This is a genomic window from Glycomyces sp. NPDC047010, from assembly GCF_040644205.1.
GTDB lineage: Bacteria > Actinomycetota > Actinomycetes > Mycobacteriales > Micromonosporaceae > Glycomyces.
This window is the reverse complement of record NZ_JBEYVY010000011.1, coordinates 112,648-167,825: the sequence shown is the minus strand read 5'-3', so window position 1 is coordinate 167,825 and position 55,178 is coordinate 112,648. Positions and strand designations below refer to the sequence as shown.

Here is a 55,178-nt window from a genome sequence, read left to right as displayed (position 1 = left end):
GGCGCGCTCCAGGTGGCCGTGGGGCTGGGGATCGTCGCGGGCGTGGAGGACTCGAAGTTCCTGGAGATCGTGGTGATCGTGGCGCTGACGGCGGCGTTCGTCGCGTCGGCGTTCTCGGGCGTGCACCGCGGCGTCAAGTGGCTGTCGACCACGAACATGATCATGGCGCTGTTCCTCATCGTGTTCGTGTTCTTCGCGGGCCCGACCCTGTTCATCCTGGACGCGTGGCCGAACTCGGTCGGCGGGTACCTGGCGAGCCTCACGAACCTCTCCAGCGTCACCGGCGCGTTCGGCGGCGAGGACTGGATGGCCGCGTGGACGATCTTCTACTGGGCGTGGTGGCTGTCGTGGGCGCCGTTCGTGGGCACGTTCATCGCGCGCATCTCGCGGGGCCGCACGATCCGGCAGTTCATCGTCGGCGTGCTCCTCATCCCCTCGACCGCGTCCACGGTGTGGTTCGCGATCCTCGGCGGGACGGCGCTGTGGAAGCAGGGCAACGGGACCGACTACAGCGACTCGCTCGGGAAGGGCGAGGAGTACGCGCTGTTCGCGCTCCTGGACTCGCTGCCGCTGTACAGCCTCATGTCGGGCCTGTCGATGGTCCTCGTCGCGATCTACTTCGTGACCGGCGCCGACTCGGCGTCCCTGGTCCTGGGGTCGCTGTCGAGCCGCGGCTCGCTCGCGCCGAAGAAGCCGCTCGTCGTGTTCTGGGGCTCCACGATCGGCGCCGTGGCGGCCGTGCTGCTCCTGTCGGGCGGCCTGGAGGGCCTGAAGAACGCGACGATCATCGTGGCGCTGCCGTTCGCGATCGTCATGCTCGCGCTGTGCGTGTCGCTCATGAAGGAGCTGACGTCGGACCCGGCCGCGAACGTGCTGCGGCACCACATGCGGCAGAAGGGCTTCCGCGACGCGATCCGCCGCATCGTCGGCGAGGAGGTCGACACCCGGGCGGCCGCGAAGAACCCGTGGGGCCGGGCCCGCATGAAGTACGGCGTGGGCGGACGCCGGACCGGACCGGAGGAATAGGACAGGGAGCCGCTAAGTTATGGGGTGAACCTGCGGCGGAAGGAAACCCCATGAAGGCGATCGTGGTCGAGCGGACCGGCGGGCCGGGCGTGATGGCTCTCCTGGACGGCGAGGACCCGGGCCCGCGGCCCGGCCAGATCGCCGTCCGGGTCGCCGCCGCCGGCGTCAACTTCATCGACGTCTACCACCGCAGCGGCGCCTACGGGCTGCCGCTGCCGTTCACCCCCGGCCTCGAAGGCGGCGGGTACGTGGCCGCGCTCGGCGAGGGCGTCACCGACTTCGCCGTGGGCGACGAGGTCGCCTGGAAGAGCGTCCCCGGGTCCTACGCGGACCTCGTGGTCGCCGACGCGGCCGAGTTCGTACCCGTCCCCGAGAAGGTGGCGGTCGAGACCGCGGCGGCCGTGATGCTCCAGGGCCTCACCGCGCACTACCTGTGCAACAGCGTCTACGACGTCCAGGAGGGCGACACGGTCATCGTCCACGCCGCCGCCGGGGGCGTCGGGCTGCTCCTGACGCAGATGGTGAAGTACAAGGGCGGCAAGGTCATCGGCACCGTCTCCACCGACGCGAAGGCCGAACTGGCCCGGCAGAACGGCACCGACCACGTGCTGCGCTACGAGGACTTCGGCGCGAAGGCCCGCGAGCTCACCGGCGGCGAGGGCGTCGCCGCCGTCTACGACGGCGTCGGCAAGACCACCTTCGACGAGGGCCTCGACGCCCTCCGCCCCCGCGGCGTCATGGCCCTGTTCGGCCAGGCCAGCGGCCCCGTCCCGCCCGTCGACCCGCAGCGCCTCCACAAGGGCGGCTCGCTCGTCCTCACCCGCCCGACCCTCGGCGACTTCACCCGCACCCGCGAGGAGTACCTCGCCCGCGCCGCCGACGTCTTCCAGATGATCGAGGACGACAACCTCCTCGTCCGCGTCGGCGAGACCTTCCGCCTCGAAGAGGCCCCCGAAGCCCACGAACTCCTCCAGGCCCGCAAGACCACCGCGAAACTCCTGCTCATCCCCTAGCGGCCCCGCCGGACCGACGCGGTGTCGTTTTCCGGCCAGCAGCGGCGGTCCCGGGCGGGTTCCATGGGGGGCATGCATCTGAACACGCCGTTGAAGGTCCACTACTACGGGAGCGCCGTGGTGCTCCTGGGCACCCGCGACGAGGAGGGGCGGCCGAACGTCGCGCCGATGTCGTCGGCGTGGTGGCTGGGGCAGTCCGCGATGCTCGGGATGGGCGACCGGTCGCGGACCGCGCAGAACATGCGGGCCGTACGCGAGTGCACCATCAACCTGGTGCCGAGCGGGCTCGCCGACGCCGTCGACCGGCTGGCCGACCTGACGGCCGCCGACCCGGTCCCGGAGACCAAGGCCGCCAAGGGGTACCGGTTCGAGCCAGACAAGTTCACCGCGGCCGGGCTCACCGAGCAGGAGAGCGAGCTCGTCGGGGCGCCGCGCGTCGCCGAGTCCCCGATCCAGCTCGAATGCCGGATCACCGCGGTCCACCCGTTCGGGAAGGGCTGCTCGGCCTTCGAGGCCGAGATCCTGCGCTCCCATGTGGACGACTCGCTGCTGGTGCCCGGCACCGCGTACGTCGACCCGCTCGCGTGGGACCCGCTGGTCATGAAGTTCTGCGACTACTTCGGGGAGGCCCGCAACCTGCAGGAGTCCACGCTCGCGAAGAACTGGCGGATGCCCCGCGGCCGCCTCGACCGCGCCGCCTGAAAGGAAAGGGCCCGCTCCGGTCGGAGCGGGCCCCTGAGTCAGTTCGAGCGCGTCTGCTCGACCCACGAGCCGTGCAGGCCCGCGTACACCGAACCCTCCTCGGCCGCAAGGACATTGTGCGGACCGTGCTGGACCAGGTTCCCCGCGTCGAACACCAGGACCTCATCAGAGGTCTCGGCCGTCGAAAGCCGGTGCGCGATGATCACCGTCGTCCGCCCCCGCGTGACCGCGTCGAGCGCCGCCGACAGGCGCAGCTCCGTCGCCGGGTCCACCGCGCTGGTGGCCTCGTCCAAGACCAGCAGGTCCGGGTCGGTCACGTACGCGCGCACCAGGGACACCAGCTGCCGCTCCCCCACCGACAGGTTCGCGCCGCCCTCCCCCAGCTCCGTGTCCAGGCCCGCCGGGAGCGTCTCCACCCACTCGGTCAGACCCAGCTCCGCGAACGCCACGTAGATCTCCGCGTCCGTGAGCCCCGGCTGCGCGAAGCGCACGTTCCGGGCCAGCGTCCCGTTGAACAGGAAGCCCTCCTGCGGGACCATCGTCACCCGCGTGCGCAGCGACGCGAACGTGACGCCCGTGAGGTCCGCCCCGCCCAGGAGCACCCGGCCCGAGGTCGGGTCCATCAACCGCGTCAGCAGCTTCGCGAACGTCGTCTTCCCCGAACCCGTCTCACCGACCACCGCGACCTTCGAGTGGGCGCGGATCTCCACGTCGATGCCGTGCAGCACCTCCGCACCGCCCGGGTACGCGAACCGCACGCCCTCGAACCGGACCCCCAGGGGCCCTTCCGGAAGCGCCTTCCCGTCGACCGGGTCGGCCACGTCAGGCTCGGTGTCGATGATGTCGAGCACGCGCCGCCAGCCCGAGACCGCGTTCTGCGCCTCGTTCAGCGTCTCCGTGCCGATGACCACCGGCTGCGTGAACAGCACCACCAGGAACAGGAACGCCGTCAGCTCGCCCACCGTCATCTGCCGGTCCGCCACCAGGAACGCCCCGAGCACGACCACGACCGCGTTCACGCCCAGGTACACCAGCTCGCCCGCGCCGAACGACAGCGCCGAGCGGCTGATCGCCCGCGTCTGGTCCCGCCGGTGCTCCTCGATCGACTCGTCCAAGCGCTCGCTCGTCCGCGCCCCGACCCCGTACGCGCGCACCGTGCCCGCGCCGACCACCGACTCCGCCACGGCGGACAGCATCTTCGACACCGAGCGGCGCACGCTCGTGTAAGCCGACGCCAGGTGCTTCTGGAGCCACTTGATGAGCCACGTGACCGGGATGAACACGATCCACACCGCGATCGCCAGCTGCCACGAGTAGAACACCATCACCACCGTCGCCACGATGATCTGCGCCGTCGAGGTCACCAGGACCATGCCGCCCTGCTGGAGGAACTGGCTGATCTGGTCGATGTCGGTCGTCACCCGCGCGGTCAGCGCGCCGCGCCGCTCGGACTGCTGGTGCAGCATCGACAGGTCGTGGATGTGACGGAACGTCTTGCGGCGCAGCGCCGCCAGCGCGTGCTCCGAGACCACGAACAGGCGCCGGTTCATCACGTAGTTCGCGGCGGTCGTCACCAGCAGCGCGGCCGTGCCGATCGCCGCCACGGTGAACACGTACCCGAGGTCGGGGCCGCCCCCGCCGAGGAGGCCCTCGTCGAGGATCTTCTGCGCCCCCACGGGCACGACCAGGCGCCCGAGGGCGGTGACGGCGGCGAGGAACACGGTGAACCCGATGCCGCGGCGCAGCTCGGGCGAGAGCTGGAGGCCGCGCTTGACGGTCTCCCACGGGCCGGTCTGGGTCTGCTCCCCGGCGTCTTTGGCGGTCTGGGCGGTCACGCCGCACTCTCCTCATCGAATTCGCGTTCGGCCTCGGCACGCTCGTAGGCGGTGACGAGGTCGGCGTAGGGCTGGTGGGTGCGCAGCAGCTCGGCGTGCGGGCCGCGGGCGGTGATGCGGCCGCCTTCGAGGAACACGACCTCGTCGGCGAGCGCGATCGTGGCGCGCCGGTAGGCGACGACGAGGACGCTCACGGCCTCCGCGGAGCCCTTGAGCCCGGCGAGGATCTGCGACTCGACCTTCGGGTCGACGGCACTGGTGGCGTCGTCGAGGACGAGGAGGCGCGGGTTCGCGGCGAGGGCGCGGGCGAGGGTGAGGCGCTGGCGCTGGCCGCCGGAGAGGCTGGTGCCGCGTTCGCCGACCTCGGTGTCGAGGCCGTCGTCGAGGTTGGCGGTGAACTTCTCGGCCCCGGCGGCGACGAGGGCGTCCCAGAGGCGGGCGTCGGCCTCGGGGCCTTCGGCGAGACCGGCGCGGCCGAGGCCGATGTTGGCGCGGATCGTGTCGTCGAAGATGAAGGGGATCTGCTGGACGAGCGCGGTGGTGCGGGCGAGGCTCGCGTGGGTGAGGTCGCGGAGGTCGTCGCCGTCGACGCGGATGGCGCCGCGGGAGGGGTCGATGAGGCGGGCGGCGAGGTGGGCGAGGGTGGACTTGCCGGAGCCGGTGGCGCCGACGAGGGCGACGGTGGTGCCGGGCTCGACGGTGAAGGTGACCTCGCGGAGGGCTTCGTGGCCGTCGGGGTAGGCGTAGGCGACGGCGTCGAGTTCGAGCCGGGCGGGGGTGGTGGTGGCGGGGAGTTCCTTGTCGCCGTAGTCCATGTCGCCGGTGGCGGCGAGGACGTGGTCGACGCGGGCGCGGCCGACGACGGACCCGGGGAGGTCGCCGAGGACCCAGCCGATGGCGCGGACGGGGAACGCGAGCACGGAGAACATGAAGGAGACCGTGACGAGCTGTTCGAGGTCGATGGCGCCGGCCTCGAAGCGGGCGAGGCCGACGAGGAGCGCGATGAGGACGGCGATCTCGGGGAGTCCGGCGATGGCGGGCTCGAAGGCGGCGCGCAGGCGGCCGACGCCGATCATGGCGTCGCGGAGTTCGGAGGCGGAGCCGCTGAAGCGCTCGGTCTCGGCGGCCTCGCGTCCCATGGCCTTGACGACGAGGGCGCCGTCGAAGGACTCGTGGCCGACGGCGGAGACCTCGGCGCGCAGTTCCTGGGCGCGCTTGGCGCGGGGGGCCATCTTGGTGGCGAAGATCGCGTTGAGGGCGAAGAGGGCGGGGAACATGCCGAGGGCGACGAGCGCGACGGCCCAGTCGATGGTGAAGAACGCGATCATGGCGACGACGACCATGAAGAGGGTGCCGCACGCGAAGGGGAGGGGCGCGAGGGGGCGGGTGGCGGCCTCGACGTCGGCGTTCGCGTTGGACAGGAGCGTGCCGGTGGGGTGCTTCTGGTGCCAGGAGACGGGGAGGGCGAGGTAGCGGCGGGTGATGCGGCGGCGCCAGATGGCCTGGACGCCGAACTGCATGACGCCCGCGCCGATGCGCCGGGCGCACATGGAGGAGAAGCGGACGATGGAGGTGCCGAGGAGGGCGGCGACGCCGAGGAGGACGGTGCCGAGGGCGACCTCGCCGTTCTCGTAGGCGGGGACGGCGATCCCGGCGACGACCCAGCCGACGACGTACGACAGCAGGAGGGTCATGCCGGTGTTGATCATGGCTCCGGCGGCGCCGACGGCGAAGGGCTTGGGTGCGAGCCGGATCATGTCGCCGAGGTTCCGCAGGCCGCGGGTGAGGATGTGCTCGTCCGCGCCTGCGGCGAGGTCGTCGGGGGCGGTGGCGGCGCCGGTGGGCAGCGTCATTGGGTCTCCGGTCAGGTGGGTGCGCCAGCGTGGTGTTGCGAGGCGGTCGCTAGCCGGGCGGCAAGCGTCCGCAGGCAATGATGCCTCGCGCGTCCGACACTCGCCAACCCCTACCGGAGGAGTGGCCTATCGGATCGGGTGGCCGGCGGTCTTCAGTTCCTGCTTGACCTCGCCGATGGCGACGTCGCCGAAGTGGAAGATCGAGGCGGCGAGGACCGCGTCGGCGCCCGCGGCGACGGCGGGCGGGAAGTGGGCGGCGGCACCGGCGCCGCCGGAGGCGATGAGGGGGACGTCGACCGCGGCGCGGACGGCCGCGATGAGCGGGAGGTCGAAACCGGCCTTGGTGCCGTCGGCGTCGATGGAGTTGAGGAGGATCTCGCCCGCGCCGAGTTCGGCGGCCCGCGCGCACCACTCGACCGCGTCGATGCCGGTGCGCCGCCGCCCGCCGTGGGTGGTGACCTCCCAGCCCGAATCGGTCCCGGCGCCGGAGGCGACGTCGGCGGAGAGCACGAGGACCTGGTTGCCGAAGCGGTCGGCGATCTCGGCGATGACCTCGGGCCGAGCGATGGCCGCGGTGTTGACGCCGACCTTGTCGGCGCCCGCGCGCAGGAGCCGGTCGACGTCGTCGGGGGTGCGGACCCCGCCGCCGACGGTGAGCGGGATGAAGACCTGCTCGGCGGTGCGCGCGACGACGTCCATCATCGTGCCGCGGTCGTCGGTCGAGGCGGTCACGTCGAGGAACGTCAGCTCGTCGGCCCCGGCCGCGTCGTAGGCCGCGGCGAGCTCGACGGGGTCGCCCGCGTCGCGCAGGTTCTCGAAGTTGACGCCCTTGACGACCCGCCCGGCGTCCACGTCCAGGCAGGGGATCACTCGCACCGCAACAGTCACGCCGGAAAGCCTACCGGCAGGGGCGGGCCGTGGCGTCGGCCATATTTCAGCATGCGGACTTGAACATGTTCAAGAAGCTGCGTACGGTGAATCCAGAAGTTGAACATGTTCAACTCAGGACCCCCGAAAGAACGGAGCACCGCCATGGACATGACGGTCGTCGCCTACACCGCCTACCTGCTCGTCGCCGTCCCGCTCACCGTCTGGGTCGCCCGCACCCTGGGCGCCAACGGCTTCCACTTCATCAAGGACGTCTTCGACGGGGACGAGCAGCTCGCCCAGGCCGTCAACCGGCTCCTCCAGGTCGGCTTCTACCTGCTCAACTTCGGGTTCGTGGCGCTGTGGCTGCGCACCGGGACCGACATCGCGACCGCCCGGGAGGTCTTCGAGACCGTCGCCGTCAAGATCGGCGCCGTGCTCCTGGTCCTCGGCGTCCTGCACGTGCTCAACGTCGTCGTCCTCAACGGCTTCCGCAAGCGCGGCCGCGTCGTGGACGCACGCGCGCTCGGCGCGATGGAGCCGCCGCAGGCGCGGCCGGGTCAGTACGGCCCGCAGCCACAGTAGGATCGCCTTTGTGAGCGCTTCTGCTTCCGGCCCCGACGAGACCGACGCGTCCGCCCGCCCTTCCAGCAAGGGCGAGCGGACGCGGCAGCGCATCATCGACACCGCGCTCGACATGTTCGCCGAGCGCGGCTACGACAAGACCACGATGCGGGCGATCGCGGCCGAGGCGGGCGTCTCGGTCGGGAACGCGTACTACTACTTCAAATCGAAGGAGCACCTGATCCAGGGCTTCTACGAGCAGGCCACGATCCGGCACGCCGAGCTGACGCCGACGATGCTGGAGGGCAAGGAGACCCTCGCCGAGCGGATCGAGGCGGCCCTGCTGGCCTGGCTCGACATCGCCGGGCCGTACCACGCGTTCGCGGGCCAGTTCTTCCGCAACGCGGCCGACCCGTCGAGCCCGCTGAGCCCGTTCTCGGAGGACTCCGGGGAGAGCCGCGACCGCGACATCGCGCTCTACCAGGAGGTCCTGGAGGGCTCGAAGACCAAGGTGCCCAAGGACATGGCCGACATCCTCCCCGAGATGCTGTGGCTGCACCAGATGGTGGTGGTCCTGTACTGGGTGTACGACGCCTCGCCGGGCCAGGAGAAGTCCAAGGAGCTGGCCCGCCGCACCGCGCCGCTCGCCGCCCGCGTGGTGGCGCTCTCGCGCCTGAAGATCCTGCGGCCCCTGGTGAAGCAGGGCGAGGAGCTGGTGCGGGACTTCCTCATCACCCGCAAGCCCGCGTAGCCCGAGATGAGACCGGGACGGCCCGAAGGGCCGCCCGGACGCCGTTGTCCTTGCGGCCCTTCGGTGGTGCAGTGCTCCAGCGGTTCGGTGCGGCTAGCAGTCCTTCAGCTCGGGCGACTGGTTGAGCAGCTGCCCGCGCGGCGAGGTGAACTTGCGGTAGGTGTCCGAGTCGACCTCGGAGACCGGGAACGCCGCGATGCGGTGGCAGTTCTGGAAGGCGAACTTGACGCCGTGGTGGCGCTCCAGCGCGGCCCGCATCGAGTCCGAGGCGAGGGCCCGCAGGAGCTGGCCGCGGGCCTGCTCGTCCGGCGGCGGCGTGGTGTTGTCCGCGAACTGGGTGGACCCGGTGGACGAGACCACGCCGTTCTTCAGGTCGTCGGCGACCTTGGCGAAGAGGTCCCACGCGAACGGCAGGGACTGCTTGACGCAGTCCAGGAACTCGGCGTCGGTCACCTCCCCGGCTTCGGCCTTGGTGAGCAGGTCTTCAGAGACGTCAAGGGACATGCGTTCTCCTCTCGGTTCGGAATCGGTTCATTGTGCTGGCGCGGGTCACGGTCCGCTGTCGGGTACTCGACGCAGGCGGTTCCGCGGTCCCGCGGCGTCCAGACGCGGGCCGCGCCCACTAGTGGACGGGCGCGTTCAGGAGGTGCTCGCCTAGGACGAAGTCCGGCACGATCTGGTCGGCGAGGTCCACCCCGGCGCGGTCGTTGCCCCAGGCGAGGGCGGCCTTGCGGTGGAAGTCGTGGGCCTGGCGGGTGAACTTCGCCCAGTCCTTGCCCCCGGCGACGGCCCGCTCGCGGGCGGCGTCCACGACGGCGAGGTTCTCCGGTTCGAGGTCGGCGACGGGCCCGACGCTGCCGCGCTCGGCGGCCTTGACGTACTTCGAGCGCGCGCACCAGCCCAGGAGCGCGTCCCCGACGTGCTCGCGCAGGAACGACACGTCGTCCTCGTCGTCGATCTTGTTGCCGATCACGGAGATCCGCACGTCGTAGTCCTCGGCGTAGCCCAGGTACTGCTTGTAGACGCCAACGGACCGCAGGGTCGGCTCGCACACCAGGAACGTGTGGTCGAAGCGGGTGAACATGCCCGAGGCGAAGGCTTCGGCGCCCGCGACCATGTCGACCACGACGAACTCGTCGGTGCGGTCGACGAGGTGGTTGAGCAGCAGCTCGACCGCGCCGACCTTCGAGTGGTAGCAGGACACCCCGAGGTCGTCGTCCACGAAGCCGCCGGTGGCGGCGAAGCGGATGCCGTCGTGCGCGGTGAAGAGCCGGTCGAACAGCGGGTTCGACTCGCGCACGGTGACCAGGCGCGAGCCGGGGCCCGGCGGCGTGGTCTTGAGCATGAGGTCGGCCGAGGGCACGAGCGGGTTGGCGCCGCGCAGGTAGTCCTTGATGTCGGCCAGGTGCTCCCCCAGCACCGGGCCCATCGCGGCGGCCTCGGCGTCGAGGCCGAGCGCCGCGGCCAGGTGCTGGTTGATGTCGGCGTCCACGGCCATCACGGGGTGGCCCAGCGCGGCCGCGCGGCGCGCGAACAGCGAGGCCATCGTGGTCTTGCCCGAGCCGCCCTTGCCGACGAAGGCGAGTTTCATCGTTCCGGTCCCCCACCAATTGAAAATGGTTGTTGATTTCAAGAGGGAGCGTAGCAGGCCCCGAAAACGACTGCGCCTCATACGCAGAGGGCCCCGCCGGCCGAAGCCGACGGGGCCCTCCCAGGTCGTGCGGTGCGTCCTCAGACGACGGTTCCGGCACCGGCGGTGCCGCCGGCGACCACCGATTCCAGTTGCGCGGCGGCCTTGGGCGCCGCGGTCTTCTTGCGCATGCGCCGCTCCGCGTAGACCACCAGCTTCGAGAGGGCGTACGCCATCGCGAAGTAGATGAGCGCCGCGATGATGAGCGCCTGGAGGAAGGAGTTGCTGTAGTCGCGGCCGATGATGTTGGCCGAGTGCAGCAGCTCGGGGTAGGTGATGACGTAGCCCAGCGAGGTGTCCTTGAGGAGGATCACGAGCTGCGCGAGGACCGCCGGGAGCATGTTCCGCAGCACCTGGGGCAGCACGATGAGGCGCTGCACCTGCCCGTGCCGCAGGCCGATCGCCTGGCCCGCCATCGCCTGGCCCGGGGGCAGGGCGTTGACGCCGGCGCGGAGGATCTCGGCGAGGATCGCGGCGTTGTAGATGCCGAGGCCCAGGACCAGGAAGGTCAGCCGCCGGGCCTCGCCGCTCCATCCGAGCGTGTCGGTGGTGAACCCGAAGTGCCCGTCGATGGTGAAGGAGACCCAGATCAGCAGCACCAGCGGCAGCGAGCGGAAGAACTGCACGTAGACCGTGGAGGCCGCGCGCGTCGGCAGGAACCGGGAGATCCGGCCGAAGCCGATGAAGACGCCGAGCGCCACGGCGAGCAGCGAGCCGAGCGCGAACGCCACGAGCGTGCTGATGATCGCCGGGATCCAGGTGGTCTCCACCACGAGCGCGTCGAGCGGGTTGACCCAGCGGGAGGACTCGAAGAAGCCCTCGCCGTAGAGCACGTAGGCGACCCAGCCGAGCACGCCGAGGATGACGACCGCCGAGGCGGCCGCGGCGATGTTCGCGTTGCGCCGCCCCTTGGGGCCGAGCGCGTCGAACAGGACGGTGGTCTCGTTCTTGCTGTTCACGATTCGGCCCCTCTCATCGGACGAATGCGGTGCGCTTCTCGGCGATCCGCACGAGGTAGCTCAGGACGAGGGCGATCAGCAGGTAGCCGACCGTCACGCAGATGATGACGCCCCAGAGGTCGAAGCGGCTCTGGGTGTCCTCGATGAGCCGCCGCGACCGGGCGGTCAGTTCGGGGACGCCGATGGCGAGCACCAGTGCGCTGTTCTTGACCAGGGCGATCAGGAGCGAGCCGAGCGGCGGGATGACCGCGCGCACCGACTGCGGCAGGATCACCGAGCTCAGGGACTGGCCGAACGTCAGGCCGATCGAGCGGGCGGCCTCGGCCTGGCCCAGCGGGATCGAGTTGATGCCCGAGCGCATGGTCTCGCCGACGAACGCGCCGGTGTACATGCCGAGGCCGAGCAGGGCCCAGACCCAGCTGTCCGCCACGATGCCGACCTTCGGCAGGCCGAAGTACATGATGAACAGGACGGCGAGCAGCGGCACGTTGCGGAACAGCTGCGTGTACGCGTTGGCTGCCCAGCGGGCAGGGAAGGCGGGGCTGACGTGCATGACCACGAGGACCATGCCGATGACGAGCGCGATGGCGTAGCTGGTGAGGGTGACCCACACGGTGGTCCACATACCGGCACCGAGGGCCTCGATCATCAGGTCGAAATTGTCGAACAAGCGGACTCCTCCATAAGGCGGGCGGCGGCGGCCGTCTGCGCGGCCGCCGCCGCCTCACCGAACGGTTGCGAAGGGACCTAGTACCGGTTCGGGGCCGGCAGCGGGTCCGGGGTCGGCATGCCGGCGGCGCCGAAGGTCAGGTCGAACGCCTTCTGCCAGTCGCCGTTGGCCAGGATCTCGTCGATCATGTCGTTGACGAAGTTGCGGGCGTCGGTCTCGCCGAGCGGCATGGCCACACCGTAGGGCTCGTCGGTGAAGATGTTCGACGAGTCGAGGACGCGGAAGGCGTCGGGCTTGTCCACGGTGAAGCCGTACAGGATGGTCTCGTCGGTGCTGACGGCGTCGGTCTGGCCGTTCTCCAGGGCCTCGGCGCACGCGGCGTAGTCGGCGAGCGGCGTGATGACGGCGTCGGGGTTCTCGGCTTCGAGGTTCGCGATCGAGCCGGAGCCCTCGGCGATGCACACGTTCTTGCCGGCGAGGTCGGCCACCGAGTTGATGTCGGTGTTGTCGCCCGCGACCATGACGTTCTGGCCGGTCTCGAAGTACGGGCCGCCGAACTCGAACTGGGTCAGGCGCTCGGGGTACATGGAGTACGAGGCGATGACCGCGTCGACGGTGCCGTCGTTGATGTACGTCTCGCGGTTCTGCGAGGTCGTCTCGACGAAGACCAGGTTCGCGTCGTCGCCCTCTTCGACGACCTCGCCGAAGATGTACGTGGCGAAGAGGCGGGCGATCTCGGCGTCGAAGCCCTCGATCTTGCCCGTGGCGGTGTTCTTCTGGCCGATGAGCGGCTGGTCGAACTTGACGCCGACGGTGAGCACGCCCTTGTCCTGGATGTCCTGGATGTAGCCCGCGGGGATCTCCGCGGACTGCTCCAGCGAGTACGTGCCGACCGACTCCTCCAGGGACTCCTGGTCCTCGGCGTCCTGGCTGGCCTCGCCTGAGCAGGCGGCCAGGGACATCAGGCCGACGGCCGCAATCGCGGCTGCTGCCTTGCGGAATGCGCGCATGGCTGTTTCCTTCCTTATGGGTGGGGCTGACAGTGTGGTGTTCGAGTGCGGCTCAGTGGGACATGACCTTGGCGAGGAAGTCCTGCGCGCGGGCGGTCTTCGGGTCGTCGAAGAACTCGTCGGGCGGGGCGACCTCCACGATCTGGCCGTCGGCCATGAACACGACGCGGTTGGCGGCGCGGCGGGCGAAGCCCATCTCGTGGGTCACCACGACCATGGTCATGCCCTCGCGGGCGAGGTCCTGCATGACGTCGAGGACCTCGTTGATCATCTCGGGGTCGAGCGCCGAGGTCGGCTCGTCGAACATCATGAGCTTGGGGTCCATGGCCAGGCCGCGGGCGATCGCCACGCGCTGCTGCTGGCCGCCGGAGAGCTGGGACGGGAACGAGTCGGCCTTGTCGGACAGGCCCACGCGCTCCAGGAGCTGGCGGGCGCGCTTCTCGGCCTCGGCCTTGGAGGTGCGGCGCACCTTGATCGGCCCGAGGGTGATGTTCTGGAGGACCGTGAGGTGCGCGAAGAGGTTGAAGTGCTGGAACACCATGCCGACGTCGGCGCGGAGGTTGGCGAGCGCGCGGCCTTCGGCCGGGAGGGGCTTGCCGTTCACGGTGATCGAGCCGGCGTCGACGGTTTCGAGGCGGTTGATGGTCCGGCACAGCGTCGACTTGCCGGAACCGGAGGGTCCGATGAGGACCACGACCTCGCCGTCGTCCACGGTCAGGTCGATGTCCTTGAGCGCGTGGAGGTTTCCGAAGTGCTTGTTCACTCCGGCGATGGTGACCATCGGAGCCTTCGGCGTTGCTTCCATTCGTATCCCTGTGGTCGTGTGGAACCCTCGACTGGCGCGGGGCGAGCGGATTGGGCTTTAAATACCTTAGGAATAGTAGTGTGACAGCTCACGCCCGGTCACCGGGGCGGCCGTGGGCCGCAACTAGTCGGCAATTAAGTAACGGCATCATAAAGAAGGACCTGCCCATAACGGGCACGACTCACGCCTGGAACATCGGTGACGCTCGCGTCCGTTGCTGGCCGCGGGGGCGCGCGGCGGACTAGGGTCGAACGATGACCGCAACAGTGGGAGCCGTCGGCGCGGGCGCCGGCGCGATCAGCACCGTGGAAGGCATCACGGTGGAGCAGCGCGGCCTCATGGACTACCAGGAGGCGTGGGACTACCAGAAGGAGCTCCAGCAGCGGCGGATCGACGACGAGATCGGCGACACCGTGCTGCTGCTCCAGCACCCGAGCGTGTACACGGCGGGGCGGCGCACCGAGACGTGGGCGCTGCCGCAGGACGGGACGCCGGTGGTGACGGTGGACCGGGGCGGCCAGATCACCTGGCACGGGCCGGGCCAGATCGTCGGGTACCCGATCATGAAGATGCGCAACAAGGTCGACGTGGTCGGCTACGTGCGGCGCGTCGAGGACATGATCACGGCGGTGGTCCACGAGTTCGGCGTGACGTCCGCGCGCGGGCGCCTGCGCGACCGCACGGGCGTGTGGCTGCCGGAGGACGACAAGGGCCCGGAGCGGAAGATCTGCGCGATCGGCGTGCGGGTGCGGTGGGCGACCACGATGCACGGGTTCGCGCTGAACTGCAACCCGGACATGACCTACTGGGACCGGATCGCGCCGTGCGCGATCACGGACGCCGACGTCACGAGCCTCTCGCAGGAGCTGGGCCGGGAGGTCACGGTGGAGGAGGTCCTGCCGGTCGTGAAGAAGCACCTGGGACTGCTGCTCGAACGGGACTAGACGGGCTTTCGGGGACGGGCGCGGCCGGTGGCCGCGCCCGTTTCCGCGTTCCTGGGGGCGGAACGCGCTGCTAGGAGCAGGACTCGTTGGGGACGGGCTGCTCGTCGGCGAGTTCGGGGTCGCCGTTGAGGAGGACCTGGAGGATGTTGTTCCAGGCGTCCCCTTCGGGGTAGAAGACCTCGGAGTGGGAGTGGACGCCTTCGATGGTCTTCCCGGCGATGCCCTCCTCGTCGAGGCTGCGGCCGTAGTCGTCGACCGCGCCGGGGGCGTCGGAGAGGCTCCCGGTGACGAGGTTCTTCACGCCCGGGAAGTCGTCGGGGTCGGCGCCGTGGCCGAGGAGCGGCACGTACGGCATGCCCTGGATGTAGGAGATCGGGTCGCCGGGGGCGGTGATGGAGTAGCGGGTGCGGCAGGGCTCGGTGTAGTCCTCGGGGCTGTAGACGTCGTTGCCCATGCCCGCGGAGGCGATGTGGAGGACCTGGTCGGCTTCGAGGTCGTAGGTCTCGGCGTACCCGATGACGGCGCCGCCGTAGGAGTGGCCCATGAGGGTGAGGGGGCGGTCGCCGATCTGGTTGCGCAGGTCGAACGTGAAGGACGCGAGGCTCTCGGCGGCGACCTGCGACCAGGACGCCCAGGACTCCTCGACCCACCCGGAGGGCCACGAGGCGGCGGCCCACACGACGATCGCGAGCTCGCCGTCGGAGGCGTCCACGAAAGACTTCGCGCGGTGGTAGTAGAGGTCGAAGTTCTCGCTGGAGAGGACGGCGGAGCCGCCGGGGACGAGGACCGCGACGTTCGCGGCGGTGTCGAGGTCGCCGACGACCTCGATCCAGGAGCCGTCGCCCGCGTTGTTGTACGGGTCGAGGTAGAGGAACTCGCGGCCGGAGCCGATGAGGCGCTGGAGCTCCTCGCGGGGCGGGCGCTCGGCCTCGTCGGTCCAGGGGCGCTCGGGGCTGGCGTACGCGGTGGAGGCGGCGGTGCTCGCTTCGAGGACGAGCTGGTTGGCGGCCATGCGGGCGTGGAAGGGCGCGCCGGGCATCTCGCTGATCGCGGAGGGGTAGAGGACCGCGAGCCACGCGGTGCGCTCCTCGCCGAGGCCGGTGAAGAAGTCGTTGACGGCGAGCGGGTCGAGGCCGCCGCCCGCGTCGTAGAGGGTGGCGAGCGCGGCGCCGAGTTCGCCGGAGTCGGCGGTGGGGACGGCCGCGACGAGTTCGGCGGCGGTCTCGGGGTCGGCGAGGGCGGCGTCGAGGGCGGCCTGGGGGTCGTCGCCGCCGACGGGGGCGCTGGTGCGGATGGCGGCGAGTTCGGCGGTGGGGTCGGCGGCGAGCACGGGCACCGCGTGGAGCTGCTCGGCTTCGGCTTCGCCGAGGCGGGTCAGTCCGGCGAGGTACACGAGCGCCAAAACGGCGACGGCCGTCAGGACCGTCGCGCGCCACCACCGGAATCTCACCGGGTCAGCGTAGCCGAGGCGGGCGCGTGACGACGAACGCTGCGCGTGTGAGACCGGCCCGGTGAGTTAGGCGGCGGTGGCGGTGAAGCGGTTGCCGTTGGCGGTGAGGGTCAGGGGGAGGCCGAACGCCTTGGAGAGGGTGTCGGAGGTGAGGGCCTCGGCGATGGGACCGGCGGCGATGACGCCTCCCGCGGAGAGGATCAGGGCGTGCGTGAAGCCCGGGGGGATCTCCTCGACGTGGTGGGTGACGAGGACCAGCGCGGGGGCGGCCTCGTCGCGGGCGAGGCCCGCGAGGGTCGCGACGAGGGCTTCTCGGGCGCCGAGGTCGAGTCCGGCGGCGGGCTCGTCGAGGAGGAGCAGCTCGGGGTCGGTCATGAGCGCGCGGGCGATGAGGACGCGCTTGCGCTCGCCCTCCGAGAGCGTGCCGAACAGCCGGTCGGTGAGCTGCGCGACGCCGAGCCAGCGCATGAGCGAGGCGGCGCGCTCGTCGTCCTGCGGGTCGTACTCCTCGCGCCAGCGGCCCATCATGCCCCAGGCGGCGGTGCGGACGACGTCGAACGCCTTCTCGTCGCGCGGGATCGCGTCGGCGACCTGCGTGGTGGTGAGGCCGATGCGCGGGCGCAGCTCGAACACGTCGACGCGGCCGAGGCGCTCGCCGAGGATCTGGACGACGCCGGAAGTGGGGTGGTTGCGGGCGGCCGCTAGGTTGAGCAGCGTCGTCTTCCCCGCACCGTTGGGGCCGAGGACGACCCACCGCTGGTCGGCGTCGACTTGCCAGTCGACGCCGTCGAGGAGCTGGTTGCCGCCGCGTCGCACGGTGACGCCGGACAGGTCGAGGACGCGTTCAGACTGAGCCACGGGTCAATGAAACCACGCGCCCCCGACGGCCGGACACAGGCGGGCCGCGAGGTGGGAGTAGGACACACGGGCGAGCCCTCGCACACCGGGCGGACCCCGGGCGTCCCGGCGGTCGTGCAACGGCACGGCTCCCGGCGGCGTCTCTTGTACGTCGCCGCACCCGCGGCGCCGCCATCCCCGGACGGAAACGAGTTCATGCCCCCCATCATCGAGATATCGGGGCTGCGGAAGACCTATCGACGGAGCTTCCGCCAGCCGCACAACGCGTTGGACGGCCTCGACCTGGAGGTCGCCGCGGGCCAGGTGCACGGTTTCCTGGGCCCCAACGGGTCCGGGAAGACCACGACGCTGCGGGCCCTGCTGGGGCTCATCCGCGTCGACGGCGGGACCATGCGGGTCTTCGGCCAGGAGGTGCCGCAGCGCCTCCCCGAGGTCGTGGGGCGCATCGGCGCGGTCGTCGAGTCCCCGCAGTTCTTCAAGCACTTCTCGGGGCGCCTGACGCTCCAGCTCCTCGCTGACAGCGCCGGGGTCCCGCGGGACCGCGTCGAGGCGGTCCTGGAGCAGACGGGCCTGCGCGACGCCGCGAAGGCGTCCGTGAAGGGCTACTCGCTGGGCATGCGCCAGCGCCTCGCGGTCGCGCAGGCGCTGCTGAAGCAGCCGGAGCTGCTGATCCTGGACGAGCCCGCGAACGGCCTGGACCCGGCGGGCATCCACCACATGCGGGAGCTGCTCCAGTGGCTCGCGCACGAGCAGGGCGTCACCGTCGTGGTGTCCTCTCACCTCCTGTCGGAGGTGCAGCAGCTGTGCGACTCGATGACGATCGTGTCGCGGGGGCGGCGGATCGTGGACGGCTCGGTGGCCGAGATCATCGCGGGCCACTCGGGCGCGTCGCTGTCGGTGCGGTTCCCGGATGAGGCGTCGCTGCCGGAGGCCGCCGCGGCCCTGGTGGAGGCGAAGCCGGAGGTGGGCGCGGTCGTGGAGCGCGACCGCCTGGTCGTGTCGGGCGCGCCGGAGGCGGCGTGGGTGACGCGGACGCTGGCCGACGCGGGGATCTACCTGTCGGAGCTGGTGACGCAGACGAAGAACCTCGAATCGGTGTTCCTGGAGCTGACGGGCACGGCCCCGCAGCCGGGGCAGACCGTCCAGATCGGGCAGTCGGTGGCGGTGCCGCTGACGCAGGGCCCGGCAGAGGTGTCGGTGATGGTGGAGCCCACTGTGGACGTCGTCCCTGAGGGTGCCGAGGGTGCGGAGGGTCAGCGGTGAACCTGTTCAAGGCGGAGCTGCGGCGCATCGCGCGCCGGCGTCTGACCCTGGTGTTCGGGATAATCCTGCTCGCCGGCGTGGTGGGCCTGGCGGTGATCCTGGCGGCGATCTCGTCTGAGGGCCCCGACGAGGCGGCCCTCGCGGAGGCGCAGGCGCAGGCCGACGAGTTGAACGAGCAGAGTCCGGAATACCTGGACTGCGTCGAGGACGAGTCCTACTTCGAGGACAGCGAGACGTACGGCTGGGTCGAGTCCGACCCGGAGTACGAGGGTATGAGCCACAAGGAGGCCTGCGAGCACGCCGTGGGCGGCTGGTGGGCCGAGGACTTCCTCTGGACGTACACGTTCGACTTCGAGAGCGAGGGGCCGTTCATCATCGTCGGCGTCGTGATCGTGGCCGGTCTGGTGATGATGCTGCTCGGGTCCTCGGCGATCGGCGCCGAGTGGTCGAGCGGCGGCATGTCGAACCTGATGGTGTGGCACCCGAACCGGATGCGGCTGTGGGGCGTCAAGCTCGGTGCGACGCTGACGGCGTGCGCGGCGGGGGTGGTCGTCCTGGCGGCGCTCGCGTTCGGGCTGCTGGTGCTGGTGGCCTCGCTGCGCGGCGAGGTCGGCACCCTCAACGGCGTGTGGTGGGAGGACACGCTTGAACTGCTGCTGCGGACGGGCGTGCTCGCCCTGGCCATGACGGTCCTGGGCGCGTCTCTGGCGATGCTCGGGCGGCACACGGCCATCGCGGGCGGCGTCATCGCGGGCTACCTGATCGTCGGGGAGCTGATCGTGAACATGGTGTCGATGAATCTGTCCATGGACTTCCCCGAGCGCCTGTCGCTGTACACATGGGTGGGCGCGTGGATTATCGGCCGGGTCGAGCTGGTCGGCGGGTACACCGGCTTCAACGACATGACCCCTGACGTCATGGTCATCACCTGGGGCGACGCCGGCGTGCTCCTGGGCTCGATCGTGCTCCTGTTCGGCATCCTCGCGACCTGGTCCTTCCAGCGCCGCGACGCCGCTTAGCAAGCGTCACAATGAGACGCCGCCCACGACGCATCGCATCGTGGGCGGCGTTGTGTCGTACCTGCATGTCACGGTGTTGAACCGGGGGCCCGTAAATCGGGATACGAGCCCTCGTATTGCGGCACCGCCATTCAGGGGCTCAGTCGAAGAGGCTCTCGCGGACCGCGTCGAGGCCGTGGAGGATCGCGCCGCGCATGATGGGCTCGTCGATGACCGTGCCCGCCACGACGCTCGGGGTGACCGGGGCGAGTTGGGAGGTCTGGGCCGCGACGCGTCCGGCGAGTTCGAGGCCGCCGGCGTAGCCGACCGGTCCGCCGAGCACGACGACCGTCGGGTCGAGCAGGACGCACACCGCGACGATGCCCAGCGCGATGCCGCGCGCGATCTCGTCCAGGCAGGACGCGCCTTCGGCCCCGGCGGCGAGCGCCGCCGTGAGCACGTCCTCCGGCTCCGCCGCGTCGAAGCCGTGCTTCGCGCCGATGTCGAGCACCGCGTCGCCGCCGATGACCCGCTGGTACGAGCCCTTCGACAGCCGCGTCACGACCCCGCCCGTGGGCAGGTCGCCGCCCGGGACCGGGAGGAACCCGATCTCCCCCGCCGCGCCCGAGGCGCCGCGGTACAGGCCGCCGTTGAGGATGACGCCGAGGCCGAGGCCGCCGCCGAACCACGCGTACACGAAGTCCGAAGCGCCACCCGCGCCGCCGGAGCGCTGCTCGGCGATCGTCGCCAGGTTCACGTCGTTCTCGATCGCGACCGCGGGCGCGAACTCCTCGTTCAAAGCGGTCCGCAGGCCGCGGTGCCACGCGGGGAGGTTCCACGAGAAGCCGATGTCGCCGCTCGCGGGGTCGATGACGCCGGGCGTGCCGAGGGTGATGCGCCCGACCTTCGCCATCTCGATCCCCGCGTCCGCCACCGAGTCGGTGACGACGCGGCGCACCACGGCCACCGGGTCCGTCGAGCCCTCCACGTCGATCTCCGCGCGGCCGACGATCCGGCCGGTGAAGTCCGCGCAGGCGCCCTTCGTGGTCACGGGCCCGACCTCAACGCCCACAACGTAAGTGAACGTGGGCACGGCCGCGTACAGCGACGCGTTGGGGCCGCGCCCGCCGGACTTGGAGCCGACGACCTCCACGAGGCCGCGGGTCTGGAGGCGCTCCATCATCTGCGAGGCGGTGACCTTCGACATCGACGTGCGCTCGGCGAGCTGCGCGCGGGTCTGCGGCCCGTCCTCCAGCAGCAGCTTCAGCGCGGCCTGGTCGTTGAGGACGCGCAGCAGTTTGGGCACCCCGGGGGTGTGGCTCTTCGGCATCAGTACTTCTTTCTCCTCCGAGCCCACATTATCCACGGGGTCCCCACACGCCACCGGCGCGTGTGACCGGTCAATCGCCGTCGGTCTCCACGAGGCTGCGGATCTGCCTGAGCGACACCGACAGGACGGCGAGCTTCTCGTCGGAGCGCTCGGCCTCCTCGGTGGCCTCGTGGACGGCCTCGATCGCGGCCGTGTTGCGCTCGGCCCACGAGCCGACGGCCTCGGCCGGGTCGGTCCCGGGCTTGGCCTGGAGGACGCTCGCGGTGAGGCCGTGCATGGCGCCGTACAGGTCGTACCGCAGCGCCGACCGGGCGAGGGTCTGCCACCGGTTCGTGCGCGGCAGCGCCGAGATCTGGTTGAGGATCTCGTCGAGGTGGACGCGGGCGGCGATCCCGTAGTAGACCTTCGCGGTCGTCTCCAGGTCCGTCTCCAAGAGGCGCGCGCACTCAACGACGTCGACGAGTCCGAACCCGAAGATCGGGGCGGAGGCGTCGCGTGCGATCTCGGCGGGCATCCCCTGGTCTTCGAGCTGGTCCACGAACTCCTCGAACCCGACGGCCTCGGAGTCGGTGAGCAGCACCGGGAGCAGCGGCTGGAGCACCGCGAGGCCCGGGCGGAGCCGCTCGGTCTCGGCGGCCACGTCGAGGTGCCCGCGGCGGTGCTGCACGAGCCAGCGCACGCCGCGGTCGAGGAGCCGCCGGATCACGAGCATGGCCGCGACCTGGGCCTCCTGCGGGACCTGGTTGTCGAGCGCTTCGATGCGGCGCCACAGGTCGGGCAGGCCGAAGGCGTCGCGGATGATGACGTACGCGCGGATGACGTCCACGACGTCGGCGCCCGTCTCGTCGGCGATGCGGAAGAAGAACGTGGTGCCGCCGCGGTTGACGGCCTCGCCGACGACCGCGGTGGTGACGATCTCGCGGTGGAGCGGGTGCTCGGCCATGAGGTCGGCGTACGGCTCGCGCAGGGGCGCGGGGAAGTACTCGCGCAGGACCGGCGCGGTCCACTCCTCGGCGGGCAGGTCGGAGTCGAGGACGGCGCGTTTGGCCCAGATCTTCACGTACGACAGGAGAACCGAGAGTTCGGGCTCGGTGAGCCCGGACCCGGCGGCGGCGCGCTCTTTGAGCTGCTTGTCGCTGGGGAGGCCCTCGATCTCGCGGTCGAGGCCGACGGTCTTCTCCAGGTGCTTCATGAGCCTGGAGTGGACGGGCAGCAGCCGCCGGTTGAGGCGGATCGCGTTGGCCAGGGCCATGTTCTGGCCGTAGTTGTCGGCGAGGACGGCGTCGGCGACGGCGTCGGACATGTCCATGAACAGCTTGTCGCGGCTCGCCGCGTCGATCCGGCCGGTGAGCGTCGCGGAGCGGAGCAGGATCTTGATGTTGACCTCGTGGTCGGAGGTGTCCACGCCCGCGGAGTTGTCGATGAAGTCGGTGTTCATGCGCCCGCCGAGGCCCTCGGGGCCGCCGGCCTGCGAGAACTCGATGCGCCCGAGCTGCGTGAACCCGAGGTTCCCGCCTTCGCCGACGACGCGGCAGCGCAGGTCCTCGCCGTTGACGCGCACGGGGTCGTTGGACTTGTCCCCCGCGTCCGCATCAGTTTGATTGGCGGCCTTCACATAGGTGCCGATGCCGCCGTTCCACAGCAGGTCGACGCGGGCGGTGAGGATCGCGCGGATGAGTTCGGGCGGTGTCATGTCCTTGACGTCGGCGCCGATGCCGAGCGCGGCCCGCACCTCGTCGGAGACGGGGATGGACTTCGCGGCCCGCTCCCACACGCCGCCGCCCGCGGAGATCAGCGACTTGTCGTAGTCGGCCCAGGTCGAGCGCGGCAGGTCGAACAGGCGCCGCCGCTCGGCGAACGACGACGACGCGTCGGGGTCCGGGTCGATGAAGATGTGCATGTGGTTGAAGGCCGCGACGAGGCGGATGTGCTCGGACAGGAGCATCCCGTTGCCGAACACGTCCCCGGCCATGTCGCCGATGCCGACGACGGTGAAGTCCTGCGACTGCGTGTCGAGGCCCTCGGCGCGGAAGTGGCGCTTCACGGACTCCCAGGCGCCCCTTGCGGTGATGCCCATCTTCTTGTGGTCGTAGCCCACGGACCCGCCGGACGCGAACGCGTCGCCGAGCCAGAACCCGTACTCGGCGGCCACGGCGTTCGCGATGTCGGAGAACGTCGCGGTGCCCTTGTCGGCGGCGACCACCAGGTACGGGTCGTCGGGGTCGTGGCGGACGACGTTCGGCGGCGGGACCACCGTGTTGTCGGCGTCCCGGTTGTCGGTGATGTCCAGCAGCGCGGAGATGAACTCGCGGTACCGGGCGACGCCCTCGGCCTGGAACTCGGCGCGGTCGGCGAACGACTCCTTCTTGAGGACGAACCCGCCCTTCGCGCCCACGGGCGTGATGACGGTGTTCTTGACCTCCTGGGCCTTCACGAGCCCGAGGATCTCGGTGCGGAAGTCCTCGCGCCGGTCCGACCAGCGCAGGCCGCCGCGCGCGACCTTCCCGTACCGCATGTGGACGCCCTCGAAGTTCGGGGAGTACACGAACACCTCGACCATCGGCCGGGGCTTGGGCAGGAAGTCGATCGCGCGGGCGTCGAACTTGAACGCCACGTGCTCCTTCGGGCGGCCCCCGTTGCCGCGCTGGAAGTACGAGGTGCGCAGCGTCGAGCGGATGAGCGTCAGGAACGCCCGCAGGATGCGGTCGGAGTCGAGCGAGGGGACCCCGGCGAGGCCCTCGGCGAGCGCGTCGTCGATGCGGGCGACGGCGGCGTCGCGGTCGGCGCCCACGCGCGGGTCGAAGCGGGCCTCGAAGAGGTGCACGAGGTTCGCGGCGATCTCCGGGTGCGATCCGAGGGTCGCGGCGATGAACTCCTGGGAGAACACGAACCCGCACTGGCGCAGGTACTTCGCGAGCGCGCGCAGCACCACGACCTGCCGCCAGGTGAGCCCGGCGTGGATGACGAGCTCGTTGAGCCGGTCGGACTCGGCCTCCCCGGCCCAGGCGGCGCGGAACGCGTTCTCGAAGCGGATGCGCAGCTGCGGCACCGATTCGGCGGCCTCGCCGGGCAGGACCAGCCCGAAGTCGTGGAGGTGGATCGTGCCGTCGGCGCGCTTGATGTGGTACGGGCGCTCCTCGGCGACCCGGACGCCCAGGTCGCGCAGGACCGGGAGGGCCTCGGAGAGGCCCACGGGCTGGTCGAAGGCGTACAGCTTGAAGTGGACGTCGGCGTCGTCGCCGCCGCGGCGGAACAGCTGGAGCTCCATGTCCCCGGCCTCGCGGAGCAGTTCGAGCTTCGCGATGTCCTTGGCGGCGTCGATCGGCGAGTGCTCGGCCTTGTACGCGGGCGGGTACGCGTTCGCGTACGCCTTGTAGAGGGTGCGGGCCTGGCCTTCGCCGACGTGGTGGTCGAGCTGGAGGGCGAGGTCGGCGTCCCAGGAGCGGGTGGCGTCGGCGAGCTCGGCCTGGATCGACTCGACGTCGACCGGGGGGTGCTCGGCGAACGGGTCGATGCGGACGACGAAGTGGAGGCGCGCGAGCACCGACTCGGTGACGCGGGCGTCGTAGTCGACGGCCTTGCCGTGGAGGCGGCGGCGCAGGATCGCCTCGATCTTCACCCGGTTCTCGGTGTTGTACCGGTCGCGGGGCAGGTAGATCAGGCAGGAGTAGAAGCGGCCGTAGACGTCCCGGCGCGCGAACAGGCGCAGGCGGCGGCGCCCGGCGAGGCGCAGGACCCCCATCGAGGTGGAGTACAGGTCGTCGGTACGGGCCTGGAACAGCTCGTCGCGCGGGTAGGTCTCCAGAGCGGTGACGAGGTCCTTCCCGGAGTGGGAGGAGAGGGTCACGCCGGAGCGCTCCAGCACGTCCTGGACTTTGCGCTTGACGACGGGCAGGTCGGTGACGCTGGAGAGGTACGCGGCGGAGGTGAACAGGCCGAGGAAGCGCAGCTCGCCGTCGGGTTCGCCGTTGGCGTCGAAGGTCTTCACGCCGATGTAGTCCATGAAGGACGTGCGGTGGACGGTGGAGCGGGCGTTCGACTTGGTGATGACCAGGAGCCGCTTCGTGCCGATCTGGGCGCGCGCGTCCGCGTTGAACGAGGACAGCAGCCGCGGCGAGGCGGGGGCCTTGCGCAGCAGGCCGAGGCCGGTCTCCACGAGCGGGGTCAGCGCCTGGGCGTCGCCTTCGCCGGTGAGCTTGTACTGCCGGAACCCCAGGAACGTGAACTTCTCGTCCGCGAGCCACCGCAGCAGCTCCACGGTGTCGTCGATGTCCTTGGGCGGCACGGGGAGCGGCGTCGTGCCGGGGGCGCCCGCGGCGGCGGCGTCCAGGTCGGCGGCGATCGCGGTCGCCTTGCCGCGCATGGCCTGCCAGTCGGCGACGCACGCGGCGACGTCGGCGAGGACCACTTCGATCTCGGCTTCGAGCCGTTCGATGTCCTCGGCGTCGGAGAGCCGCTGCACCTCGATGTGCATCCACGACTCGGCGTGCCCGCCCGCGGCCGGGGCCTCCTGGAGGTTCCCGTCGGCGTCGCGGCGGACCGGGACGATCGGGTGGACGAACACGGTGATGTCGACGCCGTGCCGGTTGAACAGGCCCGTCAGCGAGTCCACCAGGAACGGGGAGTCGTCGCAGACGAGGTCGACGCGCGTGGAGGACGCCGCGTCGGGGCCCTCGGCGTCGTCGGGGCAGTCGATCTCCAGGCACACCTGGCCCGGTGCGCGCACCTCGGCCATGCGGCGGTGGTGGGCGGTGGTCTCCAGCAGCTGCTGGGCGGAGCGGCCGACGAGGTCGTCGTCGGCGACCAGGCTCCAGTACAGCTCGACGAGTCTCGCCAATGATTCGTCGGATCCGGCCAGTCGGGCCGCCTCGGTCAGCAGTTCCTCCCGGTCGGGGAGGGTTTCGCGGAATTCTTCGTCTCCGATGAACGCCAGCACGTCTCGACACTCCAGTCCGAATCACGTTCGACCCACATCGTTGTGAGCCGCTTCCAGGCTAGATCGTAGGTGCCCGAGATGGCGCACGGGTGACACCGATGTTGCCGACGCGACGGTACAGTGATCGAAGGAACCATCCCGTCACCGAAGCACCCCCCGAAACGCGAAGGCAACACCATGATCTGGGTCGTCCTCATCCTCCTCGCCCTGGCCGCCATCGGGTGGTGGCTGTGGCGCAAGAACTCCCGCAAGGACGAGGCCGTTCCGGGCCGGGGTCCGGTCGACCCGTTCGCCGACGCCGACACCGACGTCCTCCGCGGCGACCCCCGCCGCCTCAAGGCCGCCGACCTCGTCGAGCTGTACGGCAAGACCCTCGCCGTCCGCGGCAGCCTGCGCCTCTCCGAGGGCGACTACCGCTGGTCGGAGCACTTCCTGGACACCGGGACCGGCGTCAAGCGCTGGCTGTCGGTGGAGGCCGACCCCGACCTGGAGGTCGTCCTCTGGGAGGAGATCACGGACACGGACCTGAAGCCGGGCCCGCGTGAGCTCAGCCACGAAGGCGTCTCGTACCGCTCGGACGAGAAGGGCACCGCGAAGTACGCGTCCGAGGCCACCACGGGCCTCGCGCCCACGGGCTCGGTCAAGTACCACGACTACGCCGGACCCGACGGGCAGAAGCTCTCGTTCGAGTCCTTCGGCGACGGCGCCAAGTGGGAGCTCGCGAAGGGCCTCACCTTGGACCGCAACCAGATCACGATCTACCACCAGAGCGACGAGGCGTAGGGCGAACCCCAGCCGCGTCCGCTCCCCGATCCCCGTTCGGAGCACCCACTGATAGCGCACATCGAGGTGCCGTTCGCCGACGTCTCGGCCGCCTCGCTCACCTTCCGACCCGACGCCCCGCCCATGCCGGTCCTGGACCGGATGGATCGCGACGCCGGGCCCCTCAGGCTGTCCCTGCGCCTCCTCGGCGCCAGCCACCAGGCGGTCGTCGCCACCCCCGACGGCCTCCTCGCCGAGACCCTCGCGTACCGCACGAACCTCGGCCCGGACCTGCCCGACACGTTCAGCCAGCGCGTCGGCGCCTGGCGCCACCGCTACGAGTGCACCGTCGAGACCCTCACCGTCCCGCAGCTGCGCGCCCGCGTCCGCGCCCTGCGCGACCGGGCCGTGCAGCGCACCGCCGAACCGGACCTGCTCGTGGGCCTGTTCGGCGGCGACCCCGACGCGCTGACCGCGCTGGAGGTCACGGGGACCGAGCCGCTGACGTGGCGCACCGTCCACACGTACCCGCAGTACGGCGAGGTCGTGACCACCGTCAGCTCCGTCGCCCCCGTAAGCTGACCCGAACCCCGAGAGACCACCGAGGACCGCCGATGACCGACCGACAGCAGCCGCACTCCCCCGCTTCGCGCGGCCTGAACTGGAAGCACTGGACCGCGATCGTCGTCGTGCTGGCGCTGTGCTGCGGCGGGGTGTTCCTGATGAACTCGAACTTCAACAACCCGACCGGCACGATCCAGTCGCACTACGACCGGGCCGCGAACCTGGACGAGGGCGGCGGCAAGGCGTACACGTCGAGCCTGTCGCCCGCGACGGTGGCGGACCAGATCGACGACGACGCCGAGGCGCGCGAGGAGCGCTCCTCGGGGGGCGTGTACTACCTCCAGTACTCCAAGCACATCGTGGCCGTCTCCCCGTACCAGGGCGGGTCGAAGATCCTGGTGCACGACTACCGGTCCGGGTACAACCACTACTCGTCGGTGTTCATCCTGTGGGGCTGGTCGTCCTCGCCTCCGTCGCCGTTCCGCGGCGGCGGTCCCGGCTCCGGCAAGTAATGCGCTCGTCCCGAAGAACTCCTGAAAGGCACGTCCTCCAATGATCGAAGAGCTCAGCCGCGACGTCCTCGGCCCCCTTGTCGGCGCCGTCGCCTACAGCGTCGTGGGCATCGCGCTCATGGTGCTCGGCTACCTCGTCACCGACTGGCTCACTCCCGGGAAGCTCGGCGAGCAGATCTGGACCGAGCGCAACAAGAACGCCGCGATCCTGCTGGCCTCGAACGTCCTCGGTGTCGGCCTGATCGTGGTCGGCGCGATCTGGGCTTCGGAGGGCGGCGTGCTGCGCGGCGTCATCTCGACGTTCGTGTACGGGGTGATCGGTCTGGGCGCCATGGCGATCGCGTTCGTGATCCTCGACCTGCTCACGCCCGGGAAGCTCGGCGAGACCCTCACTGAGGACGAGCTGCACCCGGCGGTGTTCGTGAACGCCTCGATGCACCTGGCCCTGGGCGGGGTCATCGCGATGGCGCTGTCTTGACGTCGGCGTCTGACACCCCTCAGACGACCGATTCGCCGACCGACACGACGTTGAGCGCGCGCCGGGTCCGCCTGGCGCGCTTCGGCCTGCTCGCGACCGCGTTCGCGGTCTCGGCGTGCGGGCTCGTGTACGAGCTGGCGCTGATCACGCTGGGCGCGTACCTGGTGGGGAACACCGCGAAGCAGGCGTCGATCGTCTTGGCGATCATGGTGTTCGCGATGGGCATCGGGGCGCTGGCGGCGAAGCCGTTGCGGCGGTGGCCGGCGCTGGCGTTCGCGGCGGTGGAGCTGGTGCTGGCGCTGCTGGGCGGGTTCAGTGTGATGCTGCTGTACGCGGCGTTCGCGTGGACGGACCTGTACTCGCTGCCGCTGGTGGTGGTCGCGGCGGCGATCGGGCTGCTCATCGGCGCGGAGATCCCGCTGCTCATGGAGTTGCTGCAACGCATCCGGGAGCAGGCCGCGGGCGCGGCGGTGGCGGATTTGAACGCGGCGGACTACCTGGGCGGGCTGATCGGCGGGCTCGCGTTCCCGTTCGTGCTGCTGCCGTTCTTCGGGCAGATCCAGGGCGCGTTGATCGTCGGCGCGGTGAACGCGGTCGCGGGGGTGCTGCTGATCTTCGTCCTGTTCCGCAATGACCTGTCGAAGCTGGCGAAGCAGGTCCTCGGCCTGGTCGCGGGCATCACGGCGCTGCTCCTGGTGGCCGCGTTCGCGTACACGGACAAGTTCGAGACCGATGCGCGCCAGGCGCTGTACGCGGCGCCGATCGTGTACTCGGAGGACTCGCAGTACCAGCAGATCGTCATGACCGAGTCCGCGTCGCCGTTCGGCGAGCAGGACCTGCGGCTGTACCTGAACGGCGACCTGCAATTCTCCTCAGTGGACGAATACCGGTACCACGAGGCCCTGGTCCACCCGGCGATGAACGGCCCGCACGCGAACGTCCTGGTCCTCGGCGGCGGCGACGGCCTCGCGGTGAGGGAGATCCTGAAGTACGACGACGTCGAGACCGTCACGCTCGTGGACCTCGACGGCTCGGTCACCGACCTCGCGAGGAGCTTCGGCGACCTGGTCGAGCTGAACGGGGACTCCCTGGACGACCCGAAGGTCACCGTCGTCAACGAGGACGCGTTCACGTGGCTGCGCCAGCAGACCGGCGCCTGGGACGCGATCATCGTCGACATGCCGGACCCCGACGCGACCGAGACCGCGAAGCTCTACTCGACCGAGTTCTACGCCCTCGCGGGCGACCACCTGTCCGCCGACGGCCGCATGGTCGTCCAGGGCGGCTCCCCCTACTTCGCCCCCAAGACCTACTGGACGATCGCCGCGACCCTCGCCGACGCCGGGTACGAACCGACCCCGTACTGGGTCTCGGTCCCCTCCTTCGGCGACTGGGGCTTCCACATCGTCCGGGCCGACGGCACCGCCCCGCCCCTCGGCCTCGACCCCGCGGCGGGCCCGTTCCAGTCCCTCACCCCGGAACTCCTCCAGGCCGCCCAGGTCTTCCAGCCCGACCGCGACCGCATGGACATGCCCCCGTCCACGCTGATGCACCCGGTGATCCTGGAGCTGGTCGAGTCCGAATGGAAGAACTACTGAGCCTTGAGCTCCGCGACCTAGAATCGGTCCATGCCATCTGAGATCCAGACCCTCGGGAGCCTGCTCCGCACCTGGCGGGAGCGCACGGACCCGAAGGACGCGGGCATGGTCGGCGGCGGCCGGCGGCGCGCGAAGGGCCTGCGCCGCGAGGAGCTCGCGGCGCTCGCCGGGGTCAGCGCCGACTACGTGGTGCGGCTCGAACAGGGCCGGTTCCGGACCCCGTCGGCGCAGGTCGTGGCCGCGCTCGCGCGGGCGCTGCGGCTGTCGGGCAGCGAGACCGAGCTGCTGTTCCGCGCCGCGAACCACCTGCCGCCCGGTCCGGGCACCGTGTCCGTGGAGGTGCCGCCCGCCGCGCAGCGGATCGTCTCGCGCATGCCGGACCAGCCGCTCGCGGTGTTCACCGCCGAATGGACGCTGCTGTTCGCGAACCGGCTGCTCTGCGCGCTGTTCGACCTCCCGTCGCCCGCCGAGGCCGTCGGGATGAACCTGGTCGAGCGGACCTTCATCGAGGGCACGACGTCGGTGATCTCGACCCCGCTCGGCGGCAACGAGGTGTTCGAGCGGGCGCTCGTCGCCGACCTGCGGCTCTCGGCGAGCGACCTCGGCCACGACCCGGCGTTCCAGACGCTCGTGGCCTCCGTGCGGGCCCGCAGCCCGCGGTTCGCCGCGTTGTGGGACGAGGGCAGCGCCGCGCCCCACAACGCGCTGGTGAAGACCGTCCACCACCCGGTCGTCGGCGACCTGACGATCGACTGCGACACGCTCATGGTCACCGGCTCGAACGTCAGGATCATCGCGTGCTCCACGCCGCCCGGCGGCCCCGACGCCGAGAAGCTCGACGCACTCCGGGCCCTGGTCGCCGCGACGGCCGTCCCCGCGGCTTAGGAAGACCGCCGCCGCCGTGGGCGGCGGCCCTCCGGGCGCGCCCTAGGGCTGGACCTTGTCGAGCCGCGCCAGGTCCTCGGCGTCGAGCACGATCTCCCCGACGGCGAGGTTCTCGTCGAGGTGCCCGATCGACGCCGTCCCCGGGATCAGCAGCATCCGCTCGTACTGCGCGAGCAGCCACGCCAGCGCCACCTGCGAAGGCGTCGCCCCGTGCTTGCGGGCGACCGCGCCCACGTGCTCGTCCGCGGCGATGCGCGCGGGACCGCCCCCGGCGACGAACGCCGAGCCGAGCGGGAAGAACGGCACGAACGCGATCCCCCGCTCCCGCGCCAGGTCCACAATGGCGTCATCGGTGCGGTCGAGGATGCTGTAGGCGTTCTGCACGCCCACCACGCCCGCGAGGTCGATGGCCTCCCGCACGGTGTCCAAGTGCGCGTTGGAGATCCCGATCATGTCGATCTTGCCCTCGTCCCGCAGTTCCACGAGCGCGCCGAGCTGGTCGGCCAGCTCCGGCTGGTAGGCGTCGGGGTGGTCGCGCTCGAACCGGCGCAGGTTCACCAGGTCGAGGCGCTCCACCCGGAGCGACCGGAGGTTCTCCTCGACCTGCGCTTTCAGCGAGGCGGGCTCGCCGTCGGGGAGCCAGCCGCCCTGCGCGTCGCGGGCCCCGCCGACCTTCGTCGCCAGGACCAGGCCCTCCGGGTACGGGTGGAGCGCTTCGCGGATGAGGTCGTTGACGACGTCGGGTCCGTAGATCTGCGCGGTGTCGATGTGGTCGACCCCGGCATCGACGGCGTGCCGCAGCACGGCCTTGGCGTTCTCGGGGTCGGCGGGCGGCCCGAACACGCCGGGTCCGGCGAGCTGCATGGCGCCGTATCCGATGCGCCTGACGGTGGCGCTGCCGAGGTTCGCGGTGGTGTTGTCACTGGTCATGCCTTGACGCTACGGCCGTTTCGCGGCCCCTTCCAGAGAAGGCTTTTCGTGGGAAGGAAGTTCCCACCCGCGGGGACCCGCGGTGTCGAGGGTCAGCCCTGTCGGGCGTCCGCCGTGTCGGGGGCGGCTGGGAGACTCTGCGCATGGACTTCTACCCCTACCCGCCCGCCCCGGGCGCCCGGATCGACCCGTTCGACGCGACCCGCGCCGCGGCGCAGTACATCGTCTACGGCGGCGACAAGTCCACGTACGCGTTCACGGACCGACTGGAGCCCGCCGACTTCTACCTCTCCGAGTGGATCCCCTTGGGCTACAAGGTCCTCCAGTACGCGCAGAAGGCGGCCGTCTACAAGCAGGGCACCCTGGTCCGGGAGTGGCCGCAGGTCGAGGCGGGGCCGCGCCGGGAACAGCCGGAGAAGGTGCCGGGCGTGAAGCGCAAGACGCGGCCGCTGGCATCGTCATGGCAGATCAACGCCTGCGGGTACCTGATCGCGCAGCCGTCCGGCGAACGGCAGCGGCTCGGCTACGATCGGGACGAGGCCATGGAGGCCGGGGCCCTGGCCTCGCTCGGATCGGACACCGCCGCCGTGTGGTTCGTGTACGCGGTCGAGAACTGGCACTGACGGAATCGCCCGGCCTGACTATCCTGAAAGCGCCCCGGCCCCCTTCCCCCAGGAGACGCGATGCCGTCAGCCGAAGGCTCCAGGTTCATCCGAGTCCGCTACTCCCGCAAGGCGTCAGTGCTGACGATCGTCCTCGGCTTCGTCCTCACGGCCTCCGCGGCCGTCACGATCTTCACGCCGTTCATCCCCGTGCTCCTGCCGGTCGGACTCACGGGCCTCGCGCTCATCGGCGGCGGCCTGCGCTCGCTCTTCCGCCCCCGCTACCTGTTCCAGCCCGACACGGGAGTCCTGACGGTCTTCGCCGCGATCGGCCCGGGCAGCAAGGGAACCCCCGGCGCCGAGGGTGAACGCGTCTACTTCGACGGCAAGCGCGTCTTCCGCGAACTCCCCGACGGCGAACGCCACCGCGTCAGCCCCACCGGCACCGACCGCAACGACTTCACCCGCCTCATCCAGGCCCTCCCACCCGAACACGGCCCCGCCATCGAACGCTGAGGCGCAGGCACGAGCGGCAGACGAAAGCGGGGCGGCGGACTCCACCAAGTCCGCCGCCCCGGTTCCCTGTAACGCGGCCTGGGTGCCGCGCGGGTGGCGGCCGATGCCGCTCACCGCTCAGGGTTGCGGATGGTCTTCTTCGCCTGGGTCAGGATCCAGTCGCACCACGGGTCGTTCTGCCACGCGCCGAACCACTCCGGAGGCAGCTCGGGGTCCTCGAAGAACCGGCAGATCTCGCGCGGGCCCGCGCCGTCGTTGCATTCGATGCGGTACTCGGCCGGGCCGAGCGGGAGCCCGCCGTCAGCCGCGACGACCCGGAAGACGGTGAACACCGCAGGCCCCCTGCTGAAGTCGCCCAGCCAGCCGTCGTTGAGCGTGGTGTCAGCCATTGCAGAACCGCGTCCTCGGCTCGGCGAGGAGGCTGCCCTTGTCGAAGACGTGGGAGGCGCACGACTTCGCCCACTCCTTCCACTCGGCCGAGCGGTTGCGCCACTCGTCTCCCCAAGTGGCATGCAGGGCACCGGTGTTCAGGCCCGAGACGATCATGACGATGTCCGCCCGGTTCCCGTCCGCCGCGACCTGGAACGAGTCCGGTGCGTCCGCTGTGGCCGCATAGACCCAGAACTCGTGGGTCCCATCGGTGAACCCGCCGCGCGCCAATGGGTCGGATACCCGACTCTGCGCCTCCCTCATTGCTTTCCCCTCTCCTCGGAACGACTCGCGATGTGTCGACAGTAGGTCGCAGAGAACCTCGTTTCAATAGCAAAACCGCAGGTCAGAGTATGGCGTTTGGGTAGCGCCAGGGAGCTCTGGCGTCTGGCGTGTGGCGTGTGGGCATGGCCCACACGCCACAGCCCAGACGCCACATCGAACTCTGGGTCGATAGGGGTTGCAAAACCAGTGACCATTGCTTTACTTACCGGATGGAGAACGAAACGACACGCCAGACTCCAATGCGGCGCAAACTCATCGGCCGCAAGCTCAAGCTCGCAAAGCTGGCTAAAGGCAAGATGGTCAGGCACCAGGACATCGTGGACGCAGTAGGGTCCCCTCGAACTCTCGGGCGACTCGAGAACGGCCACGCCACGAAGTTGACCTATCCGGTCATCGGCACCCTCTGCGATCTCTACGAGATGCCGGCAGAGGAGAAGTTCGAGCTTCAGCGCCTCTGGCGCCTCGGTCCGGAAACCACCAACTGGACTCAGCCGCGAGGTCGTGCGATCTTCGGCTTCGACGCATTCAACGAGCTCCAAAGCCAGGCCAGCGTGGTGACCAAGTACGAGACCACCTTCGTACCCGGGCCGCTTCAGTCGGAGAGCACCATGCGGTTGCTGTTCAGCCGCAACCCTGAACTCGATGCGGCCGCGGTCGACGAGGAGGTGCGCATCCGAACGCAGAACCAGCGATTGTTCTGGAGCGGCGACGGCCCGCAATTCCATTACTTGATGAGCGAGGCAGTCCTCCGCATGGGCTGCGATGCCGAGCAGATCGCTCGGCTGAACGAGGCGGACTCACTCGACCATGCGACAGTCCGGTACCTTCCGTTTTCGGCCGGACCGCCATCGCTGATGCACCTGCCCTTCACCTTGCTGGCGTTCCCGGCCAAACATGATGCCGATGTCGTGTTCGTGGAAGCCCAAGACGCCTACCTATACTTCGAGGAGGCCGAGTCCGTTCAGCACTACAAGACGAGGCTCGTTGCTACGGATGAGATGGCCAGGTCAATTAAGGAGTTCAAGCTATGAGCCAAGCCGGGTGGCGCAAGTCCAGCAGGAGCAGCGGCGACTCGAACTCAGACTGCGTCGAAGCCCGCCCTGCCGCTACTGGCTTCCAAGTCCGGGACTCGAAGCTCGGCGATGCCTCCCCGATCTTCGACCTTCAGGCCGCGGACTTCAGCGGCTTTCTTCGTGCGGCGGGACGCGACTTAATACAATCCCGCGATGCAGCCCGATACGCCACACGACCACCGAGTCCAAGTCCGGTACAAACCGTTCGGACCCTCGGTGGTCGTGTTCGGCGGGCTGCTGGTGATGGGCGGCGGTGGAGCGCTCGGGTTCGGGCTGGACAATGCGGGCGGGTTCGGGTTCATGCTCGCCGGGGCGATCTTCGTGGCGCTTGGAACCCTTCAGCTCATCAAGCCGTACAGCGTGTTCGATCCGGCGACCGGTGAACTGCGCATCATCGACCCCTTCGGTTTCAAGGACCGCATCTACGGCGCCCCCGCCGGGGAACACCTCTACACCCACGGCCGCGACATCATCCGAGTCCTCCCCAACGGCGCCCATGTCACGGTCCGGACCGGCCCCGGCCGCAAGGCCGACTTCGCGCGGGTGATCGCGCAGCTCCCGCCGTACCGGCTCTAATGCTGAAGAAGGAATTCACTTGGGCAAGTCCCGCAAGATCGTGCTCGGCGTCGTGCTGGCGGTCGTACTCGTCTGCGTCTGCGGCTGCGTGTCCTACTTCTGGCGGGGCGGCCCGCTGGACCGGGTCCTGTGCGCCGACGCGCAGCCGAACACGATCCACAACGGGGGATGCCCTTACGAGATCGAGGACTTCGACTGCGCCTCCGTCGATGACACGGGCTATGGCGAGGACTGCAAAGTCAACTGGGACAAGGTCCGCGAGAACCACTGAGCGAACGACCTTCTAGACCCCCAGCAGCTCGGCGATGTTCGCGGCGATCTCCTCCGGATACTCGCCGTTGACCGCGTGCGTGGCGTCCTCGTAGAAGACCACGGTCCCCTCCGGCAGAGCACGCTCGGCGGTCTCGCGGGCCGTCTCCGGGTCGTGCATGACCGACCGGCCCGCGATGATCGCGAGGACGGGCATGTCCAGGTCCGTGAGCTGGTCCTCCGAGATGCGAGTGGGCGCGGGGAGGCGCAGTTGGTAGTGCTGCATGCCGGCCTCGATCATGTCGGCGACCGGCTCGTCCTCGACTTCGGCGCCGCCCGCGGTGTAGGAGTTGAAGCCGTCGCGCCAGGACTTCGGGAACCAGGACACCGAGGCCGGGATGGACCGGATCATCGTGCCGACCGGCATGCCGTCGAAGACGAAGACGGCGTCTACGAGGGTCAGCGAGGCGACGCGTTCCGGTTGGCGCACAGCGAGGTTCGCGGCGGTCCAGCCGCCGATGGAGACGCCGACGAGGTTGAAGCGATCCTCCGGGAGTCCGGCGAGGGCCTGGTCCAGCCACTCGGCCTGCTGGGCGTCGTCTTCGATCGGCCGGTCCTGGACGCTCATGCCCGGCTCGCCGAGGAGGTCGACGGTGTAGACGTCGCCGATCGCGAGCAGTGACGGCAGGTTCCCGGCCCACACCGGCGAGGCCGAGGCGCGGCCCGGGAGCAGGACGAGGGGCTCGGCGGCGGGGCCGGTCCCGGTGAAGCGGTAGAAGCGCACGATGCCGTAGTCGGTGCGCACGTCCAGGGTCTCGTCGGGTTCGGGCATGTCGGCGAAGGCGGCTTCGTAGGTGTCCACGAACGCGTCGTACCCGTCGGCGCTTCGCCAGTGCCCCACCGGGGACGGGGTCCGCAGCGCGAAGGCGCCCGCGAGCACGATCACCGCGACCACTCCCCCGGCGATGAGCCAGCGGCGGCGCCTGCGCTTGGGCTTGACCTGTGGTTCCGTCTCGGGCGTCTCGTCGTCCATGACTCTCCTAACCGATCGGTAAGTAATTTGACCATACGGTAGAATCCAGTGTCATGACAACCCGCCCGAAACGCCCGGAGGACCGCGAGCTCACCCTCACCGAGCGCGCCCGCCGCAGCCAGCTCATGGAAGTCACGGTGGGACTGGTCGCCGACCGCGGGTACGCCGGGGCCTCCCTCGCCGCCATCGCCGAGCGCGCGGGGATCACGAAAGCCGCTGTGCTGTACCACTTCCCGTCCAAGGCGGCGGTGGTCCAGGCGGCACATGAGCACGTGCTCGGGGCGCTGGTGGAGCACGTCGGGGCCGCGGTCGAAGCGGCCGGTGCCGACCAGGGACCGGCGGCCTACGTGCGCTCGATGATCGGCCACCTGCGCGAGCATCCGCGCCACACGCGCATGATCATCGAGGCCATGGTCCACGGCGACGCCGACCACGAGCCCGCCGACCGCTGGCGCCCCCTCGGCGACCTCCTCCGCGCCGCAGAGGGCGTCCTCGGCGCCCGCACCGACGCCGACCTGCGCACCCTTGCGATCATCACCGGCGGCGCCATCGACGCCGTCGTCGCCGAACGCCTCGCCGACCCCGACTACGACACCGCGGCCGCCGCCGACCGCATCGTCGACCTCGTCTACGCCTCGCGTCCCGCCTGAACCCGTTTCGGGGCAAGCGAACCGGGCCCGAGCGGGTGCAGCTCGGGCCCGGTGGTCTTCTCGGGGATAACCTGGCGGGGATCACTTGGCGCCGAGGACGGTCTCCTCGCCCACCACGATCTCCTCCACCAGGTCGACGGTCTCGCGCAGGCGGACCGGCGTCAGGAACAGCGCGGCGATGAAGCCAGCGCCCGCGATGCAGGCCGAGATGAGAAACAGGTGGCCGGTCGCGTCGCCGTAGGAGGCGCGCACGAGGTCGGCGATCGGTTCGGGCATCGCGTCCAGGTCGAGGCTGGAGCTCGCGCCGCCCGCGGCGGCGGCGTCGATGCCGAGGGCCGCGAGGCCCTCGCGGATCTTGTCGGCCACCTGGTTCGCGAGGACCGCGCCCAGGACCGAGACGCCGATCGTGCCGCCCAGGGAGCGGAAGAACGTGATCGCGCCCGAGGCCGCGCCGAGCTCGCGCAGCGGCACCGAGTTCTGCACGACCAGGACCAGGTTCTGCATCGACATGCCCACGCCGATGCCGACCGCGAACATCCCGAAGCCCATGAACACCAGGGACGTCTCGTGGTCGATGGTCGCGAGCATCGCGAATCCGGCCGTCAGGACCAGCGTCCCGGTGATGATGTACGGCTTGACGCTGCCGGACTTCGAGACCATGCGGCCCGCGACCGCCGACGCGACGAGCACGCCGAACATCATCGGGATCGTCAGCAGCCCCGCCTGGGTCGGCGAGAACCCGCGCGAGATCTGGAAGTACTGGCCGAGGAACACCGAGCCGCCGAACATCGCCATGCCGACCGCGAGGCTCGCCACGGTGGCGAGGGCCGGGTCGCGGCGCTTGAGGACGTGCAGCGGGACCACGGGCTGGCTCACGCGGGTCTCCACGAACGCGGCCGCGACGAGGATCACGACGGCGCCGCCGGCCATCGCGAGGGTCTGCCAGGAGATCCACTCGAAGTCGTCGCCGACGAACGTGACCCACAGGAGCAGCAGGCTGACGCCCGCGGCGATGAGGACCGCCCCGAGGTAGTCGACCTTCGTGTCGGTCTTCTTCACCTCGTCCAGGTGCAGGGTGCGCGAGAGCATCGCGAAGGCGATCACCGTGATCGGGACGGCGAGGAAGAAGCACCACTGCCAGCCGAGCCAGCTCGCGTCGGTGATGGCGCCGCCGAGGAGCGGGCCACCGACCGTGGAGACGGCCATGACGCCGCCGAGGTAGCCGTTGTAGCGGCCGCGTTCCTTCGGGCTCACCATCGCGCCGATGATGACCTGCACGAGGACCTGGAGGGCGCCCATGCCGAGGCCCTGCACGGCGCGGAGCGCGATGAGCTGCTCGGTGTTCTGCACGAGCCCGCACGCGAGCGAGGCCGCGGCGAAGATCACGATGGCGATCTGGAGCAGGCGCTTCTTGTCGAACAGGTCGGCGAGCTTGCCCCACACGGGGGTCGAGGCGGTGGACGCGAGCAGCGTGGCGGTGACGACCCAGGTGTACTGGGACTGGTTGCCGCCCAGGTCGCCCACGATCTGCGGGAGCGCCACGGAGACGACGGTCGAGGAGACCATCGCGGCGAACAGCACCATGAGCAGGCCGGAGAGGGCCCGGAGGACCTCGCGGTGCGTCATCGGCGCCTTCGACGGAGCGTCGGATACGGCGGTCAAAGGACTGCCTCCTATGGTGTTTCGGGAGGAAGGCGGCCGGGCGTCAGCGAGGGCCCGGCGGCCTGGTACGTGGTGGTTTCCGGGGGACGCAAGTTAGTGAACGGTGCGTCTCTTATTTTAAGCTAGCATTTAGTGAACGCATCGTTCACTATTGAAAGGATCGTGGTGACCGAGTCCACAGCGGGCCGCCGACGCGGCGACGACCTGGAGCACGCCATCTTCGACGCCGCGCTCGCCGAGCTCGCCGAAGTCGGCTACGCCAACGTCCGCATGGAGGCGGTCGCCGCCCGCGCCAAAGCGGGCAAGGCGTCCCTGTACAAGCGCTGGCCCGACCGCGCCCGCCTCATCCAGGCCGCCGCCCGGTACAAGGCCACCGAAGTCGAGCCCACGTTCGAGCCCAGCGGCGACCTCCGCGGCGACATGGTCAAGGTCATGCGCCACATCGCCGCCCAGCAGGCCACCCCGTTCGGCGAGGCCATCCGCGGCTGGATCGGCGAACTCCGCAGCACCCCCGAAGAACTCACCGAGGAACTGCGCACCCGCATCGAGACGCCCCGCATAAGGATCTTCGCGAAGATCTACGAGGACGGCATCGCCCGCGGCACCGTCAAGCCCGAGGCCCTCCACCCGCGCGTCGTCAACCTCGCCCCGGGACTGCTCACGCACTACTTCCTGACGCGCGCCGAATCCGCCACCGACGAGGTCATCGAGGAGATGCTCGACCACATCCTCATGCCCCTCATCGCCACCGGCGAAGACCCCGCGGAACCCCTGGAGGAAACCTAGAAAAATACGGTCCCGAACCGGACATCCCGTCGAGATCCCTTGTAGGGACCCGACAATGCGTGTCCGATTCGGCGACCGGGCGCTGGCGCGGGGGGCGGACACTGGCCCCATGAGCACCGAAACGCACACACCGCGCGGCGCCCTCGGGCACCGCATCGCCTGGGCCACAGGGCCACTCGTCATCGTCCTAGTCGCGGCCGCGCTCTACAACGGCTGGGTCGCGCCGATGGACCCGGCGATCGGCTTCGCCCTCGACTTCACCGCCCTCTGGGCGGCCATCGCCACCGCGCTCCTCACCCGCAACCGCGTCCTCCAGCGGACCGCATGGGTCCTCGCGCCGGTCTGCTGGATCCTCGCGTTCTACGACTGGTTCGGCTACGGGTGGACCGGCTCGGCATGGGGCTGGACGGACGCCCTCTTCACCCCGGCGTTCTTCGTGCTCATGGCGATGCCGCCGTGCTGGCTGGCCTTCGCCGTCTGGCACCGCAAGGGCTCGCTCCTCGCCGAAGCGGGCGCGCTCGCGGTCATGGCGATGGCGCTGTTCGTCCTCACGATCTACATCAGCACCGCCGTCGACCCCGCGGACCCGACCGGCTGGTTCATCCTGATCTACGGCGCCGCCGCGGCCCTGCTCGCACTCGCGGCCTGGCGCCGGGCCGACCGCCGGATCGCGTACGGGTTCATCGCGGTCCTCCTCGCCGTCCTCGCGGCCGGGAGCCACTGGCTGTTCTACAACGCGGACCCCGCGCTCAGCCCGCCCGGCTTCATCGGGATCGAGGTGTTCGCGCCCGGGGTCGTGGCCGTGGGAGTCCTGGCGGGGGCACTCCAATTCGGCTGGAACGCAGTGAAAAAGCACCGGACGAAGGAGCCGGCCGCCGCATAAGGTCGCTCAGCTGATCGAGGCCGCCCCGGCGCGCAGGGCGGCGATCTCCTCCGGGGTGGACTCGCGGGCGACGACCGCGATGTCGCACATGAACTCCCGCTGGTCGGCCGGGAACGCGGCGGCGACCCGCTCCGGCTCCTCCACCAGGGCCTTGTAGATCTCGATCCCGTTCGCGTAGAACAGATCCACGAGCACCAGGCCCCCGTCGGCACGCCGCATCACGTTCCCCGGGTTCCGGTCCAGGCCGCCCCAGAACGGCACCACCCGGGCCGCGGCCGCATCGAGCCGCTCGGCCTCGCTCCGCACCGCACTAACCGGATCGCCCGGCTCCGCTGCGTCCCAGCGCGACAGCACCGCCTCGCGCTCCTCCGTACTCGCGGGCATGAGCGCCTCCATGACGGTGATCCGGCCGCCGCCCGACAGCTCCGCGTCGAAGTCGATCCGCGGCAGCATCGGATGCCCGGCGAGCAGGCCGCACAGCTCCGTGAACACCCCATAGCCCGGCTCGAACGCGCACACGCGGGCCACGACCCGCCCGTCCGGCGAGCGCCACACGTACGCCCAATCACCTGCGCCGCAGACGTTCCAGCCCTCGGCCAGCAGCACCGCGGCGGCGGCCCGATGATCCAGTCCCGCAAACCCCTCGAATTCCACGACGGGAGCATAAGCACCCGCGCACCCCCGGCGACACCCGTTTTCGGCGGCACTGTCGTACGCCCCGCCTACACTTCGGACCACCATCGACCCCCGAAGGAGCAGCGCATGGGCGCCTGGGATTACGGACCTTTCGACAACGACGGCGCCTGGGACTGCGTCGGCGCCCTCACCGACGACCCCGACGCGAACACCGAGCGCCTCGAAGCCGCCATGCTCGAAGTCCTCGTCGTCCTCGACTACATCGAGAACCCGGAGGCCCAAGCCGCGGTCGCCGCCGCAGTACTCACCGCAATCCGCCTCGGCGCCCCCTCCCCCACCGACCGCATCACCGACCTCCTCGCCGCCCACCCCTTCAACCCCGAACCCCTCCACGACCTCGCCCGCCGAACCCTCCTCCGCATCACCGCCAACCCCCGCGACAACGAATGGCACGACCTCTGGGAGGAGTCAGGAGCCCTAGAAAAGGTCGTCGCCCTCCTGGCCCCGTACAAGGCGGTCCTGGACGTCCCCCAGTCCGAGGCGCGCCCGTCGCAGGACGCCGATCAGTCTGAGGAGTAGGCGACGACGGTCACGATCACGTTGAGGACTACTGCGATCACTCCTGTCACCAGCCCGGCATGCGCGGAGGACCGGTTCGTCGCCAGACCTTGGTCGGCCTTGGCCGTACCAATCGAGCCGAAGATCACCGCGAGCGCTCCCGCGACGAACCCGACGCAGCAGGGAACCCAGCTCAAGGCGAGGCCCGAGATGCCTATCGCCAAAGCGGCCACGCCCATGCCGTTTTCGGGCCCAGGCGGGGGCGGCGCAGGCGGAGGGGCTGCCGGGTAGACCGGGTACACCGGGATGTAGTACATCGGAGCCGGAGGCGGCGGTGGGGCCGCAGGCGCATCGGGGTTCGGGGGTTCGGATTCCTGACCGGCAGCGGAGGAGTCGCTCATTCAAGGGCTTTCAGGCAGTCGGGGTCGAGTCACCGAGTGTAGTTCGACAACTGCGACACAAGGAACCCCAACGGCGATTGCCGACCGAACGTGCACCGGAATCCAACCGGGAGGCCCGGTCCCGACATCCCAACCAGGACAGACAAAGCGCCGGGCCGGACGCGCTATGCGCGTCCGGCCCGGTGGGGGCGGTCAGCCCTTGACGCAGACGACCTGGCGGAGGCGGGCGGTGACTTCTACGAGGTCGGACTGGGCGGCGATGACTTCGTCGATGTCCTTGTAGGCGGCCGGGATCTCGTCGATGACGCCGGGGTCCTTGCGGCATTCGACGCCCTCGGTCTGGGCGATGAGGTCCAGGGCGGTGAAGCGCTTGCGGGCGGCGTTGCGGCTCATCCGGCGGCCCGCGCCGTGGGAGGCGGACTCGTACGCCTCGCCGTTGCCGAGGCCGCGGACGATGAAGCTCGAAGCACCCATCGAACCGGGGATGATCCCCATGTCCCCGAACCCCGCCCGGATGGCGCCCTTGCGGGTGACCAGGAGGTTCTCACCGTAGTGGACCTCCTCCGCGACGTAGTTGTGGTGGACGGAGATCTCGGGCTCGAAGCGGGCCTTCGGGAACTTCTTCCGGACGACCTGTCGCAGCAGGGCCATCATGACGGCCCGGTTGCGGCGGGCGTAGTCCTGCGCCCAGAACAGGTCGCGCCGGTACTCCTCCATCTGGGGCGTGTCGGCGATGAAGACCGCGAGGTCCGGGTCCGGCAGGTCCGTGTTGTGCGGCAGGCCCTTCGCCTTCTCGATGTGGTACTGGGCGAGGGCGTTGCCGATGTAGCGGGAGCCGGAGTGGAGCATGAGCCAGACCTGGCCGTCATCGGATAGACAAACTTCGATGAAATGATTGCCACCGCCTAGAGTGCCGAGCTGCTTGGCGGCCTTGGCCTCGGCCCGGCGGGCCGGGGACTTGGCGAGGTCGTCGAAGCCGGACCAGAACTCGTGCCAGCCGTGGAGGCCGGTCTTGAGGTGGCCGACGTCGACGGAGCTCTTGTGCATCGCCTGGCCGACCGGGATCGCGGCCTCGATCTTCGAGCGCAGGTGCCCGAGGTCGTCGGGGAGGTCGTCGGCGGTGAGCGAGGTCCGCTGGGCTGTCATGCCGCAGCCGATGTCGACGCCGACGGCTGCCGGGGAGACCGCGCCGCGCATGGCGATGACGGAGCCGACGGTGGCGCCGATGCCGTAGTGGACGTCGGGCATGACCGCGACGCCGTGGACCCACGGCAGCTTCGCGATGTTGTACAGCTGCGACTTTGCCTGGGGCTCGACGGCGTCGACGTCGCCCCACAGGCGGATCGGAGCCGCTTTGGACTGGAGTTCGGTGAAGGACATGGGGGCGGGCTCCTCTCAGAGGGGACACTGTGGACAAAATTGCGCGCGTTGCGTGGTCAATGGTCCTATGCGCGGGCGCGAATGATCAACGCATTTAACGCGAGGTGTCAGCCGAAGACCGCCCAATAGGTGATCGCGGCGCCGATCACTACGACCGGGTAGGCGATTCGGGAGCCGATGGTGAGCCATTTGAGGCGGCGTTTGCGGCCCTGGGCGGCCCAGGAGGAGCCGACGAGGTCGATGACGAGGAGGCCGACGCATATGAGGATGAACAGGTAGTACAGCCACTCGATGGCCACGGTGTAGGAGATCGCGGGGAGCACGCCCGTGACCGAGTTGAGCATGACCGCGCTGGAGAGGATGCCGGTGATCGCCATGGAGACGCGCGAGGTCACGGCGTCGTAGCCGAGGAACAGGGACACGTACGTGGCCATCACGAGCAGCCCCAGCGGGAGCAGGTTCTTGACGAGGAAGCCGCCGACGTCCCGCCGCACCTGGAGGTCCGTCACGAACTGGCTGTAGTAGAGCCCGCCCGCACTGTCGGCGCCCGGGTCGCCCATGTTCGCGGTGGTGCCGACGGTCTCGGCGGTGAACAGGGCCTGGTCGACCCGCCAGTTGGGGATGCTGTCGATGGTCGCGGCGGCGTCGCCCGCGCTCGCGAGCCGCTCGGCCTGGGTCTGGGCGCGCACGGCCGCGTCGAGGACGTAGACGACGCTGCTGTCGGGCAGGGTGCGGTTCTGGAGCACGATCGGCAGGTGCTGCACGTCGAACGGGAACCGGCGGAACTCCAGGTCGGCCTTGAAGGTCCCCTCGACGTGGAACAGGCGGTACTTCGTGTCGCCGACCTGCTTGGCCTCCAACGGCTCCCCGAGCGTGAGGCTCTTGTCGGCCGAGTTGGGGAACCACACGTCGAGCACGTCGTCGCCGCCGGTGTAGTTGAACCAGATGAACATGTCGGCGGAGAACGTCCCGGCCTGCGTGTCGAGGTCGCGGACCTCGTTGATGTTGACGCCGGTGCTGACGATCTGGGACGGGATGAGCACCTCCTCCTCGAACTCGACGGCCGTCCCGTCGGCGAGCTCCGCGCCCGCGTCCTGCCCGGAGGTCGGCGTGTACGGCACGAGCTGCACCGGGGCCGAGACGGGCCGGGTGCCGCTGAACATGCCCATGCGGACCGGCCGCACCAGCGTCCGGTCGTCGAAGTACAGGGGCCCGGTGAGGCCCTCCGCGGCGGTCTCGGGCGAGTCGGTGGCGGCCCACGCGTCGCGCAGCAGCTCCCGGTCGGCCGCGCGGTCGGCCGGGTCGAGGCTCGCCCCTTCGAGGCCGTGGGCGATGAGCGCGAGGGCGTCGCCGCCGGTGAGCGCGGGCCAGTCCGGGACGTACCCGTGCTCGCGCACGAACGCGAGCAGGAACTTCAGGGACTCGCCGGTCAGCGAGTCGGTGAGGACCGGCGCGGTCGCGTAGATCGGCGCGGTGAGCGCGGCCTCGTCGGCGCCGTCCGCGAGGAGCGCGTCGTGGACCTCGGCGGTGAACACCTCCGAGGAGAGCTTGTCGCCGCCGATGACCGGCTCCGTGACGCCCGCGGCGCGCAGCCCCGGGATGACGCGTCCGGCGAGGTCCGAGCGCAGGCCGAGGACGATCGCACCGCGGTCGGGGTCGGCGGCGATCGAGGCGACGGCGGCGTCGATCGCGGCGTCGGTGTCCCCGGCGAGGTCGATCGCGAGGTCCCGCTCGGTGCCGCCGAACGCGGAGCTGAAGCCCTGGTGGATGTCGGTGCCGTACCGGTCGTCGCCGTGGACGATCGTGGCGCGGTCGAGCCCGAGGACGGCGTCCACGTACGCGGCGAGGAACGCGCCCTGCTGCGTGTTGTCGAAGATCCCCTGGAAGTACCAGGGCCGGTCCGCGGTGAGGTCGTCGCCGGTGGCGGACGGGCTGATCGCGGGGATGCCGGCCGCGGCGTAGACCGGTGAAGCGGCGATCGACGGGTCGGTCGTGGTGTGGCCGATGACGGCGATCGCACGGCCGTCGGCGACGATGGCCTCGGCGTTCTCCTTGGCCTTGAGCGGGTCGCCGCCGTCGTCGTAGGCGAGGATCTCGACGTCGCGGCCGTCGATCCCGCCCGCCTGGTTGAGGCGGTCGGCGGCGAGCTGCACGCCCGGCAGGAGGTCGGTCTCGATCTCCGCGGTGTCGGCGCCGCCGAGGTCCCCGGCGACCGCGACGTACACGGGTTCGGGCGCGGAGGCGCGGGCGATGAGGACGACCGCGAGGACGGCGAGCGCGGCCAATGCGACGGCCGCGGCCGCGACGAGGGTCCAGCGCCTGCGGGTCGTCGCGGTGCGTGCCATGGGCGCCCCTCCTCCGAGTGCTCCCAACCAGCTCTACCCGAATCGGGGCCGCGGTTCAGCGGTTCCGGAAGATCGGCGCCGCTACTGGAGGGTCTCCACGAGGAGGTCGGTGAGGGCCTTCGCGTGCTCGCCGTCCGGGTCGTAGTCGGGGTCGAAGACGGTGAAGTCCATGCCCGCACACCGGTCGTCGGCGGCGCAGGTGGTGATGATCTGGCCGAGTTCGCCGAGGGAGATGCCGCCGGGGGCGGGGCCGTCGACCGCGGGCAGGATCGACGGGTCGATGACGTCGACGTCGACGTGGAGCCAGAACGTGGCGACGTCCCCGACCGCGTCCAGGGCCCACTCGGCGCTGCGGCCGACGCCGCCCGCGCGCAGGGCCGGGACGGTGCGCAGTGAGATCCCCGTGGCTTCGAGCTCGACCCGGTGGGGGTCGTCGGAGCGCAGGCCGAGCATGACGAGGTGGTCGGTGTCGACGTAGGGGCGCAGGCCGCCGATGTCGGTGAGGTCCGGCTGGCCGCGCCCGGTCGCCAGCGCGAGCTCCTCTGCGGCGGCGGCGCCGACGTACTGGGAGTTCCCGGGGTGGCGGAAGTCGGAGTGCGCGTCGATGAAGACGAGGCCGCGGGGTTTGCGGTCGCGTTCGGTGCGGCGGCGGGCCGCGAGGACGGGGCCGAGGAGGATCGAGCAGTCGCCGCCGAGGACGAGGGGGAAGCGGCGCTCCTGCCAGAGGCGCTCGACCCGGTCGGCGAGGCGGCGGGTGTACTCGGCGATGGCCTTGGCCTGGCCGACGCCGTCGCCGGGGCGCCATGCGGAGGCGTCGAAGCGGGGCGGGGTGAGGCATCCGGCGTCGACCGCGTTGAGGCGGGCGAGGAGCCGGTGGTCGCGAAGGGCCCCAGGGGCTTTCGCGGCGCCGGGGACGGTGTGCTGGGTGGGCGGGCGGAGGCCGAGGTTCGAGGGCGCGTCGAGGACGGCCACGCGTCTCGTCCGAGTCGCCGGCACTGTCACCTCCCACCATCACGCTGTTCCGTAGTGCCTGTCCGGTGAATCAGGGCGAGTCGGTGTCCGAGTCCGTTCGTTCGCTCGCAAGGCGGAGGCTCCTCCGAATACCGGTGTTGTATTCGGAGGGCCCGACAACGCAGCGAGCGGGCGAACGGGCCGGACAACGGCCGTTCTGATTCACCGGACAGGCACTAGCTTGGCACAGGGAACGCCGCGGCACCAGGTGATCTACCTCCTCCGAACGGCCGGACCTCCGCGGCGTGCGGGTGCCGCGGAGGTCCGTGAATGCTTGGGGCCGTTCGGTTCCGGTCGTCTAGAAGAGGACGGCGCTGAGCTTGCGGCGGGCCTTGGCGACCGCCGGGTCGTCCGAGCCGGCGACGGTGAACAGCTCCACGAGGCGCTTGCGCACGCGCTCGCGGTCCTCGCCGAAGTTCTTGGCCACCAACCCGATCAGCCGCTCGTAGGCGGCCGGGGCCTGCCCGGAGAGGAGCTGGAGGTCGGCCGCGGCCAGCGCGAGGTCGATGTTGTCGGGGTCGGCGTCGGCGAGGGCGACGGCGTCGTCGGGGAGGGCCCCGACGCGGCGGATCATCCGCACCTGCGCGATGCCGGCCTCGGCCTCGTCGGACGCGGGGTGGTTCTTGAGGTACCTGTCGTAGACGGCCTCGGCGCCGTCGAGGTCGCCTTCGGTGAGGAGGGCCTCGGCGCGGGCGAGCTCGGGGTCCACCGGCTGCGGGACGTCGAGTCCGGCGGCCTGGGTGACGCGGCCGATCCACTGGCGCAGGGCCTGCTCGGTCTGGGGGCCCTGGAGGAGGTCGAGGGGGCGGCCCTGGGCGAGGGCGACGACCGCGGGGAGGGCCTGGAGCTGGAGGGCGGCGGCGAGCTGCTGGTTCTCCAGGACGTCGGCGCGGGCGTAGACCCAGGCGCCGGCGGCCTCGCCCGCGAGGACCTGGAGGGTGTCGCGGACCTGGAGGCTCTCGGGGACCTGGTCGGCCCAGAACGCGACGACGACGAGCGCGTCGAGGGAGCGTTCGAGGACGTCGGTCTGGACCGTGGCGTCGGTGACGTCGAGGACGGCTCCCGCGGGCGCCCCGTAGGAGGCGCTCTGCTGCTGCGCCTGCGCGGCGGCGGCGAGGGTGCTGAGGTCGACGCCTCCGGAGAATCGTGACGGTACCTGGTCGCTCATGACGGTGATTGTTCCATTCTCATCGGGGACCGGCGGTCAGGGCCGGGGAAGGTGTGGGCCGGGCGGCGCGGGGGCGGGGCCTCAGCGGCGCCCGGCGGCCTCGTCGCGGCCCTGGACGGCGAGCTTGTCGGCGCGCTCGTTGCCGGGGTCGCCGGAGTGGCCCTTGACCCAGCGCCAGTCGACCTCGTGGCGGGCGGCGGCCTCGTCGAGGCGCCGCCACAGGTCGGCGTTCTTCACCGGTTCCTTCTTGGAGTTGACCCAGCCGTTGCGCTTCCAGCCGTTCATCCAGGTCAGGATGCCGTTGCGGACGTAGGACGAGTCGGTGTAGAGCACGACGGCCATGGGCCGCTTGAGGACCTCCAGGGCCTGGATGGCGGCCATGAGCTCCATGCGGTTGTTGGTGGTGGCCTTGTCGGAGCCGTACAGCTCCTTCTCGTGGTCGCCCCATTTGAAGTACACGCCCCAGCCGCCGGGGCCGGGGTTCCCCGCGCAGGCGCCGTCGGTGTAGATGACGGCGGTGTCCTCGTTCTCGTCCGGTTTCGGCATGACCGCCAGCTTAGCCCGCGAGCGCCGTCACGGCCTCGACGCCCAGCAGCACGCCGATGACGAGGAACAGTCCGGAGGAGACGTAGCGGACGACCTTCTCGGGGATGCGCTTGGCGACCCAGGCGCCCGCGAACACGGCGAGGAGGTCCGCGGCGAGCATGCCGAGGGTGCCGCCGACCCACACGCCCCAGCCGTTGTAGCTGGAGCCCAGGCCCATGCCGATGATCATGGTCTTGTCGCCGAACTCGGCGAGGAACATGGCGGTGATGACGGTGAGGAGGCCGGAGCGGCGCTCTTTGACGGGGCCGTCCTCGTCGTCCTCGTCCTGGCCTTTGCGCAGGCCCCACAGGCCGAAGCCGATGAACATGACGGCGGCGGCGAGGCGGATCCAGTCGGTGGGCAGGAGGTTGCCGACGGCGGCGCCGACGCCGACGGAGAGGCCGATGAGGGCGCCGATGGCGATGACGAGTCCGAGGATGACGGTGCGGAGCCGGTACTTCGTGGCGAACGTGAGGGCCATGAGCTGGCTCTTGTCGCCGAGCTCGCCGACGAAGATGGCGCCGAACGCGACGCCAGCGGCGATGAGCAGAGCTTCCATTGAGGGTGATCCTCCCAGTGTTCACGCCGGGAGGAGGATAGACAGGACCTCGACCCGGCCGTACGGCCTTGGTCGAAGGTCTCGCTCGCCTCGGTGTCGAGGCCGTGCGGCCGGGCGCCCGAGGGCGCCAGTGTGTCGACCGCAGCGTTGGGAGCTACTCCCCTTCTGCGCTGGCAATCATACGTGAGCGCCGGTAGCGGCCGCGACGGGCGCGGGGTGTGGCGTTCGCCGCGCGAGGCGGCGCATGGTGAGGGGGCCGCCGACGGCGATGAACGCGGCGAGGGCGGCGGGGACGAGGAGCCCGGTGGTGAGGCTGGTGCCTTCGGAGAGGAAGCCGATGGCGGCGGGGCCGACGAGGAGGCCCGCGGAGCCGGACATGGAGATGAGGGCCACGTTCGAGGGCGTGCCTCCGGCTTGGCCGATGGCGCTGAAGAGGACGGGGACCATGACGGCGATGCCGGTCCCGGCGAGGACCCATCCGGTCCAGGCGAGCGCGAGGCCGCCCGCGGCGCCGGAGGTGAGGACCAGGGCGTACCCGGCGGCGGCGAGGGCGCCGGCCCACAGGAGGGTGCGGCCGGGGCCGAGGCGGGCGCGCACGGGGTCGCCGAGGAGGCGGAAGACGGTCATGGCGACGGCGAAGACGGTGTAGGAGAGGGGCGCGAGGGCGTCGTCGGCGTGGAGGACGTTGGCGGCGTGGAGGTTCGCCCAGTCGATGGCGCCGGATTCGACGAGGTGGCCGCCGAGGCCGAGGAGGAAGAGGGCGGCGAGGAGGACGGCGCCGATCTTCGCCGCGGGGGCGGGAGATCCGCTGCCGCCGCCCTGGGTACCTCTCGTGTCTTGACCCGGGGGCGGCAGCAGCGGACGGGTGGTGGCCGCCATGAGGGCGGTGGCGGCGATGGCTACGGCGATGAGGATGGCCTGGTTGCCGAAGCCGAGGACGAGGCCGAGGGAGGTGAGGGCTCCGGCTGCGGCGCTGCCGAGGCTCCAGAGGCCGTGGAACGCGGAGATGATCGGGCGTCCGAAGCGCTGTTCGAGTTCGACGGAGTGGGCGTTGATGCCGACTTCGATGAAGCCGACGCCGACGCCGTAGAGGGCGGCCGCGGCGAGGAGCGTCGCGTAGTTCGGGGCGAGCGCGGGGGCGATGAGGACGAGCTGCGTGGCGGGGGCGGTCCACAGGAGGAGGCGGCGGGAGGTGATCCGGTCGGCGATGCGCCCGGCGAGGGCCATGGACGCGAGGCCGGTGAGCTGGATGAGCAGGAGCGCGGTGCCGAGGCGGGCTTCGCCGAGGCCCAGGCGGGCGTCGATGCCGGGGAGGGACGCGGCCCAGGCGCCCATGACGAGGCCGGAGACGGCGAAGGCGCCGTGGAGGCCGAGGCGGGCGCGGCGGAGCGCGAGCGGGTCAGACATGGGGGTCCTGGTTCCGGGTCGGTTTTTGTTCTCGATGTGAACATAACAGGCCGCGGGTCGGGCCGTCAACGGTTTTGTTCTCGGCGGGCACAAAAATCTGGCGGCTGGCATAATCCCCGTATGCCGCAGACGATGACGAGCGCCGACCTCCGGACCCGCAACCAGGTCCGGCTCCTGCGCGCCGTCCACGACGCGGCCGCGCCGTTCACGCGGGCCGAGGCCGCCCGGCTGCTGGGCATCGGCCGCAACACCGCCGCCGCGCTCGTCGGCGAACTGGAGGCCGCGCGGCTCCTCCACGAGGTCCCCGCCGAGGCCGGCGGGCGCGGGCGGCCCACGACACTGCTCGTCCCGCATCCGCAAGGGCCCCTGGCGTTCGCGGTGGACTTCCGCGAGGACACCTGGACGCTCGCGTCCGTGGAGCTCGGCGGAAGGATCACCGAACTCGAAGGGGGCGAGCACGACCGGACCCCGCGGGCGTTCGCCGACATCCGGGCGGCCGTGGCGCGGCACGAAAGCGACCGGCTCGCGGTGCTCGGCTTCGCCACGTCCGGGCCCATCCGGGACGGGCACCGGCTCCACATCTCGCACCTCGGCTGGGACGAGGTGGACCTCGGCGCGCTCGTCGGCGACGACTGGCCGGTCACGGTGATCGACAACGACGCACGGCTCGCGGGGCTCGCGGAGGCGCGGCGGGGCGCGCTGCGCGGCAAGGGGACCGCGATGCACTTCCACATCGACTTCGACATCGGCGGGACGCTCCTGCTCGGCGGCGACGCCCAGCGCGGCGCCCACAACGTCGCGGGCGAGTTCGGGCACATGCCGCTGACCGGGTCGCCCCTCGAATGCATGTGCGGCGTGCGCGGATGCTGGAGCCTCGACGTGGGCGCCAACGCCCTCGTGCGCCGCTTCGGGACGCGGCCCGGCTACGGCGAGGGCCGCGGACTGGCCCGGGAGGTCCTGCGCCGGGCCGAGGACGGCGACGCGGAGGCGACGGAGGCGGTCGACGCGAACGCGGCGGCCCTCGGGCGGGGCCTCGGGGCGCTCGCGAACGCGCTCGACCCCGAGGCGATCAGCCTCTCCGGGCTCGGCGTGGACCTGATCCGGCTGCGCCGCGAGGTGATCGAGGCGCACTGCGCCGAAGGGCTCATGGCGTTCCGCCGCGACGAGCCGCCGCAGATCCTCGCGGGGACCGTGGGGGCGGCGGGCCCGCTCACCGGCGCGGCCGAGATCGCGTGGGACGCGATCCTCGACCCCGACCGGGTGCGCGAGCGCCTCCAGCCCAAGCGCTAGACCACGTCGAACTCGTTGCCCTCCGGGTCGAGCAGCGCCACGGCGTAGTGCCCGGAGTCGGGGTCGTCGTTGACGCGCACCACCGTGGCACCGGCCTCGACCATCCGGTCGACCACGGCGCCGACGCGCTCGATGCGCACGTCCCGGGGGACGCCGCGCCCGCCGCCGGGCTTCAGGTCGAAGTGGAACCGGTTCTTGAGCGACTTCGCCTCCGGAACGGCCTGGAACCACACGCGCGGCCCGCGCCCGGTGGGGTCGACGATCGATTCGGGGAGGTCGCCCGCGCCGGGCGGCAGCTCCTCCGGGGGCACGCCGAGCGACTCCCAGTAGGCGCGCCAGGTCGCGTGCCCCTCCGGCGGCGGCTCGGGAACGTAGTCGAGGGCCGGGGCCCAGAACGCCACCATCCGCTGCGGGTCGGCGCAGTCGACGGTCAGTTGGAATCTCGTGTCCATGCCCCCGAGGGTGCCAGAGGGGTCCGACAGTACGCCCGGTTCGCGGATGTCGGACCCGTCGGTCATGCTCGGTGCATGGCGAAGCAGCGCAAGCCCGCACCCAGGCGGCAGTTCATGGTGGTCGCGCGGACGGGGCCCGGCCGCTGGCCGCACCCCGTCGAAGTGGGCGTCCACCCGGACGGGAAGGACTCGACCGTGTCGTTCTCCATCGGCCCGCACGCCGCGAACGCGGGCGGCACCGTCCCGATCGACCGCGTCCTCGACGGGGACGCCCTGAACCCGATGTTCGCGACCGAGTTCGAGGCGGCCGAGCTGCACTGGCTGGTGCCGCTCCTCGTGCGCCTGCGCGACGGCGAGGACGTGACGGACGAGATCAGGTCGGCCTACACCGCGCTGCACGACAAGCGGCCCGAGACGTTCTCCTAGGGGACGCGAAAGGGCGGGCCCGCAGGCCCGCCCTCAGCGCATGTCATCCCTGCTCGGGGACTCAGATGCCGCCCTCAAGGTGGTGGTACACCTGGTTCCAGCGCAGCTCCTGCTTGAACTCGCGGGCGTTGGTGTCCCCGTCGATCGTCACGAGCTCGACGCCCGAGATCTCGGCGAAGTCCTCCATGACCTCGCGGCCGAACGCCTGCGTGAACGACGTGTGGTGCGGGCCGCCCGCCGTCAGCCAGGCCTCCGCGGAGGTCTGGAGGTCGGGGCGGGGCACCCACACGGCGCGCGCCACGGGCAGGTTCGGGAGGTCCTCGTCGGGCTCGACCGCGTCGACCTCGTTGGCGACCAGGCGCAGCCGGGTCCCGAGGTCGAGCAGGCCGACCATGAGGGCCGGGCCGGGCGGGGCCGTGAAGACCAGGCGGACCGGGTCCTCCTTGCCGCCGATGCCGAGCGGGTGGATCTCCGCGGTCGGCTTCTCAGAGGCGATCGTGGGGCACACTTCGAGCATGTGCGCGCCGAGGATCTGCGGGGACTCCGCGCCCAGGTTGTACGTGTAGTCCTCCATGAAGGAGGTGCCGCCGGGCAGGCCCGTCGCCATGACCTTCATGAGCCGCACCAGGACCGCGGTCTTCCAGTCGCCCTCGCCGCCGAAGCCGTAGCCGTCGGCCATGAGGCGCTGCACCGCGATGCCCGGGAGCTGCTTGAGCGCCCCCAGGTCCTCGAAGGTGTCCGTGAACGCCTTCGCGCCGTGCTCTTCGAGGACCGAGCGCAGGCCCAGCTCGATGCGGGCCGCGTCGCGCAGCGACTCGTGGCGGGCGCCGCCCGCGCGCAGCTCCGGGACCACGTCGTAGTCGGCCTCGTAGACCGCGGCCAGCTCGTCGACGGCCTTGTCCTCGATGGTCGCGACGCGCTCGGCGAGCTCGTTCACGCCGTACGTGTTCACCTCGACGCCGAGGCGGATCTGCGCCTCGGTCTTGTCGCCCTCGGTGACGCCCACGTACCGCATGTTGTCACCGAAGCGCACCAGCTTCAGGTTCTGGACCTCGTTCCAGCCCAGGGCCGCGCGGGCCCAGCTGCCGACGCGCTCCTGGACCTGCGGGTCGCCCCAGTGGCCCACCACGGTCTTGCGGCGGTGGCGCAGGCGCGTGAGCATGTACCCGAACTCGCGGTCGCCGTGGGCGGCCTGGTTCAGGTTCATGAAGTCCATGTCGATGTCGGCCCACGGCAGGTCGCGGTTGTGCTGCGTGTGCAGGTGCAGCAGCGGCTTCTGGAGCGCGCCCAGCCCCGCGATCCACATCTTCGAGGGCGAGAACGTGTGCATCCAGGCGATCACGCCGATGCACTCGTCCGACGAGTTCGCCTCCAGCAGGACCCGCCGGATCTCCTCGGGCGTGGTCAGGACCGGCTTCGCGACCACCTTCACGGGGATCGAACCGGCGCCGTCCAGGCCCGCGACGATGTCAGCGGAGTTCTGCGAGACCTGCTCGATCGCCTCCGGCCCGTACAGGTGCTGGCTGCCGGTGACGAACCACAGTTCTTTTGTTCCCATTGCTTCCTACTGCTCCTTCGGGGCCTGGCCGTAGACGTTCTGGTAGCGGTCGTAAAGCGAGTCGATGTCCGCCTGCGGGATCGGCACCGGCTCGCCGAGCTGGCGCGAGATGTGGACTGTGCGGGCGACGTCCTCGGTCATCACGGCGGCCTTCACGGCCGACTTCGGGTCCTTGCCGATCGTGAACACGCCGTGGTTCTGCATGATCACCGCCGGGGAGCGGTGCCCGCGCAGCGTCTCCACGATGCCCTTGCCGATCGCGTCCGAGCCGATGAGCGCGAACGGGCCCAGCGGGATCTCCCCGCCGAACTCGTCGGCCATCGCCGTGAGCACGCACGGGATCGGCTCCGCGCGCGCGGCCCACGCCGTCGCGTACGGGCTGTGCGTGTGGACCACGCCGCCGGTCTCGGGCATCCGCCGGTAGACCTCGTTGTGGGACTCCGCGTCCGAGGACGGCGACAGGTCCCCTTCGAGGACCTTCCCGTCCAGGTCGGTCACGACCATCAGCTCCGGCGTCAGGTCGTCGTAGGAGACCCCGCTCGGCTTGATGACGATGAGGTCGGTGCCCGGGACGCGGCCCGAGACGTTCCCGCTCGTCCAGGTCACCAGGCCCCAGCGCAGCAGCTCGGAGTGGAGCGCGCACACGCGCTCCTTCATCTCCCGGACCTCGGGCGTCGACTGGTAGCTCACTTGCCTGCCTCCACGGCGATCTCGTTCAACGTGTGCAGCGCGCGCGAACCGCCGCGCCCGAAGTGGTCGTGCAGCTCCTCGTACACCGCGTACAGGCGGTCGTACGCGTCCGCGCGGGCCTCGTCCGGGACGTACGCGTTCCGCTCGACCTTGCCCATCGCCGCCGACGCGGCGTGGATGTCCGGGTAGGCGCCCGCGGCCACCGCCGCGTGGATCGCCGAGCCCAGCGCCGGGCCCTGCTCCGAGGTGAGGACCGTGATCGGCATGCGCAGCACGTCCGAGTAGGTCTGCATGAGCCACTTGTTCTTCAGCAGCCCGCCCGCGGCCACGAACTCCTCGATCGGCACGCCCGCCTTCACGAGCGTCTCCACGATCATGCGGGTCCCGAACGCCGTCGCCTCGACGAGCGCCCGGTAGATCTCCTCGGGCTTCGTCTGGAGCCCCAGCCCCAGGACCGCGCCGTGCAGGGCGTGGTCGACCAGGACCGAGCGGTTCCCCGAGTGCCAGTCCAGCGCCACCAGGCCGTGCGCGCCCACCGGCTGCTCCGCGGCCAGCTCCGTCAGGTACTCGTGGATCGAGACCCCGCGCGCCGCGGCGGCCTCGGTGTAGGAGGCGGGGACGCCGTTCTTGGTGAACCACGCGAAGATGTCGCCGACACCGGACTGGCCGGCCTCGTAGCCCCACAGGCCCTTGGTGATGCCGTCGCGCACGACGC

At 70.6% G+C, this 55,178-nt stretch carries 56 protein-coding genes and 1 pseudogene (2 of these 57 only partly in view); 26 read left to right on the top strand and 31 right to left on the bottom strand.

Annotated features, from left to right (window positions below; translation table 11 throughout):
* From AB0A65_RS21720 to AB0A65_RS21710, 3 genes are all read left to right on the top strand, one after another.
* On the top strand, positions 1 to 1,026 hold the 3' portion of the coding sequence (locus AB0A65_RS21720; protein WP_359953767.1) for a BCCT family transporter. Its footprint begins 756 nt before the window's first position; 1,026 of the gene's 1,782 nt are visible here — the last part of the coding sequence; its start codon lies off the left edge, out of view; its stop codon occupies positions 1,024 to 1,026.
* Between the two features lie 50 nt (positions 1,027 to 1,076).
* Positions 1,077 to 2,039 (top strand): quinone oxidoreductase, encoded by a 963-nt coding sequence (locus AB0A65_RS21715; protein WP_359953765.1) that lies wholly within the window; start codon positions 1,077 to 1,079, stop codon positions 2,037 to 2,039.
* A 72-nt stretch (positions 2,040 to 2,111) separates the two neighbouring features.
* Positions 2,112 to 2,741: a flavin reductase family protein gene (locus AB0A65_RS21710; RefSeq protein ID WP_359953764.1), complete on the top strand. Its 630-nt coding sequence runs from the start codon at positions 2,112 to 2,114 to the stop codon at positions 2,739 to 2,741.
* 38 nt (positions 2,742 to 2,779) lie between these two features.
* Here the strand turns inward: AB0A65_RS21710 and AB0A65_RS21705 are convergent, their stop codons facing one another.
* The 3 genes from AB0A65_RS21705 to hisF all read right to left on the bottom strand — a co-directional run bounded on the left by AB0A65_RS21705 (position 2,780) and on the right by hisF (position 7,317).
* Positions 2,780 to 4,576, bottom strand: coding sequence for an ABC transporter ATP-binding protein (locus AB0A65_RS21705; protein WP_359953762.1), 1,797 nt, complete (start codon positions 4,574 to 4,576; stop codon positions 2,780 to 2,782).
* The gene (locus tag AB0A65_RS21700; RefSeq protein ID WP_359953939.1) at positions 4,573 to 6,366 is read right to left on the bottom strand and encodes an ABC transporter ATP-binding protein; all 1,794 of its coding nucleotides are present in this window, start codon (positions 6,364 to 6,366) and stop codon (positions 4,573 to 4,575) included. The genes AB0A65_RS21705 and AB0A65_RS21700 overlap by 4 nt, the downstream gene beginning before the upstream one ends.
* Before the next feature lie 189 nt (positions 6,367 to 6,555).
* Positions 6,556 to 7,317, bottom strand: a complete 762-nt coding sequence (hisF, locus tag AB0A65_RS21695; RefSeq protein ID WP_359953760.1) for an imidazole glycerol phosphate synthase subunit HisF — start codon at positions 7,315 to 7,317, stop codon at positions 6,556 to 6,558.
* Between the two features lie 144 nt (positions 7,318 to 7,461).
* Here hisF and AB0A65_RS21690 point away from each other — a divergent pair, with 144 nt between their 5' ends.
* Positions 7,462 to 7,881 carry a hypothetical protein gene (locus AB0A65_RS21690; RefSeq protein ID WP_359953758.1) on the top strand — a complete coding sequence of 140 codons (420 nt, stop codon included), beginning with the start codon at positions 7,462 to 7,464 and terminating at the stop codon, positions 7,879 to 7,881.
* Positions 7,882 to 7,891: 10 nt separating this feature from the next.
* A complete protein-coding gene (locus AB0A65_RS21685) occupies positions 7,892 to 8,611 on the top strand; it encodes a TetR family transcriptional regulator (protein WP_359953756.1) in 720 nt (239 codons plus the stop codon).
* Between the two features lie 93 nt (positions 8,612 to 8,704).
* Here AB0A65_RS21685 and AB0A65_RS21680 read toward each other — a convergent pair whose 3' ends face one another.
* The 6 genes from AB0A65_RS21680 to AB0A65_RS21655 all read right to left on the bottom strand — a co-directional run bounded on the left by AB0A65_RS21680 (position 8,705) and on the right by AB0A65_RS21655 (position 13,745).
* Positions 8,705 to 9,115, bottom strand: coding sequence for an SCO5389 family protein (locus AB0A65_RS21680; protein ID WP_359953754.1), 411 nt, complete (start codon positions 9,113 to 9,115; stop codon positions 8,705 to 8,707).
* Between the two features lie 118 nt (positions 9,116 to 9,233).
* Positions 9,234 to 10,202 carry an ATP-binding protein gene (locus AB0A65_RS21675; protein WP_359953752.1) on the bottom strand — a complete coding sequence of 323 codons (969 nt, stop codon included), beginning with the start codon at positions 10,200 to 10,202 and terminating at the stop codon, positions 9,234 to 9,236.
* A gap of 140 nt (positions 10,203 to 10,342) precedes the next feature.
* On the bottom strand, positions 10,343 to 11,260 hold the full coding sequence (locus AB0A65_RS21670) for an amino acid ABC transporter permease (protein WP_359953751.1): 918 nt from the start codon (positions 11,258 to 11,260) through the stop codon (positions 10,343 to 10,345).
* A 13-nt stretch (positions 11,261 to 11,273) separates the two neighbouring features.
* Positions 11,274 to 11,930 (bottom strand): amino acid ABC transporter permease, encoded by a 657-nt coding sequence (locus AB0A65_RS21665; RefSeq protein WP_359953749.1) that lies wholly within the window; start codon positions 11,928 to 11,930, stop codon positions 11,274 to 11,276.
* 77 nt (positions 11,931 to 12,007) lie between these two features.
* On the bottom strand, positions 12,008 to 12,940 hold the full coding sequence (locus tag AB0A65_RS21660; RefSeq protein ID WP_359953747.1) for a glutamate ABC transporter substrate-binding protein: 933 nt from the start codon (positions 12,938 to 12,940) through the stop codon (positions 12,008 to 12,010).
* A gap of 52 nt (positions 12,941 to 12,992) precedes the next feature.
* Positions 12,993 to 13,745, bottom strand: a complete 753-nt coding sequence (locus AB0A65_RS21655; RefSeq protein WP_359953745.1) for an amino acid ABC transporter ATP-binding protein — start codon at positions 13,743 to 13,745, stop codon at positions 12,993 to 12,995.
* 254 nt (positions 13,746 to 13,999) lie between these two features.
* On the opposite strand from AB0A65_RS21655, the gene lipB reads away from it, so the two are divergent.
* On the top strand, positions 14,000 to 14,689 hold the full coding sequence (gene lipB / locus AB0A65_RS21650) for a lipoyl(octanoyl) transferase LipB (protein ID WP_359953744.1): 690 nt from the start codon (positions 14,000 to 14,002) through the stop codon (positions 14,687 to 14,689).
* A 70-nt stretch (positions 14,690 to 14,759) separates the two neighbouring features.
* Here lipB and AB0A65_RS21645 read toward each other — a convergent pair whose 3' ends face one another.
* Positions 14,760 to 16,139, bottom strand: a complete 1,380-nt coding sequence (locus AB0A65_RS21645; protein WP_359953742.1) for an alpha/beta hydrolase — start codon at positions 16,137 to 16,139, stop codon at positions 14,760 to 14,762.
* A gap of 66 nt (positions 16,140 to 16,205) precedes the next feature.
* Positions 16,206 to 16,997: an ABC transporter ATP-binding protein gene (locus AB0A65_RS21640; RefSeq protein ID WP_359953740.1), complete on the bottom strand. Its 792-nt coding sequence runs from the start codon at positions 16,995 to 16,997 to the stop codon at positions 16,206 to 16,208.
* A gap of 195 nt (positions 16,998 to 17,192) precedes the next feature.
* On the opposite strand from AB0A65_RS21640, the gene AB0A65_RS21635 reads away from it, so the two are divergent.
* Together AB0A65_RS21635 and AB0A65_RS21630 are read left to right on the top strand one after the other, a co-directional pair.
* Entirely contained in the window at positions 17,193 to 18,260 is a 1,068-nt protein-coding gene (locus AB0A65_RS21635; RefSeq protein WP_359953738.1) for an ABC transporter ATP-binding protein, read from the top strand.
* Complete coding sequence (locus AB0A65_RS21630; protein ID WP_359953737.1) at positions 18,257 to 19,279, top strand: ABC transporter permease subunit; 1,023 nt, start codon at positions 18,257 to 18,259, stop codon at positions 19,277 to 19,279. The genes AB0A65_RS21635 and AB0A65_RS21630 overlap by 4 nt, the downstream gene beginning before the upstream one ends.
* Positions 19,280 to 19,418: 139 nt before the next feature.
* Here the strand turns inward: AB0A65_RS21630 and AB0A65_RS21625 are convergent, their stop codons facing one another.
* Together AB0A65_RS21625 and AB0A65_RS21620 are read right to left on the bottom strand one after the other, a co-directional pair.
* Positions 19,419 to 20,588, bottom strand: a complete 1,170-nt coding sequence (locus AB0A65_RS21625; protein ID WP_359953736.1) for an ROK family transcriptional regulator — start codon at positions 20,586 to 20,588, stop codon at positions 19,419 to 19,421.
* A 70-nt stretch (positions 20,589 to 20,658) separates the two neighbouring features.
* The gene (locus AB0A65_RS21620) at positions 20,659 to 25,524 is read right to left on the bottom strand and encodes an NAD-glutamate dehydrogenase (RefSeq protein WP_359953735.1); all 4,866 of its coding nucleotides are present in this window, start codon (positions 25,522 to 25,524) and stop codon (positions 20,659 to 20,661) included.
* Between the two features lie 177 nt (positions 25,525 to 25,701).
* Between AB0A65_RS21620 and AB0A65_RS21615 the strand changes: the two genes are divergently transcribed.
* The 6 genes from AB0A65_RS21615 (at position 25,702) to AB0A65_RS21590 (ending at position 30,323) form a co-directional block, all read left to right on the top strand.
* Positions 25,702 to 26,307, top strand: a complete 606-nt coding sequence (locus AB0A65_RS21615) for a DUF4178 domain-containing protein (protein WP_359953734.1) — start codon at positions 25,702 to 25,704, stop codon at positions 26,305 to 26,307.
* A gap of 66 nt (positions 26,308 to 26,373) precedes the next feature.
* The gene (locus AB0A65_RS21610; protein ID WP_359953733.1) at positions 26,374 to 26,868 is read left to right on the top strand and encodes a DUF2617 family protein; all 495 of its coding nucleotides are present in this window, start codon (positions 26,374 to 26,376) and stop codon (positions 26,866 to 26,868) included.
* Positions 26,869 to 26,900: 32 nt separating this feature from the next.
* Positions 26,901 to 27,362: a DUF4247 domain-containing protein gene (locus tag AB0A65_RS21605; protein ID WP_359953732.1), complete on the top strand. Its 462-nt coding sequence runs from the start codon at positions 26,901 to 26,903 to the stop codon at positions 27,360 to 27,362.
* Between the two features lie 40 nt (positions 27,363 to 27,402).
* Positions 27,403 to 27,840: a DUF350 domain-containing protein gene (locus AB0A65_RS21600; protein WP_359953731.1), complete on the top strand. Its 438-nt coding sequence runs from the start codon at positions 27,403 to 27,405 to the stop codon at positions 27,838 to 27,840.
* Between the two features lie 50 nt (positions 27,841 to 27,890).
* Positions 27,891 to 29,438, top strand: a complete 1,548-nt coding sequence (locus AB0A65_RS21595) for a polyamine aminopropyltransferase (RefSeq protein ID WP_359953730.1) — start codon at positions 27,891 to 27,893, stop codon at positions 29,436 to 29,438.
* Between the two features lie 30 nt (positions 29,439 to 29,468).
* Entirely contained in the window at positions 29,469 to 30,323 is an 855-nt protein-coding gene (locus AB0A65_RS21590) for a helix-turn-helix transcriptional regulator (RefSeq protein ID WP_359953729.1), read from the top strand.
* Positions 30,324 to 30,365: 42 nt separating this feature from the next.
* Here AB0A65_RS21590 and AB0A65_RS21585 read toward each other — a convergent pair whose 3' ends face one another.
* Positions 30,366 to 31,253 (bottom strand): oxidoreductase, encoded by an 888-nt coding sequence (locus tag AB0A65_RS21585; protein ID WP_359953728.1) that lies wholly within the window; start codon positions 31,251 to 31,253, stop codon positions 30,366 to 30,368.
* Positions 31,254 to 31,396: 143 nt separating this feature from the next.
* Here AB0A65_RS21585 and AB0A65_RS21580 point away from each other — a divergent pair, with 143 nt between their 5' ends.
* Together AB0A65_RS21580 and AB0A65_RS21575 are read left to right on the top strand one after the other, a co-directional pair.
* Positions 31,397 to 31,876, top strand: coding sequence for a hypothetical protein (locus AB0A65_RS21580; protein WP_359953726.1), 480 nt, complete (start codon positions 31,397 to 31,399; stop codon positions 31,874 to 31,876).
* 60 nt (positions 31,877 to 31,936) lie between these two features.
* The gene (locus AB0A65_RS21575; protein WP_359953724.1) at positions 31,937 to 32,371 is read left to right on the top strand and encodes a hypothetical protein; all 435 of its coding nucleotides are present in this window, start codon (positions 31,937 to 31,939) and stop codon (positions 32,369 to 32,371) included.
* A gap of 110 nt (positions 32,372 to 32,481) precedes the next feature.
* Here AB0A65_RS21575 and AB0A65_RS21570 read toward each other — a convergent pair whose 3' ends face one another.
* Entirely contained in the window at positions 32,482 to 32,760 is a 279-nt protein-coding gene (locus AB0A65_RS21570) for a hypothetical protein (protein WP_359953722.1), read from the bottom strand.
* Complete coding sequence (locus tag AB0A65_RS21565; RefSeq protein WP_359953720.1) at positions 32,753 to 33,064, bottom strand: hypothetical protein; 312 nt, start codon at positions 33,062 to 33,064, stop codon at positions 32,753 to 32,755. The genes AB0A65_RS21570 and AB0A65_RS21565 overlap by 8 nt, the downstream gene beginning before the upstream one ends.
* Before the next feature lie 230 nt (positions 33,065 to 33,294).
* Between AB0A65_RS21565 and AB0A65_RS21560 the strand changes: the two genes are divergently transcribed.
* From AB0A65_RS21560 to AB0A65_RS21545, 4 genes and pseudogenes are all read left to right on the top strand, one after another.
* Positions 33,295 to 34,116, top strand: a complete 822-nt coding sequence (locus AB0A65_RS21560; RefSeq protein WP_359953718.1) for a helix-turn-helix transcriptional regulator — start codon at positions 33,295 to 33,297, stop codon at positions 34,114 to 34,116.
* Positions 34,113 to 34,274 (top strand): annotated as a pseudogene (locus tag AB0A65_RS21555) (DUF397 domain-containing protein); the annotation flags it as partial. The gene AB0A65_RS21560 and the pseudogene AB0A65_RS21555, both read left to right, overlap by 4 nt.
* A gap of 37 nt (positions 34,275 to 34,311) precedes the next feature.
* Positions 34,312 to 34,734, top strand: coding sequence for a hypothetical protein (locus tag AB0A65_RS21550; protein WP_359953950.1), 423 nt, complete (start codon positions 34,312 to 34,314; stop codon positions 34,732 to 34,734).
* A 19-nt stretch (positions 34,735 to 34,753) separates the two neighbouring features.
* The gene (locus tag AB0A65_RS21545) at positions 34,754 to 35,005 is read left to right on the top strand and encodes a hypothetical protein (RefSeq protein WP_359953716.1); all 252 of its coding nucleotides are present in this window, start codon (positions 34,754 to 34,756) and stop codon (positions 35,003 to 35,005) included.
* Between the two features lie 12 nt (positions 35,006 to 35,017).
* Here the strand turns inward: AB0A65_RS21545 and AB0A65_RS21540 are convergent, their stop codons facing one another.
* A complete protein-coding gene (locus AB0A65_RS21540; protein WP_359953714.1) occupies positions 35,018 to 36,016 on the bottom strand; it encodes an alpha/beta hydrolase in 999 nt (332 codons plus the stop codon).
* 53 nt (positions 36,017 to 36,069) lie between these two features.
* Between AB0A65_RS21540 and AB0A65_RS21535 the strand changes: the two genes are divergently transcribed.
* A complete protein-coding gene (locus AB0A65_RS21535; protein WP_359953712.1) occupies positions 36,070 to 36,666 on the top strand; it encodes a helix-turn-helix domain-containing protein in 597 nt (198 codons plus the stop codon).
* Positions 36,667 to 36,747: 81 nt separating this feature from the next.
* Here the strand turns inward: AB0A65_RS21535 and AB0A65_RS21530 are convergent, their stop codons facing one another.
* Complete coding sequence (locus tag AB0A65_RS21530) at positions 36,748 to 38,292, bottom strand: MDR family MFS transporter (RefSeq protein WP_359953937.1); 1,545 nt, start codon at positions 38,290 to 38,292, stop codon at positions 36,748 to 36,750.
* Between the two features lie 201 nt (positions 38,293 to 38,493).
* On the opposite strand from AB0A65_RS21530, the gene AB0A65_RS21525 reads away from it, so the two are divergent.
* Entirely contained in the window at positions 38,494 to 39,114 is a 621-nt protein-coding gene (locus AB0A65_RS21525; protein ID WP_359953710.1) for a TetR/AcrR family transcriptional regulator, read from the top strand.
* 109 nt (positions 39,115 to 39,223) lie between these two features.
* The gene (locus tag AB0A65_RS21520; RefSeq protein WP_359953708.1) at positions 39,224 to 39,997 is read left to right on the top strand and encodes a hypothetical protein; all 774 of its coding nucleotides are present in this window, start codon (positions 39,224 to 39,226) and stop codon (positions 39,995 to 39,997) included.
* Between the two features lie 6 nt (positions 39,998 to 40,003).
* Here AB0A65_RS21520 and AB0A65_RS21515 read toward each other — a convergent pair whose 3' ends face one another.
* Positions 40,004 to 40,651, bottom strand: coding sequence for a hypothetical protein (locus tag AB0A65_RS21515; RefSeq protein WP_359953706.1), 648 nt, complete (start codon positions 40,649 to 40,651; stop codon positions 40,004 to 40,006).
* A gap of 108 nt (positions 40,652 to 40,759) precedes the next feature.
* Here AB0A65_RS21515 and AB0A65_RS21510 point away from each other — a divergent pair, with 108 nt between their 5' ends.
* A complete protein-coding gene (locus tag AB0A65_RS21510; protein WP_359953704.1) occupies positions 40,760 to 41,212 on the top strand; it encodes a DUF4259 domain-containing protein in 453 nt (150 codons plus the stop codon).
* Here the strand turns inward: AB0A65_RS21510 and AB0A65_RS21505 are convergent.
* From AB0A65_RS21505 to AB0A65_RS21470, 8 genes are all read right to left on the bottom strand, one after another.
* A complete protein-coding gene (locus AB0A65_RS21505) occupies positions 41,197 to 41,592 on the bottom strand; it encodes a DUF4190 domain-containing protein (RefSeq protein ID WP_359953702.1) in 396 nt (131 codons plus the stop codon). The two genes, AB0A65_RS21510 and AB0A65_RS21505, sit on opposite strands and share 16 nt — an antisense overlap.
* 192 nt (positions 41,593 to 41,784) lie before the next feature.
* Complete coding sequence (locus tag AB0A65_RS21500; protein ID WP_359953701.1) at positions 41,785 to 42,972, bottom strand: RtcB family protein; 1,188 nt, start codon at positions 42,970 to 42,972, stop codon at positions 41,785 to 41,787.
* Positions 42,973 to 43,079: 107 nt separating this feature from the next.
* A complete protein-coding gene (locus AB0A65_RS21495) occupies positions 43,080 to 45,317 on the bottom strand; it encodes an ABC transporter substrate-binding protein (protein ID WP_359953699.1) in 2,238 nt (745 codons plus the stop codon).
* Between the two features lie 81 nt (positions 45,318 to 45,398).
* The gene (locus tag AB0A65_RS21490; RefSeq protein ID WP_359953697.1) at positions 45,399 to 46,289 is read right to left on the bottom strand and encodes an arginase family protein; all 891 of its coding nucleotides are present in this window, start codon (positions 46,287 to 46,289) and stop codon (positions 45,399 to 45,401) included.
* Between the two features lie 337 nt (positions 46,290 to 46,626).
* Positions 46,627 to 47,496: a tetratricopeptide repeat protein gene (locus AB0A65_RS21485; RefSeq protein WP_359953696.1), complete on the bottom strand. Its 870-nt coding sequence runs from the start codon at positions 47,494 to 47,496 to the stop codon at positions 46,627 to 46,629.
* 81 nt (positions 47,497 to 47,577) lie between these two features.
* Positions 47,578 to 48,042, bottom strand: coding sequence for a ribonuclease HI (gene rnhA, locus AB0A65_RS21480; protein WP_359953694.1), 465 nt, complete (start codon positions 48,040 to 48,042; stop codon positions 47,578 to 47,580).
* Positions 48,043 to 48,052: 10 nt separating this feature from the next.
* On the bottom strand, positions 48,053 to 48,640 hold the full coding sequence (locus AB0A65_RS21475) for a TMEM165/GDT1 family protein (RefSeq protein ID WP_359953692.1): 588 nt from the start codon (positions 48,638 to 48,640) through the stop codon (positions 48,053 to 48,055).
* A gap of 177 nt (positions 48,641 to 48,817) precedes the next feature.
* The gene (locus AB0A65_RS21470; RefSeq protein ID WP_359953690.1) at positions 48,818 to 50,047 is read right to left on the bottom strand and encodes an MFS transporter; all 1,230 of its coding nucleotides are present in this window, start codon (positions 50,045 to 50,047) and stop codon (positions 48,818 to 48,820) included.
* A 120-nt stretch (positions 50,048 to 50,167) separates the two neighbouring features.
* Between AB0A65_RS21470 and AB0A65_RS21465 the strand changes: the two genes are divergently transcribed.
* Positions 50,168 to 51,337, top strand: a complete 1,170-nt coding sequence (locus AB0A65_RS21465) for an ROK family transcriptional regulator (protein WP_359953688.1) — start codon at positions 50,168 to 50,170, stop codon at positions 51,335 to 51,337.
* Here the strand turns inward: AB0A65_RS21465 and AB0A65_RS21460 are convergent.
* Positions 51,334 to 51,789: a VOC family protein gene (locus tag AB0A65_RS21460; protein WP_359953686.1), complete on the bottom strand. Its 456-nt coding sequence runs from the start codon at positions 51,787 to 51,789 to the stop codon at positions 51,334 to 51,336. The genes AB0A65_RS21465 and AB0A65_RS21460 overlap by 4 nt on opposite strands.
* A 75-nt stretch (positions 51,790 to 51,864) precedes the next feature.
* Here AB0A65_RS21460 and AB0A65_RS21455 point away from each other — a divergent pair, with 75 nt between their 5' ends.
* The gene (locus tag AB0A65_RS21455; RefSeq protein ID WP_359953684.1) at positions 51,865 to 52,215 is read left to right on the top strand and encodes a hypothetical protein; all 351 of its coding nucleotides are present in this window, start codon (positions 51,865 to 51,867) and stop codon (positions 52,213 to 52,215) included.
* A gap of 61 nt (positions 52,216 to 52,276) precedes the next feature.
* Here the strand turns inward: AB0A65_RS21455 and araA are convergent, their stop codons facing one another.
* The 3 genes in view from araA to araB are tightly spaced (at most 6 nt apart) and all read right to left on the bottom strand, a layout consistent with a single transcriptional unit that may run on beyond the window.
* A complete protein-coding gene (gene araA / locus AB0A65_RS21450; protein ID WP_359953682.1) occupies positions 52,277 to 53,773 on the bottom strand; it encodes an L-arabinose isomerase in 1,497 nt (498 codons plus the stop codon).
* Positions 53,774 to 53,779: 6 nt separating this feature from the next.
* On the bottom strand, positions 53,780 to 54,463 hold the full coding sequence (locus AB0A65_RS21445; protein WP_359953680.1) for an L-ribulose-5-phosphate 4-epimerase: 684 nt from the start codon (positions 54,461 to 54,463) through the stop codon (positions 53,780 to 53,782).
* Positions 54,460 to 55,178 carry the final stretch of a ribulokinase gene (gene araB / locus AB0A65_RS21440; protein WP_359953678.1) on the bottom strand. 946 nt of this gene lie beyond the right edge of the window, so only the last 719 of its 1,665 coding nucleotides appear in the window; its start codon lies beyond the right edge, outside the window — the gene reads right to left on this strand; it ends in the stop codon at positions 54,460 to 54,462. Before araB ends, AB0A65_RS21445 begins: the two co-directional genes overlap by 4 nt.

Bases quoted from the DNA above. Each gene is read 5' to 3' on its own strand.
- AB0A65_RS21550 (WP_359953950.1), top strand. From the start codon at position 34,312: ATGCAGCCCGATACGCCACACGACCACCGAGTCCAAGTCCGGTACAAA.
- AB0A65_RS21605 (WP_359953732.1), top strand. From the start codon at position 26,901: ATGACCGACCGACAGCAGCCGCACTCCCCCGCTTCGCGCGGCCTGAAC.
- AB0A65_RS21615 (WP_359953734.1), top strand. From the start codon at position 25,702: ATGATCTGGGTCGTCCTCATCCTCCTCGCCCTGGCCGCCATCGGGTGG.
- AB0A65_RS21655 (WP_359953745.1), bottom strand. From the start codon at position 13,745: ATGGAAGCAACGCCGAAGGCTCCGATGGTCACCATCGCCGGAGTGAAC.
- AB0A65_RS21565 (WP_359953720.1), bottom strand. From the start codon at position 33,064: ATGAGGGAGGCGCAGAGTCGGGTATCCGACCCATTGGCGCGCGGCGGG.
- AB0A65_RS21660 (WP_359953747.1), bottom strand. From the start codon at position 12,940: ATGCGCGCATTCCGCAAGGCAGCAGCCGCGATTGCGGCCGTCGGCCTG.
- AB0A65_RS21715 (WP_359953765.1), top strand. From the start codon at position 1,077: ATGAAGGCGATCGTGGTCGAGCGGACCGGCGGGCCGGGCGTGATGGCT.
- AB0A65_RS21475 (WP_359953692.1), bottom strand. From the start codon at position 48,640: ATGGAAGCTCTGCTCATCGCCGCTGGCGTCGCGTTCGGCGCCATCTTC.
- AB0A65_RS21520 (WP_359953708.1), top strand. From the start codon at position 39,224: ATGAGCACCGAAACGCACACACCGCGCGGCGCCCTCGGGCACCGCATC.
- AB0A65_RS21455 (WP_359953684.1), top strand. From the start codon at position 51,865: ATGGCGAAGCAGCGCAAGCCCGCACCCAGGCGGCAGTTCATGGTGGTC.
- AB0A65_RS21590 (WP_359953729.1), top strand. From the start codon at position 29,469: ATGCCATCTGAGATCCAGACCCTCGGGAGCCTGCTCCGCACCTGGCGG.
- AB0A65_RS21560 (WP_359953718.1), top strand. From the start codon at position 33,295: ATGGAGAACGAAACGACACGCCAGACTCCAATGCGGCGCAAACTCATC.
- AB0A65_RS21465 (WP_359953688.1), top strand. From the start codon at position 50,168: ATGCCGCAGACGATGACGAGCGCCGACCTCCGGACCCGCAACCAGGTC.
- AB0A65_RS21690 (WP_359953758.1), top strand. From the start codon at position 7,462: ATGGACATGACGGTCGTCGCCTACACCGCCTACCTGCTCGTCGCCGTC.
- AB0A65_RS21675 (WP_359953752.1), bottom strand. From the start codon at position 10,202: ATGAAACTCGCCTTCGTCGGCAAGGGCGGCTCGGGCAAGACCACGATG.
- rnhA (WP_359953694.1), bottom strand. From the start codon at position 48,042: ATGCCGAAACCGGACGAGAACGAGGACACCGCCGTCATCTACACCGAC.
- AB0A65_RS21500 (WP_359953701.1), bottom strand. From the start codon at position 42,972: ATGTCCTTCACCGAACTCCAGTCCAAAGCGGCTCCGATCCGCCTGTGG.
- AB0A65_RS21580 (WP_359953726.1), top strand. From the start codon at position 31,397: ATGGACTTCTACCCCTACCCGCCCGCCCCGGGCGCCCGGATCGACCCG.
- AB0A65_RS21540 (WP_359953714.1), bottom strand. From the start codon at position 36,016: ATGGACGACGAGACGCCCGAGACGGAACCACAGGTCAAGCCCAAGCGC.
- AB0A65_RS21495 (WP_359953699.1), bottom strand. From the start codon at position 45,317: ATGGCACGCACCGCGACGACCCGCAGGCGCTGGACCCTCGTCGCGGCC.
- AB0A65_RS21585 (WP_359953728.1), bottom strand. From the start codon at position 31,253: ATGACCAGTGACAACACCACCGCGAACCTCGGCAGCGCCACCGTCAGG.
- AB0A65_RS21470 (WP_359953690.1), bottom strand. From the start codon at position 50,047: ATGTCTGACCCGCTCGCGCTCCGCCGCGCCCGCCTCGGCCTCCACGGC.
- AB0A65_RS21600 (WP_359953731.1), top strand. From the start codon at position 27,403: ATGATCGAAGAGCTCAGCCGCGACGTCCTCGGCCCCCTTGTCGGCGCC.
- AB0A65_RS21635 (WP_359953738.1), top strand. From the start codon at position 17,193: ATGCCCCCCATCATCGAGATATCGGGGCTGCGGAAGACCTATCGACGG.
- AB0A65_RS21710 (WP_359953764.1), top strand. From the start codon at position 2,112: ATGCATCTGAACACGCCGTTGAAGGTCCACTACTACGGGAGCGCCGTG.
- AB0A65_RS21625 (WP_359953736.1), bottom strand. From the start codon at position 20,588: ATGCCGAAGAGCCACACCCCCGGGGTGCCCAAACTGCTGCGCGTCCTC.
- AB0A65_RS21510 (WP_359953704.1), top strand. From the start codon at position 40,760: ATGGGCGCCTGGGATTACGGACCTTTCGACAACGACGGCGCCTGGGAC.
- AB0A65_RS21575 (WP_359953724.1), top strand. From the start codon at position 31,937: ATGCCGTCAGCCGAAGGCTCCAGGTTCATCCGAGTCCGCTACTCCCGC.
- AB0A65_RS21535 (WP_359953712.1), top strand. From the start codon at position 36,070: ATGACAACCCGCCCGAAACGCCCGGAGGACCGCGAGCTCACCCTCACC.
- AB0A65_RS21460 (WP_359953686.1), bottom strand. From the start codon at position 51,789: ATGGACACGAGATTCCAACTGACCGTCGACTGCGCCGACCCGCAGCGG.
- lipB (WP_359953744.1), top strand. From the start codon at position 14,000: ATGACCGCAACAGTGGGAGCCGTCGGCGCGGGCGCCGGCGCGATCAGC.
- araA (WP_359953682.1), bottom strand. From the start codon at position 53,773: ATGGGAACAAAAGAACTGTGGTTCGTCACCGGCAGCCAGCACCTGTAC.
- AB0A65_RS21530 (WP_359953937.1), bottom strand. From the start codon at position 38,292: ATGACGCACCGCGAGGTCCTCCGGGCCCTCTCCGGCCTGCTCATGGTG.
- AB0A65_RS21570 (WP_359953722.1), bottom strand. From the start codon at position 32,760: ATGGCTGACACCACGCTCAACGACGGCTGGCTGGGCGACTTCAGCAGG.
- AB0A65_RS21485 (WP_359953696.1), bottom strand. From the start codon at position 47,496: ATGAGCGACCAGGTACCGTCACGATTCTCCGGAGGCGTCGACCTCAGC.
- AB0A65_RS21505 (WP_359953702.1), bottom strand. From the start codon at position 41,592: ATGAGCGACTCCTCCGCTGCCGGTCAGGAATCCGAACCCCCGAACCCC.
- AB0A65_RS21680 (WP_359953754.1), bottom strand. From the start codon at position 9,115: ATGTCCCTTGACGTCTCTGAAGACCTGCTCACCAAGGCCGAAGCCGGG.